This window comes from Capnocytophaga sp. oral taxon 338 str. F0234 (assembly GCF_000192225.1).
Lineage (GTDB): Bacteria > Bacteroidota > Bacteroidia > Flavobacteriales > Flavobacteriaceae > Capnocytophaga.
The window spans coordinates 1,320,969-1,378,639 of sequence record NZ_GL872413.1 but is presented as its reverse complement, the minus strand read 5'-3'; the positions used below and the strand labels follow the sequence as shown (position 1 = coordinate 1,378,639).

Annotated in this window: 56 protein-coding genes and 1 tRNA gene (2 of these 57 cut by a window edge); 24 read left to right on the top strand and 33 right to left on the bottom strand. The window is 36.8% G+C overall.

Annotation, left to right across the window (positions count from 1 at the left end; all coding sequences use genetic code 11):
• The 5 genes from thrA to HMPREF9071_RS06280 form a co-directional block, all read left to right on the top strand.
• Positions 1–752: the 3' end of a bifunctional aspartate kinase/homoserine dehydrogenase I gene (thrA, locus tag HMPREF9071_RS06300; protein ID WP_009745764.1), read on the top strand. Its footprint begins 1,684 nt before the window's first position; 752 of the gene's 2,436 nt are visible here — the last part of the coding sequence; its start codon lies beyond the left edge, outside the window; the stop codon is at positions 750–752.
• A 10-nt stretch (positions 753–762) separates the two neighbouring features.
• A complete protein-coding gene (locus HMPREF9071_RS06295) occupies positions 763–1,725 on the top strand; it encodes a homoserine kinase (protein ID WP_009745763.1) in 963 nt (320 codons plus the stop codon).
• 118 nt (positions 1,726–1,843) lie between these two features.
• Positions 1,844–1,917 (top strand) — tRNA-Thr (locus HMPREF9071_RS06290).
• 94 nt (positions 1,918–2,011) lie between these two features.
• The gene (gene panB, locus HMPREF9071_RS06285; protein ID WP_009745762.1) at positions 2,012–2,830 is read left to right on the top strand and encodes a 3-methyl-2-oxobutanoate hydroxymethyltransferase; all 819 of its coding nucleotides are present in this window, start codon (positions 2,012–2,014) and stop codon (positions 2,828–2,830) included.
• 4 nt (positions 2,831–2,834) lie between these two features.
• On the top strand, positions 2,835–3,542 hold the full coding sequence (locus HMPREF9071_RS06280; protein WP_009745761.1) for an RluA family pseudouridine synthase: 708 nt from the start codon (positions 2,835–2,837) through the stop codon (positions 3,540–3,542).
• Positions 3,543–3,691: 149 nt separating this feature from the next.
• Here the strand turns inward: HMPREF9071_RS06280 and HMPREF9071_RS06275 are convergent, their stop codons facing one another.
• From HMPREF9071_RS06275 to HMPREF9071_RS06265, 3 genes are read right to left on the bottom strand one after another with little or no spacing between them, the layout of a single operon-like run.
• On the bottom strand, positions 3,692–4,840 hold the full coding sequence (locus tag HMPREF9071_RS06275) for an 8-amino-7-oxononanoate synthase (RefSeq protein WP_009745760.1): 1,149 nt from the start codon (positions 4,838–4,840) through the stop codon (positions 3,692–3,694).
• A complete protein-coding gene (brnQ, locus tag HMPREF9071_RS06270) occupies positions 4,840–6,123 on the bottom strand; it encodes a branched-chain amino acid transport system II carrier protein (protein ID WP_009745759.1) in 1,284 nt (427 codons plus the stop codon). Before brnQ ends, HMPREF9071_RS06275 begins: the two co-directional genes overlap by 1 nt.
• Positions 6,124–6,165: 42 nt before the next feature.
• The gene (locus HMPREF9071_RS06265; RefSeq protein ID WP_009745758.1) at positions 6,166–6,849 is read right to left on the bottom strand and encodes a DUF2461 domain-containing protein; all 684 of its coding nucleotides are present in this window, start codon (positions 6,847–6,849) and stop codon (positions 6,166–6,168) included.
• Positions 6,850–6,971: 122 nt separating this feature from the next.
• On the opposite strand from HMPREF9071_RS06265, the gene rbfA reads away from it, so the two are divergent.
• Genes rbfA through HMPREF9071_RS06250 form a run of 3 tightly spaced genes read left to right on the top strand, consistent with a single transcriptional unit; the run spans position 6,972 to position 9,327 of the window.
• Entirely contained in the window at positions 6,972–7,364 is a 393-nt protein-coding gene (gene rbfA / locus HMPREF9071_RS06260) for a 30S ribosome-binding factor RbfA (protein WP_009745757.1), read from the top strand.
• Between the two features lie 4 nt (positions 7,365–7,368).
• Positions 7,369–8,571, top strand: a complete 1,203-nt coding sequence (locus HMPREF9071_RS06255; RefSeq protein WP_009745756.1) for an ABC transporter permease — start codon at positions 7,369–7,371, stop codon at positions 8,569–8,571.
• Between the two features lie 54 nt (positions 8,572–8,625).
• Positions 8,626–9,327 carry a DUF4197 domain-containing protein gene (locus HMPREF9071_RS06250; RefSeq protein WP_040358055.1) on the top strand — a complete coding sequence of 234 codons (702 nt, stop codon included), beginning with the start codon at positions 8,626–8,628 and terminating at the stop codon, positions 9,325–9,327.
• Between the two features lie 95 nt (positions 9,328–9,422).
• On the opposite strand, the gene HMPREF9071_RS06245 is transcribed toward HMPREF9071_RS06250, so the two are convergent.
• The 4 genes from HMPREF9071_RS06245 to HMPREF9071_RS06230 all read right to left on the bottom strand — a co-directional run bounded on the left by HMPREF9071_RS06245 (position 9,423) and on the right by HMPREF9071_RS06230 (position 12,162).
• Positions 9,423–9,896 (bottom strand): DinB family protein, encoded by a 474-nt coding sequence (locus HMPREF9071_RS06245; protein ID WP_009745754.1) that lies wholly within the window; start codon positions 9,894–9,896, stop codon positions 9,423–9,425.
• A gap of 80 nt (positions 9,897–9,976) precedes the next feature.
• Positions 9,977–10,381: a DoxX family protein gene (locus HMPREF9071_RS06240; RefSeq protein ID WP_009745753.1), complete on the bottom strand. Its 405-nt coding sequence runs from the start codon at positions 10,379–10,381 to the stop codon at positions 9,977–9,979.
• Between the two features lie 39 nt (positions 10,382–10,420).
• Complete coding sequence (locus HMPREF9071_RS06235) at positions 10,421–11,275, bottom strand: NADAR family protein (protein ID WP_009745752.1); 855 nt, start codon at positions 11,273–11,275, stop codon at positions 10,421–10,423.
• Positions 11,272–12,162 carry an AraC family transcriptional regulator gene (locus HMPREF9071_RS06230; RefSeq protein ID WP_009745751.1) on the bottom strand — a complete coding sequence of 297 codons (891 nt, stop codon included), beginning with the start codon at positions 12,160–12,162 and terminating at the stop codon, positions 11,272–11,274. The genes HMPREF9071_RS06235 and HMPREF9071_RS06230 overlap by 4 nt, the downstream gene beginning before the upstream one ends.
• Before the next feature lie 197 nt (positions 12,163–12,359).
• Between HMPREF9071_RS06230 and hemA the strand changes: the two genes are divergently transcribed.
• Complete coding sequence (gene hemA / locus HMPREF9071_RS06225; RefSeq protein WP_009745750.1) at positions 12,360–13,598, top strand: glutamyl-tRNA reductase; 1,239 nt, start codon at positions 12,360–12,362, stop codon at positions 13,596–13,598.
• Between the two features lie 185 nt (positions 13,599–13,783).
• On the opposite strand, the gene HMPREF9071_RS06220 is transcribed toward hemA, so the two are convergent.
• Together HMPREF9071_RS06220 and HMPREF9071_RS06215 are read right to left on the bottom strand one after the other, a co-directional pair.
• Positions 13,784–14,266, bottom strand: coding sequence for an Lrp/AsnC family transcriptional regulator (locus HMPREF9071_RS06220; RefSeq protein ID WP_040358054.1), 483 nt, complete (start codon positions 14,264–14,266; stop codon positions 13,784–13,786).
• Between the two features lie 65 nt (positions 14,267–14,331).
• Positions 14,332–15,411 (bottom strand): M14 family zinc carboxypeptidase, encoded by a 1,080-nt coding sequence (locus HMPREF9071_RS06215; RefSeq protein ID WP_009745748.1) that lies wholly within the window; start codon positions 15,409–15,411, stop codon positions 14,332–14,334.
• 133 nt (positions 15,412–15,544) lie between these two features.
• Here HMPREF9071_RS06215 and HMPREF9071_RS06210 point away from each other — a divergent pair, with 133 nt between their 5' ends.
• The 3 genes from HMPREF9071_RS06210 to HMPREF9071_RS06200 all read left to right on the top strand — a co-directional run bounded on the left by HMPREF9071_RS06210 (position 15,545) and on the right by HMPREF9071_RS06200 (position 18,300).
• Complete coding sequence (locus HMPREF9071_RS06210; protein ID WP_009745747.1) at positions 15,545–15,970, top strand: helix-turn-helix domain-containing protein; 426 nt, start codon at positions 15,545–15,547, stop codon at positions 15,968–15,970.
• Between the two features lie 54 nt (positions 15,971–16,024).
• The gene (locus HMPREF9071_RS06205) at positions 16,025–16,804 is read left to right on the top strand and encodes a TerC family protein (protein ID WP_009745746.1); all 780 of its coding nucleotides are present in this window, start codon (positions 16,025–16,027) and stop codon (positions 16,802–16,804) included.
• 599 nt (positions 16,805–17,403) lie between these two features.
• Positions 17,404–18,300 carry a cation diffusion facilitator family transporter gene (locus HMPREF9071_RS06200; protein WP_009745744.1) on the top strand — a complete coding sequence of 299 codons (897 nt, stop codon included), beginning with the start codon at positions 17,404–17,406 and terminating at the stop codon, positions 18,298–18,300.
• 13 nt (positions 18,301–18,313) lie between these two features.
• Here the strand turns inward: HMPREF9071_RS06200 and HMPREF9071_RS06195 are convergent, their stop codons facing one another.
• A complete protein-coding gene (locus HMPREF9071_RS06195; RefSeq protein WP_009745743.1) occupies positions 18,314–19,393 on the bottom strand; it encodes an AMP-binding protein in 1,080 nt (359 codons plus the stop codon).
• Between the two features lie 8 nt (positions 19,394–19,401).
• The gene (locus HMPREF9071_RS06190) at positions 19,402–20,268 is read right to left on the bottom strand and encodes a CPBP family intramembrane glutamic endopeptidase (RefSeq protein ID WP_009745742.1); all 867 of its coding nucleotides are present in this window, start codon (positions 20,266–20,268) and stop codon (positions 19,402–19,404) included.
• A 66-nt stretch (positions 20,269–20,334) separates the two neighbouring features.
• Between HMPREF9071_RS06190 and miaA the strand changes: the two genes are divergently transcribed.
• Entirely contained in the window at positions 20,335–21,240 is a 906-nt protein-coding gene (gene miaA, locus HMPREF9071_RS06185; RefSeq protein WP_009745741.1) for a tRNA (adenosine(37)-N6)-dimethylallyltransferase MiaA, read from the top strand.
• Positions 21,241–21,483: 243 nt separating this feature from the next.
• Here miaA and HMPREF9071_RS06180 read toward each other — a convergent pair whose 3' ends face one another.
• The 5 genes from HMPREF9071_RS06180 to prfB all read right to left on the bottom strand — a co-directional run bounded on the left by HMPREF9071_RS06180 (position 21,484) and on the right by prfB (position 27,597).
• Positions 21,484–22,125: a hypothetical protein gene (locus HMPREF9071_RS06180; protein ID WP_009745740.1), complete on the bottom strand. Its 642-nt coding sequence runs from the start codon at positions 22,123–22,125 to the stop codon at positions 21,484–21,486.
• A 9-nt stretch (positions 22,126–22,134) separates the two neighbouring features.
• Positions 22,135–23,133, bottom strand: coding sequence for a hypothetical protein (locus HMPREF9071_RS06175; protein WP_009745739.1), 999 nt, complete (start codon positions 23,131–23,133; stop codon positions 22,135–22,137).
• A gap of 46 nt (positions 23,134–23,179) precedes the next feature.
• On the bottom strand, positions 23,180–23,488 hold the full coding sequence (locus tag HMPREF9071_RS06170; protein WP_009745738.1) for a hypothetical protein: 309 nt from the start codon (positions 23,486–23,488) through the stop codon (positions 23,180–23,182).
• Positions 23,489–23,923: 435 nt separating this feature from the next.
• The gene (gene topA / locus HMPREF9071_RS06165) at positions 23,924–26,443 is read right to left on the bottom strand and encodes a type I DNA topoisomerase (RefSeq protein WP_009745737.1); all 2,520 of its coding nucleotides are present in this window, start codon (positions 26,441–26,443) and stop codon (positions 23,924–23,926) included.
• Between the two features lie 51 nt (positions 26,444–26,494).
• Positions 26,495–27,597 (bottom strand): peptide chain release factor 2 gene (gene prfB / locus HMPREF9071_RS06160; protein WP_117601732.1). Its coding sequence is split into 2 segments (ribosomal slippage): positions 26,495–27,519 and positions 27,519–27,597, totalling 1,104 coding nucleotides; the frame shifts between segments, so codons are not numbered across the junction.
• 217 nt (positions 27,598–27,814) lie between these two features.
• On the opposite strand from prfB, the gene HMPREF9071_RS06155 reads away from it, so the two are divergent.
• From HMPREF9071_RS06155 to dnaG, 4 genes are read left to right on the top strand one after another with little or no spacing between them, the layout of a single operon-like run.
• Positions 27,815–28,438 (top strand): L-threonylcarbamoyladenylate synthase, encoded by a 624-nt coding sequence (locus HMPREF9071_RS06155; protein WP_009745735.1) that lies wholly within the window; start codon positions 27,815–27,817, stop codon positions 28,436–28,438.
• Between the two features lie 21 nt (positions 28,439–28,459).
• Positions 28,460–29,203 carry a tRNA pseudouridine(38-40) synthase TruA gene (truA, locus tag HMPREF9071_RS06150; RefSeq protein WP_009745734.1) on the top strand — a complete coding sequence of 248 codons (744 nt, stop codon included), beginning with the start codon at positions 28,460–28,462 and terminating at the stop codon, positions 29,201–29,203.
• Positions 29,204–29,212: 9 nt separating this feature from the next.
• The gene (locus HMPREF9071_RS06145) at positions 29,213–29,605 is read left to right on the top strand and encodes a VOC family protein (protein WP_009745733.1); all 393 of its coding nucleotides are present in this window, start codon (positions 29,213–29,215) and stop codon (positions 29,603–29,605) included.
• A gap of 9 nt (positions 29,606–29,614) precedes the next feature.
• Positions 29,615–31,579: a DNA primase gene (gene dnaG, locus HMPREF9071_RS06140; protein ID WP_009745732.1), complete on the top strand. Its 1,965-nt coding sequence runs from the start codon at positions 29,615–29,617 to the stop codon at positions 31,577–31,579.
• 1 nt (position 31,580) lies between these two features.
• Here the strand turns inward: dnaG and HMPREF9071_RS06135 are convergent, their stop codons facing one another.
• The 4 genes from HMPREF9071_RS06135 to HMPREF9071_RS06120 are packed head-to-tail and all read right to left on the bottom strand — an operon-like array spanning position 31,581 to position 36,548.
• Positions 31,581–32,762: an aspartate aminotransferase family protein gene (locus tag HMPREF9071_RS06135; protein WP_009745731.1), complete on the bottom strand. Its 1,182-nt coding sequence runs from the start codon at positions 32,760–32,762 to the stop codon at positions 31,581–31,583.
• Position 32,763: 1 nt separating this feature from the next.
• A complete protein-coding gene (gene aat, locus HMPREF9071_RS06130; RefSeq protein WP_009745730.1) occupies positions 32,764–33,444 on the bottom strand; it encodes a leucyl/phenylalanyl-tRNA--protein transferase in 681 nt (226 codons plus the stop codon).
• A 43-nt stretch (positions 33,445–33,487) separates the two neighbouring features.
• Complete coding sequence (locus HMPREF9071_RS06125) at positions 33,488–35,422, bottom strand: putative porin (protein WP_009745729.1); 1,935 nt, start codon at positions 35,420–35,422, stop codon at positions 33,488–33,490.
• A 22-nt stretch (positions 35,423–35,444) separates the two neighbouring features.
• Positions 35,445–36,548 (bottom strand): formimidoylglutamase, encoded by a 1,104-nt coding sequence (locus HMPREF9071_RS06120; RefSeq protein ID WP_009745728.1) that lies wholly within the window; start codon positions 36,546–36,548, stop codon positions 35,445–35,447.
• A gap of 233 nt (positions 36,549–36,781) precedes the next feature.
• Between HMPREF9071_RS06120 and HMPREF9071_RS06115 the strand changes: the two genes are divergently transcribed.
• The 5 genes from HMPREF9071_RS06115 to odhB all read left to right on the top strand — a co-directional run bounded on the left by HMPREF9071_RS06115 (position 36,782) and on the right by odhB (position 43,019).
• Positions 36,782–37,603: a universal stress protein gene (locus HMPREF9071_RS06115; RefSeq protein WP_009745726.1), complete on the top strand. Its 822-nt coding sequence runs from the start codon at positions 36,782–36,784 to the stop codon at positions 37,601–37,603.
• Positions 37,604–37,812: 209 nt separating this feature from the next.
• Entirely contained in the window at positions 37,813–39,003 is a 1,191-nt protein-coding gene (locus HMPREF9071_RS06110; RefSeq protein WP_009745725.1) for a porin, read from the top strand.
• A 16-nt stretch (positions 39,004–39,019) separates the two neighbouring features.
• Positions 39,020–40,198: a porin gene (locus HMPREF9071_RS06105; RefSeq protein WP_009745724.1), complete on the top strand. Its 1,179-nt coding sequence runs from the start codon at positions 39,020–39,022 to the stop codon at positions 40,196–40,198.
• Positions 40,199–40,713: 515 nt separating this feature from the next.
• Positions 40,714–41,523, top strand: a complete 810-nt coding sequence (locus tag HMPREF9071_RS06100) for a DUF6291 domain-containing protein (protein WP_009745723.1) — start codon at positions 40,714–40,716, stop codon at positions 41,521–41,523.
• 254 nt (positions 41,524–41,777) lie between these two features.
• Positions 41,778–43,019 carry a 2-oxoglutarate dehydrogenase complex dihydrolipoyllysine-residue succinyltransferase gene (odhB, locus tag HMPREF9071_RS06095; protein WP_173301498.1) on the top strand — a complete coding sequence of 414 codons (1,242 nt, stop codon included), beginning with the start codon at positions 41,778–41,780 and terminating at the stop codon, positions 43,017–43,019.
• An 89-nt stretch (positions 43,020–43,108) separates the two neighbouring features.
• On the opposite strand, the gene HMPREF9071_RS06090 is transcribed toward odhB, so the two are convergent.
• A complete protein-coding gene (locus HMPREF9071_RS06090) occupies positions 43,109–43,471 on the bottom strand; it encodes a copper resistance protein NlpE (protein ID WP_040358051.1) in 363 nt (120 codons plus the stop codon).
• A gap of 193 nt (positions 43,472–43,664) precedes the next feature.
• On the opposite strand from HMPREF9071_RS06090, the gene HMPREF9071_RS06085 reads away from it, so the two are divergent.
• Entirely contained in the window at positions 43,665–45,521 is a 1,857-nt protein-coding gene (locus HMPREF9071_RS06085) for an SLC13 family permease (protein ID WP_009745720.1), read from the top strand.
• 78 nt (positions 45,522–45,599) lie between these two features.
• Here the strand turns inward: HMPREF9071_RS06085 and HMPREF9071_RS06080 are convergent, their stop codons facing one another.
• From HMPREF9071_RS06080 to HMPREF9071_RS06030, 11 genes are all read right to left on the bottom strand, one after another.
• Positions 45,600–45,962, bottom strand: coding sequence for a PUR family DNA/RNA-binding protein (locus tag HMPREF9071_RS06080; RefSeq protein WP_009745719.1), 363 nt, complete (start codon positions 45,960–45,962; stop codon positions 45,600–45,602).
• A 27-nt stretch (positions 45,963–45,989) separates the two neighbouring features.
• A complete protein-coding gene (locus HMPREF9071_RS06075) occupies positions 45,990–46,286 on the bottom strand; it encodes a septum formation initiator family protein (RefSeq protein ID WP_009745718.1) in 297 nt (98 codons plus the stop codon).
• Position 46,287: 1 nt separating this feature from the next.
• A complete protein-coding gene (gene udk / locus HMPREF9071_RS06070) occupies positions 46,288–46,896 on the bottom strand; it encodes a uridine kinase (protein WP_009745717.1) in 609 nt (202 codons plus the stop codon).
• Positions 46,897–46,983: 87 nt separating this feature from the next.
• Positions 46,984–47,412, bottom strand: a complete 429-nt coding sequence (locus tag HMPREF9071_RS06065; protein WP_009745716.1) for a DUF4268 domain-containing protein — start codon at positions 47,410–47,412, stop codon at positions 46,984–46,986.
• Positions 47,413–47,886 (bottom strand): 23S rRNA (pseudouridine(1915)-N(3))-methyltransferase RlmH, encoded by a 474-nt coding sequence (rlmH, locus tag HMPREF9071_RS06060; RefSeq protein WP_009745715.1) that lies wholly within the window; start codon positions 47,884–47,886, stop codon positions 47,413–47,415.
• 12 nt (positions 47,887–47,898) lie between these two features.
• Positions 47,899–48,675 (bottom strand): C40 family peptidase, encoded by a 777-nt coding sequence (locus HMPREF9071_RS06055; RefSeq protein WP_009745714.1) that lies wholly within the window; start codon positions 48,673–48,675, stop codon positions 47,899–47,901.
• A 135-nt stretch (positions 48,676–48,810) separates the two neighbouring features.
• Positions 48,811–50,421: a pyruvate dehydrogenase complex dihydrolipoamide acetyltransferase gene (locus tag HMPREF9071_RS06050; RefSeq protein ID WP_009745713.1), complete on the bottom strand. Its 1,611-nt coding sequence runs from the start codon at positions 50,419–50,421 to the stop codon at positions 48,811–48,813.
• Between the two features lie 5 nt (positions 50,422–50,426).
• A complete protein-coding gene (gene pdhA, locus HMPREF9071_RS06045; protein ID WP_040358050.1) occupies positions 50,427–51,425 on the bottom strand; it encodes a pyruvate dehydrogenase (acetyl-transferring) E1 component subunit alpha in 999 nt (332 codons plus the stop codon).
• A gap of 127 nt (positions 51,426–51,552) precedes the next feature.
• Positions 51,553–51,885, bottom strand: coding sequence for a hypothetical protein (locus HMPREF9071_RS06040; RefSeq protein ID WP_009745710.1), 333 nt, complete (start codon positions 51,883–51,885; stop codon positions 51,553–51,555).
• A gap of 78 nt (positions 51,886–51,963) precedes the next feature.
• Positions 51,964–52,749 (bottom strand): DUF695 domain-containing protein, encoded by a 786-nt coding sequence (locus HMPREF9071_RS06035; protein WP_009745709.1) that lies wholly within the window; start codon positions 52,747–52,749, stop codon positions 51,964–51,966.
• Positions 52,750–52,933: 184 nt separating this feature from the next.
• The gene (locus HMPREF9071_RS06030; RefSeq protein WP_009745708.1) at positions 52,934–55,057 is read right to left on the bottom strand and encodes a Tex family protein; all 2,124 of its coding nucleotides are present in this window, start codon (positions 55,055–55,057) and stop codon (positions 52,934–52,936) included.
• A gap of 72 nt (positions 55,058–55,129) precedes the next feature.
• Here HMPREF9071_RS06030 and HMPREF9071_RS06025 point away from each other — a divergent pair, with 72 nt between their 5' ends.
• The gene (locus HMPREF9071_RS06025; protein ID WP_009745707.1) at positions 55,130–56,917 is read left to right on the top strand and encodes a DKNYY domain-containing protein; all 1,788 of its coding nucleotides are present in this window, start codon (positions 55,130–55,132) and stop codon (positions 56,915–56,917) included.
• Positions 56,918–56,963: 46 nt separating this feature from the next.
• On the opposite strand, the gene HMPREF9071_RS06020 is transcribed toward HMPREF9071_RS06025, so the two are convergent.
• Positions 56,964–57,671, bottom strand: partial view of a M48 family metallopeptidase gene (locus HMPREF9071_RS06020; protein ID WP_040358049.1) — the 3' portion only. The gene runs 99 nt beyond the window's last position; 708 of the gene's 807 nt are visible here — the last part of the coding sequence; its start codon lies off the right edge, out of view; its stop codon occupies positions 56,964–56,966.

The following is a 57,671-nucleotide window of genomic DNA, read 5'->3' as shown; positions in this document are numbered from 1 at the left end:
TTCGCAAGTCTATTTCAGTGGTTACCTGTAACAAAATTGCAGGAAGTGCACCCTTGCAGCAATATACGACACTTATGGAGCTGGTCAAAAACCAAAATTGTGATTTCCAATACGAAACTTCTGTAGGGGCTGCCTTACCAATTATTAAAACCCTACAGAACCTACTGCTTAGTGGAGATACTATCCACCGTATTGATGCAGTAGTCTCCGGTAGTCTGAACTTTATTTTTAATCATTACAACGCCACTACACCTTTCGTAGAAATTGTAAAACAAGCCCAAAAGGAAGGATATACTGAACCTGACCCTCGTATAGATCTCAGTGGCTTGGATGTAATCCGTAAAATCCTGATCCTCTCTCGTGAGGCAGGTTATCGTAAGGAAATGAGCGAAGTAGTCTTTGAAAGTTTCCTTCCTGAAAAATCCTTAGAAACGCCTTCGGTAGAGGGTTTCTATGAGGTACTCGAAAAGAATGAGGGTTTCTTCCAAGACCTCTATTACAAAGCAAAGGACAAGGGCGCTAAACTCAATGTAGTAGCTCAACTTTTGGAAGGAGACATCAAAGTTTCTTTACAGGAAATACTTCCTAATAGTCCTTTCTATCAATTGAATGGTAAGGATAATATTGTTGCTTTTTATACTGATATGTATCCTATCGAACCGCTCGTCATCAAGGGTGCAGGAGCAGGTGCCAAAGTAACTGCTAGTGGGGTACTTTCCGATGTAATGTATGTAGCTAATAAACAAAAATAATTGAAATTCTATGAATCAATCGCTTAGAAAAGCAAATCCTATACAAGAGACCGTCTGTGGTTTCGCTCCTGCTACTATTGCTAATGTGAATGTAGGCTTTGATGTCTTAGGCATCTCTCTCTCCTCAGTAGGTGACAAAGTAGAAGTAACTCCTAATGATTGTAGACAAAATAAGATTACTTTTATAGAAAGTACCACTCCCCTACCCTATGAGGTAGAAAAGAATTCCTGTACAGTAGTTATTCAAGCCATGCAGGAGAGAATAGAAAATCCCGTATATGTAGATGTTCGCATCCGCAAAGGTTTTTCCTCAGGCAGTGGTTTAGGCTCCAGCAGTGCCAGCAGTGCCGCTGCGGCTTTCGCCTATAATACCCTGATGGGTAGTCCCTTCACCTTGGAAGAACTCTTACCCTTTGCAGCTGAAGGAGAGCGTGCTGCTTGTGGGTCAGCACATTATGACAATGTCTCCCCCGCAATTCTGGGAGGAATTGTACTTTTGTATCAGAACAAACCTATACGTCTGCCCTTGCCTAAGGGCTTACATGCGGTGTCCTTCTTCCCTAATATAGAGGTCAATACCGCCTCAGCACGCAGTATCGTCTCCCGACATGTATCCTTAGATATTGTCTCCAAACAAGTATCTGCCATGGGGGCTTTTGTAAGTGGTTTATATAAAGAGGACTACGAACTGCTTAGAAAAGCCACCAAAGACTTTCTAGTAGAGCCTTCTCGAAAGATACTTATTCCTTATTTTGATGAAATGAAGGAAGCTACCCTTGCCGCGGGAGGAATCACTTTTGGTATCTCTGGATCAGGTCCTTCTGTTTTTGCCCTTGCCGAGTCCCACACTATAGCCGATCGTATTCTCACTGAGCTACACAAAATCTATGCAGGACAAGGCATAAAAACTCTTTCCTTTATTGAAGATTTAGCCAATGGCAAAGGCTGTAGAATCACAAAATTCAATGATTAATGTTCCCACGCTAGTGCGAGTATCAATTTCACTTGGGGGTGGAATTAGCAAATAAGAAAAAAATAGATTTTCTTCTTGCAGGTTTAGAAAAATGTTGTAACTTTGCACCCGCAAAATCGCCGGTATAGCTCAGTTGGCCAGAGCACGTGATTTGTAATCTCGGGGTCGTGGGTTCGAATCCCTCTACCGGCTCTAATAGCTGTCAGCTCTCTGGCAGCTTTTTTCTTTTTCTTTTCCAAAGGGGAAAATTGAATAATTAATCATTGACAATTAATCATTAAAAATAATGTCTATTTCAAAAAAAGAAACCAAGCGTATAACGGTACAAACGCTACAGGCTATGAAAGCTAAAGGAGAAAAAATCACTATGCTTACGGCATACGATTATACTATGGCTAAGATTATTGACGGGGCTGGTATTGACATCATCTTGGTAGGTGATTCTGCAGCTAATGTAATGGCAGGATATGAGACTACCCTACCGATGACTTTGGATGCTATGATATACCATGCTTCTGCCGTGGCACGTGCCTGCTCTCATGCTTTGGTGGTTGCCGATTTGCCTTTTGGTACTTACCAGTCCGACCCTCAACGTGCTTTGGACTCTGCCATCCGTATGATGAAAGAAAGTGGTGCACAAGCTGTGAAACTTGAGGGCGGACGAGAAATCGGTGAGGGTATTCGCCGTATCTTGGATGCTGGTATCCCTGTGATAGGTCACTTAGGACTTACACCTCAGTCTATCAATAAGTTCGGAGGGTATGGACTTCGTGCCAAAGAACAGGCAGAAGCTCAAAAACTCAAGGAAGATGCTCATTACCTACAAGAATTGGGCTGCTCTGCCATCGTCTTGGAAAAAATCCCTGCTGCTTTAGCTAAAGAGGTTACTCAGAGCCTTTCAGTGCCTACTATCGGAATTGGAGCAGGCCACGAGGTAGATGGGCAAGTGCTTGTATCTCAAGACTTTTTCGGTATGTTTGTGGATTACAAGCCCAAGTTTGTACGCCAATACCTCAACCTACATGAGCTAATGACAGGAGCGGTAAGCCAATATATTACCGATGTAAAGGCACAAACGTTCCCTAACGAAAGCGAACAGTACTAAGGGAATGAAGACAACCCCACAGAACCTACAAGTGCTTTACGAAGATAACCACTTGATAGCCATTAACAAAAGAGCAGGGGATATCGTCCAAGGAGATAAAACGGGCGATATCCCCTTAAGTGAGATAGTAAAGGAATATTTGGTCAAGAAATACAATAAGCCCGGTGATGCTTATCTGGGAGTAGTACATCGCTTAGACAGACCCACTACAGGTATTGTTCTCTTCGCTAAAACTTCTAAGGCTCTTCCCCGACTCAATGCTGCCTTTGCTACCAAAGAAGAAGTTTGCAAACGTTATTGGGCTTTGGTGGAGAAAAAAACTATCCCTGCCGAGGGTACTCTTACGCACTTTTTGGTGCGCAATACCTCTCAGAATAAGTCCTATGCCTATCAAACAGAAAAGCCACAGTCCCAGAAAGCGGTGCTTACTTATAAGGTTTTGGCTACTCTTACCCATTATCTGTTAGTGGAAATTAATCTGCTTACAGGTCGTCATCACCAGATACGCGCCCAGTTTGCCGCTTTAGGCTGTCCTCTCAAAGGGGATCTCAAGTATGGTGCCAAGCGTAGTAATCCTGATGGGAGTATCTGCCTACATGCACGAACTTTAGAACTGCTCCATCCTATAAAAAAAGAACCCCTCAGCATCACCGCTCCCCTACCTGAATCCTTCAATAACTTATTAAAAAAAATAATATCAGACTTATTATAGAATAACAAAGAAAGGAGAACTTACCTTAGCCTTTCAAAAATTACTTCTTAACATATTAATCAGTATCAATCGAGGTATCTTTACAATATTAGTATAGATTAGAATCTTACAAAGTTATTTATAGAGTAAAGTTTTAATTTTGAAAAACTTCATAATATGCTGCTCAATATTGAAAATAAATGCTCTATTTCCTTCTTTGTATTGAAACTATGCAAGCAAATCCTTAATCGTTCTTCACCTTTAGGGACTGTAGGCGAAAGGATAGGCTTAATTCCCAACCCTTTTTCCTGTAAAGTACAAGCCAACTGTCCTACACGTTCGTTGCCAGGAATTATAAGTCCCTGTATAGCCGATTGAGAACAAATGAACTGAACTTCTTTATTTATAGCATTAAATTCTCGGACTTTCTTCATAAAAAAGGTAATATTCTGTTGTAACTTCTCTTTTTCTTCTAATTCTGGTAAAAGCAAATAAGATGCTAATATAGTAGCTATATTCCCAGGAGAAGGAGCTGTCGTATATATAAACGAACGTGCAAAGTTTATTAGATAATCTATTACTATTTGATCTGCTAAGACTATCGCTCCATGGGCTCCCATTGCTTTTCCAAAGGTAATAAGACGCAAGAGGATATGCTTTTCTATTCCTAATTTTTGACAAAGACCTTCTCCTTTTTCTCCGAAAACACCTACTGAATGAGCTTCATCTACAATTAGATAGGCATTATATTTCTTAGCTAAGATAACCATAGCTTCCAAGTCGGGAATATCTCCATCCATAGAGAAAACGGCTTCTGTAGCAATATAAAGCGTAATATCTTGATTAGAAAATTTTTTTAACTTTTCCTCTAAATCAATTAAGGAATTATGTTTAAACTTAAAATGTTGAGCTTTACTTAATTGCAATCCGTCACGTATAGAAGCATGTATATACTGATCATATAGGACAATATCTCCTTTTTGCGGAATAGAAGAGAATATTCCTAAATTGGCATCATATCCAGAATTAAAAATTAATCCTTTAGGAGCATTATGATAATTGGCTATCACACTTTCAGCATTTTCTATCAAATCATAATTTCCAGAGAGTAATCGAGATCCGGTACTCCCATTTTTCCAAGAGAAGGAAGTCAATAAGTTTAGGGCATATTCTTTAACCATAGGGTTACGAGCCAGTCCTAAATAATCATTGGAATAAAAGTCAGTATTATAATTCTTTAGAGACAAACTACGGAAAGTATTTATTTGTTTGCGTGACTTAAGTGCATCTTCAAGTGTTTTCGGTATTGATGAATACATTATTTTTTTATATTAAGAACTGTTTTTTCTATAATGACCGTGGTAATCCATGCCCAAAGAGCAGGTAAAATCCATGATAAGCCATATTCATGAAAGGGAAAAGGTATCTCTATAACATGAATATCTAACTGTTCTAAGAAAATAGGAATTGAGGTAAGAAAAGTTACAACACTTACCATTCTAAACACATGTTTAGAAGCTAGATAAGAAGGGAGTAAATGTAAAAAAATGAGTACAATCACTGTAGGATAGAAAAGAACCAATACAGGATAGGCTATTTTTATAATAAAATCCACTCCAAAAGGTGCAATAATAGCACTATAGATGCATAAAACAGTTACAAATATCCTATAAGTATGTTCATCCCCACGAGTAAGTGCTTTAAAAAAATCTGCTCCTCCTGTAATAATCCCCACAGCCGTAGTAAAACAAGAGATACTTACGGCTATACTTAGTAACAATCCTCCCATACTTCCCAAGACATGCTTAGTTATAAGCGATAACAGAAGGACTCGCTGGTTTACCTCAAGAAAATTTCCTCCTTGTGAAGCACCCGTGTAGATAAATCCTGTATAGGTAATAAAAAGAAGTAATCCACTCCCCATTCCTGCATAAATAGTCAGGTGTTTTATTTGTCTCTTATCCAAAGAATTATCAAGAAATAAAGAAGCTGTAATTACTCCTCCTATGATAATAGATGCCATTGCATCATAAGTTTGATATCCCTCCAAAAGTCCTTGTCCAAAAGGTTTATCAAAAGAAGATATTTCCACCTCACCTTGCAGAAAAATAGCTCTTATTATTAGTAATAATATAACACCTATCATAATAGGTGTTAGGTACTTCCCCAATACGTCCAATACTTTATTTCTTTGATAACAAAGATACCCTACCAAAAAGAAATAAATAATATAAAACAGATACATAAGCCAAGAGGGAATTTCTCCATCAAAGGAAGCTGAAATCATCTCATAACTAACCGAAGCTGTTCGTGGCATAGGAAATACAAGGCATATCCCATAGAGTAAGCCCCCCAATAGCACTCCTACAAAAGGATGTATTTTCCTGCCAAAATCCAATACAGAACCCCGCAGGCGTGCCTGTACAAATATCCCTAAAATAGGAATCAGTACAGCAGAAATACAAAAACCTATAGAGACTAATAACCAGTGCTCTCCAGCTAACTTTCCTAAGTAGGGAGGCAATATAAAATTACCTGCTCCAAAGAAAATAGAGAACATGGCAAAAGAGGTAACAATAATGCGTACAAAAGATAATCTCATTTTTACATTTTTAAATTAAGAATTCTTTTTTAATACTTCACTTTAATATAGTGGTTCTCCATTGAGGTCTGTAGTGAGAGCAGTAGTCATAAAGTCATAAAAAGGACGCATAGCTATAAAAGTATCTATTACTTGTTTAGAAAAATTATCCTTAAACACTTCTTCTGAGGAAAAATCTCTCTTGAGGAGGAACTGTTTTTTTCTTAAATAGGCAATCATCGGGTCATCCTTGCTAAACCCTTTAGGAGCAGTTTTTACCTCATCTCCAAAGAGTTGTCCATCAAAATACTTCACTATAGGAGCTGAGTTCATAATCTGTGAGAAAATTTCTCCATCCACAGATATTTCTTGACGAATACGTAAGAGATCTTTAGGTTCTGGATTAAAAAATCCTCCTCCGGCAAAGCTTCTTTCAGGACTTATATGTAGATAATATCCTCCCCTATACTTAGGCTGCTCCCTCCCAAAGTACAGTCCAAAATGTGTTTTGTAAGGAGGTTTATCCTTAGAAAAGCGTAAGTCATTATATATACGATATATCTTAATAGCACCTAAATGATCATGTTTTTGCATTTCTGAATAAATATCCCTAAAGAAACTTTCTGCTTGATCCTTTGCTTGTTCATAATCTTTCTTATTATTGACAAACCATTCACGGTTATTATTTACAGCCAATTCAGAAAGAAAAGAAAATATATTATTTGTTAATTTTGTTAATTTTTCCATGATACTTTTAATGTATAAGCGAATTTACTTATTAAAGCGCAAAGATACAATTTTTTTGATACAAACATAAAATTATTTCTAAATTATTTCTATCTTTGCAACGTTTTAATAAATTGTATAGAATGGAAACCAACCGCCAGAAAAAAATAGCTGGGCTTCTACAGGAGGATTTAGGAGATATATTAGGGCGTGCCGTACAAGCAGGCGGGCTGACAAATCTTATTATATCCGTTACCAAGGTAGCTGTCACTGTGGATTTGACTCTTGCTAAAGTATATATTAGTGTATTTCCCAATGAACGAGGTGTAGAGATTCTATCGGCTATACAGTCCAATAATTCTCAGATAAAGCATGAAGTAGCCCAACGAACACGCTATCAACTAAGGAAAATGCCGGATCTTAGCTTCTTTTTAGATGATTCTTTAGAATACCTTTCTCAGATAGAACATTCTCTCAAAGGAGAAGAGAACCCTATAGAACACCCTGAATTGCTTATCAAACGTAAAAAATCATAGCCTCTTGAAAGCCTCTCTCTTTATCGCTTGGCGATATGTGCGTTCTAAAAGTTCGCAGAATGTAATTAATATCATCAATCGTATGTCCATCTTCGTACTGATCGTAGGAGGGGCTTCACTAATGATTGTTTTGGCAGGTTTTTCGGGCTTGAGAACCTTTAGCATGTCTTTTTCTAACTTCTTTGACCCTGACCTAAAAATATTTCCTAAGAGCGGAAAAACATTCACCTTTTCTCCTGATAAGGAAAAAGCCCTTACAGAAAGTGGAGTCGTTGCCTATTATAGCAAAGTATTGGAAGAAAGAGTATTCCTTAACAGCAGAGGTAAAAACTATATTGCCTATATCAAGGGAGTAGATGAAAACTATCCTAAGGTAAATGCTGTAGATAGTATCTTAGTTATCAGTCCAAAGGATTGGCTCCTAAATGATGATTATGTAGTGGTGGGAAACATTATTGCTGAGACTCTGAATTTGGGACTCTTCACCAGTACCACTCCTCTACAAATTATTGTTCCTAAGGCAGGTAAGGGTAGTATCACCAGCACCCCTTATAGGGAGGAAACGGTCTTACTCTCGGACTATTATCAAGTAACGGAGGACTTGGACAGCAAGTATGTGTTTGCCACTCTATCCTTAGCCCAACGTTTGACAGGGTTACAAGCAAATGAGGTGAGTGCCTTAGAAATCAAGCTCTCCAAGGGTATCTCCGCCAATGAAGGAAAGAAACATCTACAAAAGGCTTTAGGGGATTCCTTTGTGATAAAAGACCGTATGGCACTCAATGAAGACCTCTATAAGATGTTCCAAACAGAAAATTTGGCAACTTACCTGATTTTTACCTTAGTACTCATTGTAGCCTTATTTAATTTGGTAGGAGCAATTATTATGATGATTTTGGACAAACAAAAGAACTTATATACGCTCTTTGCTCTGGGAATGACCTTAAAACAAATACGGAGTATTTTCTTTCTACAAGGGACAATAGTTTCCTTATTAGGAGCTATCTTTGGCGTAGGTTTAGGAGTAGGGATTGCCTGGTTACAGCAAGTTCACCCCATGCTGTATATCAACCCCAATGCGGTCATTCCTATCCCTTATCCTATGGATATTCGCCTCTCAGAAATTATAATCGTATTTTTTACCATTCTAATACTGGGAATTATAGCCTCTGCCATAGGGGCTAGCAGAACCCAAATTAATGATTAATAAAATTAGTTTTCTATACCAAGCAAGTAAAAATAACCCTTAAATACATTACAAATGAAGAAAATCGTTTTGTTAGTAAGTAGTTTTTTCTGCTTAAGTAGCTGTGCAGATTTGCAAAGCATTATGAACAGCACCCAACAAGGAGGTGCCCTTACCTCAGTGGATATTTCCAATGGTCTGAAACAAGCCTTAGAGTTGGGGATTGTCCAAGGCGTGGATTTGCTTAGCCAAAAGGATGGTTATTATGGCAATTCACTTACTAAAATTCTTTTCCCTGAGCCTCTGCAAAAGGTAGATAAAACCCTTAGAAGTATTGGTTTGGGAAGTCTTGCCGATGAAGGGGTAAAGCTGCTCAACCGTGCTGCTGAAGATGCTGTAACCGAAGCCAAACCTATCTTTATCAATGCAGTAAAAAACCTTTCCTTTTCTGATGCTACAGCAATCCTTACAGGAGGTAAAGATGCAGCTACTCAATACTTAAAGAAAACTACTACCCAATCCCTGATACAGGCTTTTTCTCCTAAAATAAAAGCCTCTCTTAGTAAGGTAGGAGCCGATGAGGTATGGTCTAATATTATCAATAAATATAATGCTATTCCTTTAGTAACCCAAGTAAACCCCAACCTAACAAACTATGTAACAGAAAAAGCCGTAGAGGGACTTTTCTTACAAGTTGCTAAGAAAGAAGAAGATATTCGTACCAATATTAGTGCGAGAACAACTCCCTTGTTACAAAAGGTTTTTGCTAAGCAGTAAAACATATTTCTAAGCAGCAGAATAGCTAACATTATACCCTCTGAAAGTAGTCTTACTTTCAGAGGGTATTTTATGCTCTCTATAAAGCTATATTATCATTTTTGGAAACTCTCCCTTCCCCAGAAGAAAGGTGGCTCTATGTGCAAGGCTCTAAGATAAGTATATCCCTGTCCTCTATGGTGACTTTCGTTTTCTATGGCATAGAGAATCCACTGAGTAAAGCTAAAAGTCATTTGATACAGCGTTATAGGTTGGGTAAAATCCCTTATCTCTTTCCATTCTTTGTCTATCTGAGCGGTAACCTTATCCCATAAAGCTAACAGATCGGATTTCTGAGTAGGAAACTTTCCTTCTTCCAAAAATTTATGATGTTTTTCAGGGAGTATTTCGCCAAATATACCATCTGTTATTGCAATAAATTCTTCTACCATAGCAGAAAATGGACGTAGGTTAGCAATATTAAAAGTAAAGAGATCTTTTTCAGGAAAAGCCTCAATGACCTTACGGGTCAAAGCACGTACATCTTTGAAATTGGTATGCAGTGCCTCAGGAGTAAGCAATTCTTTCATGTTTATTTGTATTTATTTGTATATCAGTAATTCCATTTAGTGGTTCAGAGTATTAATCATTGTTGGCATTAATTATTAGATTAGTCCCATTTGTTACAAGTAGAAACGGCATACTTACCACCACCTGTAAAAATCAGTGCTAAGGCTGGAAATAGGAACAAGGCAGGAAGTTCAGGAGCCCAGCCTCCGTGTGGAGTAAGTTCCAAAAGCACTTCTGAATAAGCTAAGAGTAGTACAAAGCAACCCGTACCCACCATTACAAAAGCTGCCAAGCGGGTTCTATAGCCTATAGCTACCAATAAAGGAGCTACTATTTCTCCTAAGAAAACACCATAAGCGATAAACGTCGGCAGATGTTTTCCTTCTAAAAGCGACACAATATAGCCTAATGCCTCTGCGTGAATGAGTTTGTTTATTCCATGAGGAATCATCAAAAGCCCTATAGTAAGGCGAATGATAAGCAGACCTAAATCTTTATTTTTCATTGTTGTTATATTTAAAATTCGGTGCAAAGATAGTACTTTTTATTTTTTTAGCAAATGTACATTCTGATATACCTTTCTAATCTCGTCTCTTACTTCCATTAGGGCAAATCCCAACAGATTCTTACCACGCCACGCAGCTATATTTTGTGATTTCTCATTGTCTTTGCTCAAGCCTATCCCCCAAATGGTATCCATCGGACTTGCTTCTACCAATATTTTATCGCCTGTAGAGAGCAAAAAGTCCATCATTTCCTTATTCTGGGTGAATTTGTAGTAATTCCCATTCAGTACGATACTGTATTTGGCTTTGTCCCACACCTGAGGGTCAAAGTTACGCACTTTCCTACCCAAAGCTTTCATTAGCTTAGGATCGGAAGTGTTCATGATTTCTTCTTCCACCTCTTTATCACCAAACAAACGTGCTTTCTCAGCCATCATATACTGCTCAGTACAAGAATATTCATCTCCATCTATACAAAAAGATGAAGGTTGCCATTGCGAAAAACAAGATTCATCTACTACCTTGCAATTAGGCTTCCAAAAGAAGACAAACTTGAGCTTCTTAGCCGAGTTGATAAACGTTGCTTTAGAGTATTTATAAGCCCCTTTAGGCTGCCAAAAAGGAATCCCTTCGTAGTAATAATCCTCTTCATTAGGATGTCTGTCTTTCAAATCCTTATCATTTACAGCCCAATTGTTGCAGTGCCAAAAGCAAGGATACGGAAATAGTCGTTGATATTCCTGTTGTTGTGCAGAGGTAAGTGCTTCGTACCAATCCCAAAACTGATAACGGTAGTCCTCACCACCCCCCATACGCCAGCCCATAGAGAACTCAGTAAATTCAGGGTATTCAATCCACTGTGGTGGCATAAGTTTAAAATTAGGTTTCATCATCGTGTATTTTTAGTAAGTACATATTTCTTAGGGGTAGTCCCAAATTTCTTTTTAAAGGCAGCTATAAAATGACTGGGCATACTATAGCCGAGTTTCAAGGATAGTTCATTGACATTGTATTGTTCGGTAGTGAGCCATTTACGTGCCAGCTCCATTTTGTAATCAAAGAGAAAGCCATAGACGGACTCCCCATAGATCTGCTTAAAACCACTTTTGAGCTTCTTTAGGGGCAATCCCACCTCCTCTGAGAGTTCTTGCAAGGAAGGTGGTGAGGTCATGTGCCTAAGGAGTAGCTCCTTAGCCTGTCGAATCTTCTGTACATTCTCCTCACTGGAGAGAAAAGGACAAGCCTCTGTCTCAGTCTCTTGTCCTTTATTAAAATACAGGCTCAACAGCTCATATATCTTTGCCCTAAGGTACAGCGAATAGAGACTTGCAGGTAAGTGCATAGTACGTATCTGGTGCAAAATGATGAACAACTGTGGAGAGATTCCTACCAAGGTATAGTATTTCTCATGCTGACGCATAGGAGAGAGAAAATCAATTATCCCTGATTCTCCTAAAAATAACGAATGAAACCTTCCTATAGTGATAAAGATCGAAAAAAGAGTGGTTCCTGGTGCCAATCGTACCTGTAAGGGTAATATTTCCTTAGGATTATACAATAAAAGACTTTCCATTTCCTTTAGGAGCATAGAATAATTTCCTGAATGAAAAACAAAGGTTACCGCTCCCTTATCACAGAAATGAAATTGAATAAAGTTTTGCTTAATTTCTTGGGTAACCATCTGAGAATCATTACTTTCATTTTCCTTCCGTAGGACAAATATTCCTTCTTCTATTTCTCGAAAAAGTGAAGCACTTTGGTCGTTATTTTTTGTGTACATAGATAGGTGTTTTTTGCGTTTTCTTATTTAGACTTTTTCTATATTTTGATAAATAAAGAATAGTAAAATACTGACTTACAATCATTAATAAATTAAAGTGCAAAGATAGTACTTTCAGAGCAAAAAAAAGAACTTTTAGCGATATTTTTTTTCAGAATATAACCTTATTTTTGCGTTTGTTTTTATGGATATAACAGATGACTCAAAATACAATTCAAAAAGAAACCCATTTTTATACTATTGGAATTAGTTACAAAAAAGCAGATGCAGATATGCGAGGACTTTTTAGTTTGGATACCGAGCATCAAGAAAGTATCCTTGCAGAAGCTCAAGCAGGAAAAATGGAAGGACTTGCTATTATTTCTACCTGTAATCGTACAGAACTCTATGGTTTTGCAGAACATCCCTTTCAATTAATTCAGAAATTATGTACTCATTCCAAAGCAACTCTTGAGGATTTTGAAAAAGTGGGATACATCTATAAAAACAAAGAAGCTGTTAATCACTTATTCAATGTAGGAACAGGCTTAGATAGTCAAATATTAGGGGATTTTGAAGTTATAAGCCAATTGAAGAAATCTTTTTCTCTGGCAAAACAATACCATCTTATCAATGCTTTCTTAGAACGTTTGCTTAATAGCGTGATCCAAGCTAGTAAGCGAATCAAGAATGAAACAGAACTCTCCAGTGGAGCTACTTCTGTATCTTTTGCTTCTGTACAATATATCTTACAAAATGTAACTGATATTTCCAATAAGAAAATACTCCTTTTTGGTACTGGAAAAATAGGTAGAAATACTTGTGAAAACTTAATTAAACACACTAATAACGAACACATTACTCTTATTAATAGAACTAAGGAAAAAGCACAGGAAATCGCAGGGAAATTTAATGTTTTAGTGAAAGACTATGCTCTTCTGGAGAGTGAATTAGCCCAAACAGATGTGTTAGTAGTTGCTACAGGGAGTAAAACACCTACAATTACTGAGGAAATACTTCCTAAAGATAGAAAAATGCTCATATTAGACCTCTCCATTCCCAAAAATGTAGCTGATTCGGTACAAAGGATGGATAAAGTAACACTTATTCACATGGACCACCTCTCTCAGATAACAGATGATACTTTGGAACGTAGAAAAGCATTTATTCCTCAAGCTCAGCAGATTATAGAAGAAATTAAAGAAGAGTTTGACCAATGGTTACAGAATAGGCGATTTGCTCCTACTATTCAAGCGCTCAAACACTCCTTAGAGGAACTAAAAAATGGAGAAATAGATTTTCAACGAAAAAAGATACCTGACTTCAATGAACAACAGGCAGAAATTATTAGTGATAGAATCATTCAAAAAATTACTACTCGCTTTATCAATCATCTAAAAGAAAGTGCTTCACCGGAAGAGAGCCTCTCCCTTATGAAACAAGTTTTTGAACTTTAAACCCAATCATTTAAGCATAAAAAAATCGGTAAGAAGTTTACCGATTTTTCTTTTGATTTTTGCTAATGAAAGAGACTACTGCATAAGTGAGTATCAGACAGACTAACGCAAAGAGTAGAATCATCATAGTTCCATTGGTGTGATTGTACAATGGGAAAAAATATAAAATATTCATCTTTATTATTTTACAATTCTTTAAAAACAGTATGTAATAAGCGTTTCTTATCACTGATGCTTTCCTCCATGGAGATCATACTCTCAGTTCTGCTTACTCCTTGAATATCATCTATCTGGAAAATAATTTCTTTAGCATGTTTAGTATCTCTCGCTCGTATTTTACAAAGAATATTATACTTCCCACTAATGATACTTGCTTGAGTAATATAAGGAATTTCAGAAAGTCGTTCTATAACAAATTGTGTTTGGTGGTTCTTTTCTAAGAAAATACCTACATAAGCTACAAAGGTGTAACCTATCTTTTCATAATCTACTGTAAGTGTAGAACTCTTAATGATGCCTGATTCCTCCATTTTTTTTACACGGATATGAACTGTCCCTGCTGATACTTCCAGAGCTTTGGCTATATCGGTGAAAGGCATTCGTGTATTCTCAATAAGCATATCAAGAATTTTATGATCAATCTCATCTAACTTAAATCGTGCAGCCATACTTTTAATTTTGGGAGCAAAGGTATAACTTTTTTGGGGATAAAAAAGGGAAAATAGCAAAAAAATTATATTTTTTTTACTTCATCTTCAATATAAGCTAAAATATGAGAAATAATATTATCAATATTGCAATTATTTTCATTATATACTTCTGATAACATATAAGTATGATGAGCATAATAATCCTGTTTATTTCCTATTTCTAATAACTTAGGAGAGAATGTAACTTTCTCCCCATGAAGGGTTTCCTCCAATTGTATATAAAATCTTTGTGTCAGGTTTTTATCATTTATAATACAGTAATCACAGAAATTCTTTCGATTCTCAGGAATCTGGAAATACTCCTGGTATAATGTCCCTGTTACATTATTATCATTAATGTATTTTAGTCCTTCTAGTATTGATAAAGCAATATATTTTCTGGTTTGCTCTCGAAGGTAATCATTAGGATAAAAGCCAGATTCAATAAGTATCGTAGGAGTTCCTAAAAGGGAGAATTGATCTCCTGTGCAATTAGGATTAAAACTATCATCAAAACGACCTACACAATTACAAATTAACTTTTGTAAATTATAATTCATTTTTGTAATCACCTCCATTGCTTTTTTTCGTATTATTGTTATACTTCTTGATTCATCTACCGCAGGGGCTAAGAAGGATATAGTAGCAGGTTTGTCCTTTACTCCAAAAATAGTTCGTTGATCATGCAAATTAAAACAGAAAGCAGGCTTTATTTCTTCAAAAATCCTTTTAAGAAACTGGCTTTCTTTTTGTGAAAGATTTATAGCATCTCTGTTAAGATCTACTTTATTGAAATTCTCTCTTGTATATAAATTAGCTCCATCAGGATTTAGCATAGGAATAATATATAACTGACTATCTGAGAAATAATATCCTTGTTCCGAGAACAGCTTTAATATATCCACTAAGGCACGAGTGGTAGTACTCTCGTTTCCATGCATCTGTGACCATAATAAAATACGTTTATTCCCTTCTCCAATCCTATATAAAGGAATAGGAAGCCCATTTTCAGAAGTTCCTTCCAACATTCTCCAAAATGAATAGTCCTTAAGGATTTCCTCTAAATGATAGAAGGAAACATACTTTCCTGTAATTCTCTCATCTTTAGTATAAATGTAATTCATTTGATTTTTTTACAAAAGTAATATTAATATCATTCACTTTTGTAAAAACTAATTAGTTTATTGTTGTAAAATATTTTTGTATCTTTAAAATAATTGTTTTACTTTTGTAATTATAATTTAATCTTTATAGACTATGTTTAACCAACAAGATTTTATCGCTCGTTTACAGAGACTTATGGAATATAACGAATTAAGTGCATCTGCTTTAGCAGATCATTTAGGAGTTCCTCGTTCAAGTATATCTCATCTATTATCAGAAAGAAACAAACCTAGTCTAGATTTTGTACTTAGAATTATAGATAAATATCCTGAGGTGGACTTATATTGGCTACTCTATGGAGATGGAAATTTCCCTAAAGAAGAAAAGAAAGAAAAATTAGTGAATACTACGCTTATAAACACAGAAATTCCTTTTCCTAATATGGACGAAATTTCTTCTAAAAAGCGTGAAAATAAAGAAATTATTAAAGCATCTACTCCTGATAAGATAACCAAACGCATCCAGAAAATAATTTTCTTTTATACTGACAAATCCTTTGAAATATTTGAAAATTTGTAGTATATTTGTACTTTAATTATTGAACTTTATTAATTTTACATTTGTAAACTTTTTATGATAGAACATTTATTAACTTTAGATGCCTTAGTAGCATTGCTTACCCTTGTTTTCTTAGAAATAGTATTAGGAATTGACAATATTATTTTTATATCAATTGTTACTGGAAAACTTCCTGACCAACAAAGAAAAAGGGCTACTCGTGTTGGATTATTTTTAGCTATGCTTATTCGTATAGTATTGCTGTTCTGTATCTCCTTATTAATACAACTCAAAGAGCCATGGATTCGTGTAGACTATAGTTGGTTTAAAGTATCTCTTAATGGGCAAGCCATCATTCTACTTATAGGAGGGTTATTTCTTTTGTATAAATCGACCCGAGAGATTCATGCCAAAGTAAATCATATAGAACACATTACAGATTCCAATGAGGCTGAGAAGTCAAGAAGAACTTCTTTTTGGGGAACTATCTTTCAAATTCTTATGATTGATATCATTTTCTCCTTGGATAGTATTCTCACCGCTGTGGGAATGACAAATGGTTTAGAAGGAGCTCTTTTAATAATGATTATTGCAGTAGTTATTTCGGTAGGTATTATGATGCTCTTTGCTGTTCCTGTAGGAGATTTTGTGAATCACAATCCATCCATTCAAATATTAGCACTCTCCTTCCTCATTCTCATAGGTTTTATGCTTATTACAGAGAGTATGCACCTGTCTCATGCTATTATTTTTGGAAAGGAAGTAGGTGCCATCCCTAAAGGATATCTATACTTTGCTATTGCCTTCTCTTTAGCCACTGAATTCTTAAATATGCGAATGCGAAAAAAATCTTAACTTCACAATATTAATTCAGAAAGATTAAAGACTCCAATGCAATTAACTGTTTTTGGAGTTTTTTTATTGTTATGCCCTTACTACTTATTATTATATTATCTATTGAAATTTCCTGCCTTTAAATAACCAAGAAAACCAAAAATATATGATTTAGATATCTAAGATATCGTTTGTTCCTTTGCCCCCTTTCTTTGTAAAACAAAAATAAAAGAAAACTTACAGTTTCATAGAAACTTATTAACTTACAAATTCAATAAAAATATTACCATTTTTCAAATGAATTTTATTAATAATTTGCTAATTATATAATTGATTATTAAGTGTATACAATATGATTTATAAACTAAATGTTTATATTTATAGCTCATAAAATTAACTATATTGATGAATTTCAATATATTATATACATATATATTCATATTCTATATAGTAAATTAATTGTAAATAATATGAATGTAAAACATTACACTATAATATATAAATATATATGAACCAATTATTTATATATAATTAAAATTAATTATTTAATAAAAGAAAACTTTTATGTATATTTGCATTCAATTTATAGCGTTCTTTCCTTGAAGGATTGTACATGACTCATGGAAAAAAAATCACCTTATAAAACGATTTGCTTTAGTATTTTTGGAAATTTAGGATTGGCAGGAATCAAGATTAGTGCTGGGATCTTGGGGAACTCCTATGCCCTAATTGCCGATGGCATAGAGTCTGTTTCTGATGTTTTCTCCTCCAGTTTGGTATTTTTTGGGTTAAAATATGCAGAAAAACCTGCTGATAAAAATCATCCTTATGGACATGGGAAAATAGAACCTTTGATTACTTTCCTTGTTGTAGGATTTTTGATTGCCTCTGCCCTACTGATTGCTTATCAAGGATACCAAAATATCCTTACCCCTCAGAAGAGTCCTAAGGCATGGACATTAATATTGTTAGGAATCATCATACTTTGGAAGGAGATCAATTACCGTGTAGTTCTTAGCAATAGTAAACTTACAGGGAGCACTTCCCTTAAAGCAGACGCTTGGCATCATCGGTCTGATGCCATTACTTCTGTAGCTGCTTTTATAGGTATTAGTATCTCCTTACTCTTTGGAGAAGGTTTTGAAACGGCTGACGATTGGGCTGCACTGTTCGCCTCTGGGATTATACTCTTCAATGCTTATCTGATTTTCCGTCCAGCTCTTGGTGAAATTTTGGATGAAGACGTTTATGAGGGGCTATCCTTAAGAATTAAGGAGATTGCCAAGGATATTTCAGGAGTTATGGCAGTGGAAAAATGTCATATTAGGAAAGCAGGGATGTCTTATTGTGTAGATATCCATATCATTGTCAATGGAAAGATTACAGTAAAAGAAGGACATGATATAGCCCATACCTTCAAGGATACTTTACAGAAGAGAATTCCTTCTCTCACTTCTATACTTATTCATGTAGAACCTGATTATAGAGATATTTGTCTTAAATGTAAGAATATTTAAGTATAATACTCCCCTACAAAACTAACTTAGCAGTAGCTTCTCTTTGAATCTTATCGGAGGAAGTAAGCTTAAATTGAGGGAGGAAATATATCTTTTTAGGAAGTTCATACTTTGAAAATATAAGCTCTTTTTGTAAATTACTAAGCAAATTAGGATAATCTTCTTCCTTACCTTCTACAAAAAGGACTACCTTTTCACCTAACAACTCATCTGGCTCTTTCCATATAAAAAATCTGTCTGAGATAAATGAAGATAGCTTGCTTTCTACTCCTTCTGGAAAAATCTTTATTCCTCCTGAGTTAATGATATTATCCAAGCGACCTTTCCATTGGAAGGACTTATTCCCATGAAGAATAACTACATCATGAGTCCTTATTTGCTTATCAGACACCTCTGGACAATCTATGACTAAGCAATGATTCTTATCCTGGGATACGGTTATTTTTCCTAATGTAGTATAAAAAAAACTATGTTCTTTTCTGGGACTAATGGTTCGTAAGGCTATATGAGAAACTGTTTCCGTCATTCCATAAGTAGCATATATTTTAGAAGGTACTTCTTGGAATGCTTTTTCCATTTCTAAAGAAATAGGAGCTCCTCCTAAGATAATCTTTCTGGCTCGGTATAGTTCACTCAAGGATTTTATAGCTTGCATAGGAGTTAGGGCTACAAAATCATACCCCCCTACAGCAGAGGCAAAAGGAGTACTACTTGGTGGCATTATATGCAAAGAAAGCCCCAACACTAAGGCTCTGACTATCATCATTTTCCCAGCAATATAATCAGTAGGAAGTACACATAAAGCAGTATCTCCGACTTTTAAGCAAAGAAAATTTCCTGTAAGCATAGCAGAGTGAACCATATACTTTTTCTTAACTTGTATTTTCTTAGGAATTCCCGTAGTACCAGAGGTTTGTAACTCTATGTGATCATATTCATCGAACCATTGAGTAAGGAAAATAGCTGCTTTTTGCAAATGCACTTCTTTACTTTCTGAAAATAAAGTAATTATTTCTCTTATTCCTTGCTCTTTACAAGGAATATCATTTATCTTTGTAGCCTTATGCAAATGATTTATTATGAATGAATTCATTTCAATATTTAATCAATTTTTCCAAAAAGACGTGATTTCCAGTCTGTCCAATGATATTTCTTGGCAAAAATATACAACAATAATAACAAAGGTAAAAAGAAGGAAAGCAGATAAAGTCCTGTGATTTCAGGTTCGGATACCTCTTTAAGTAATGAAGGCGTTTGAAATACACTCCATGAGGAAGTGGTCAGAAAGGAAATAAAAAAATTATTAGCAATATGGAAGCCTAAAGAGAGTTCTAAGCCATCGTCCATCAAGGTAAGTATTCCTAAAAATAGCCCTAAACTAATATAGAATAATAAAAAACCATAGCCCATTTTACCTATTTCAGGATTAGCCACATGTACCAAGCCAAAGAAAATGGAGCTAAATAGAAGAGGTATCCCTTTGTTTCTACTTACAATAGCCATTGCTTGAAGAAAATATCCTCTAAAAAAGTATTCCTCAAAACCTGCTTGAAAAGGGATAAAAAGCAAAGAAATAAGAACTAAAGTAAAGAAAGGTATAGGCTCAAAATTCCATTGATAATCAGAAGGAAAAATCCAGTAGCTCAAGAGGGTCTGTAGAACAATTATCCCTCCCCACAAGGAAAAGCTAAAAAGGATTCTTTTAAAATCTATTTTCTTTCGTCCGGTAGTGAACTGGACAATAGGTTGATTATGTATGACCCTAACTATAAAGAAAAGGAGCGTAAAAAAGAGTAAGAACAATGCTACATTCATTGTGAAGAAAGGCAATTCTCCCACTTGCGCTACAAGAGCACTATAATCGGGTTGTGGAGAGAAAAAAGCATTAATATTCAATAACAAAAATAAAGATATCGGGATAAAATAAAACCATTTATTCTTGACAAAAAAACCATTTTTAATATACATATTTCCTAAAAAAATTATACTTTTGCAAAATTACGAAAAATACCTGAAGTAGAGAAGAATTGAGTCATGAATTTCTTAATCAATATAGTAGGTACTACTGCCATAGGGAAAACATCTTTAGCCATTGCCTTAGCCCAATATTTTAATACTGAGATTATCTCCTGCGACTCTCGCCAGTTCTATAAGGAAATGTGTATAGGTACTGCCGTCCCTTCCCAAGAGGAGTTATCAGCAGTTCCTCATCACTTTATCCAACATAAGAGTATCTTTGACCCCTATTCCGTGGGCGACTTTGAGCGAGAAGCAATAGCCTTGATTACCAACCTTTTTAGTAAAAAAAACATAATTATCATGGTGGGTGGCAGTGGTCTGTATAACGATGCCATACTCAAGGGTTTAGACAATTTCCCCCCTACAAGGGAAGGGGTACGTAAACAGCTCAATCAACTGTACCGAGAAGAAGGGATCACCACTCTACAACAGCATCTCAGAGAGTTAGACCCCACCTATTATAATAAAGTTGATTTACAAAACCCACAGCGTATCATACGTGCCTTGGAAGTATGCCTTAGCAGTGACCACCCTTACTCCTACTACCTTCAACAGAAAATCACCTATCGCCCCTTTACCCCTATCACCATAGGTCTCAGAGCCGATCGGGAAGCGATTTACGACCGTATCAACCAGCGTATGGAGGTGATGCTTGAGGCAGGTCTCCTTCAAGAGATAGAGCGCCTACTCCCCTACCGCCACCTCAACGCCCTACAAACGGTAGGCTACCGAGAATTCTTTGACTTCTGGGAGGGCAAGACCTCCCTAACCGAAGCCATAGAAAATGCCAAGATGAATACTCGTCGCTTTGCCAAGCGACAACTCACTTGGTTTAAGAAATCTAACGATATACAATGGTTTGACTACAAAGAAGATAGAAGAAATATTATAGACTACATTAAAAGGAGTTCTGAGTTATAAGTTTTGAATTGTTTATAGAAATAGAATTTAGGAATGTATTCATTCCTTTATGGACTTCTTGGCTATTGTTCTATTTTAATATATTAGATTTTGGCAATTTGTTTGTTTTATTGCCGAAATCTAACTAATTTAATAGGTTCATTTTTCTATCAAAAAACACCCCTACAAAGGCTATAACACAAAATTCGTTAGTATTTTGTAGGGATGGTGGCTACTTAGGATTTCTTATTAAGTAGATGTATATTATAAGGAAAAACACTCTTTAAGTTCATTATATACTGTTTGATAATGGAAACTAGAAGCAGAAGGATGGGTAATATACATAGCTGGAATCTTTTTGTCCTTCACTTTATAGTAGTACAAACCTTTCCTTTTATTTATTAGTGTATTTTCTTTAGGAAGATATTCTCCTGTATAAGGTAGTTTTGTCCAAAGTCTTTGCCCCCATACTGTGATTATATCTGGCTGATAAGTCTCCAATATTTCCCAAAATGCTTTTTCTGATTTGGCAAATTGTTCTTCAGTGGGAGATTGACGAGGTGCAACCATAGGTATCTGTACATAATTATAAAAGGCCACGTGCTCCCAAAAATCTATAATTTGCTCAGCAGACAAGTCTCCATTATTGAAAGCTTTGGCGAATTTGGTAAAAGTACGCATCCAATTGCTATGTTCCTTATTACCTCGCTGATATTCTTTAAAATTTTCTATTACCTCATTGGTAAGACTCTTCCATTCAGGATAGTCCTCAATACTTGTATTCCCCTCATCATCTGCACAATAATGGCTCTCCCCTAATACTAATACTTTTTTGCCATGGTATCCTTCTCCATATTTATCACCTATATAAGGAATGAAGAATATATTTTTTAAATTAGTTGTCATATTTCTACATCATTTGGAATTGCATTCTTCTATAATTTCATCAATTGTTTTGTTATTAATTAGTCCCTCTTCATAAAATTTAATAATTTCATTAGCAAGAGCTTCTATACTTTCTTGGCTAAGTTCTTCGCCTTTTCTCAGTAAATTATAATCAAAGGTATCAATTAGTTTATAGCCTTGTATCCAGTCTTTTGATGCTCCTTTTTGAGCATAACGGTAAGAGGTATATTGGCGATTATTGTAGAAGTCAGACCAATAGGTGATATAGGTTGATCCATTATTATTGGTATCCCCTACTCTGAGCCACATACCTGTTTCTTCTCCTTTTACTCGCCACCATAATATTCCATCTTCTTCTATAAAATCAGTGAGATTCTTTCCTAATCTTTCCTGAACTAAGTATTTGATTTTCTGAATATATGATTTTCTATTAAGGTAAGGTAGAATATGTTCTTCAAGTTTGTTGAGTTCAAGGGCGACTTGCTTTTCTATGGCTCCTCCTAAACCTATTTCTTTGGCTAAAATATTGATAATACTATACAAGTAGGTTTGAACTTGTACTTTGCTTTCCTTGCTATTTTGTTGTTTTTGAGCTTCTATAGCAATGTTGTTAAGTGATCGTAAAATGCTTTCAGAACTCTCTGGTTTGGCATAAGGGATAATATCCTTGGCTACCAATTTAAGTAATTCATTGAGTTCTTCCATAGAAATATACCTATCATCCCATATCCTCCATAGTTCTTCTATAAAGTTATTGAAAAGTTCAGATTTCTTCTCAAAAACTTTTACGTTTCTTTCCTTATCTTCTTCACTGGCGGTTTGTCCTTGTAGAAGGAAAACAGTGATAATAGCTGTAAAGATTGCCCCTATAGCAGAATTGTTGATATTCTCAACTAACTTAGGCATTTCTCCTTCGTAGATAATACTAAATATGAATATACTTAGTGAAATAGCTAATAGAATAGCTAATGCAATGAATAATTTACTTTTAAAAAATTCTTTTTTCATTATTATAAAGTTTTAAAAGTAGGGGTAATAATGCCCCTACTTATTTTTACAACCATTTATGAGAAAGTTCTTTAAGTTTCTCATCATAGACATACATCATTTTATTCCTTACAAATGTAATTGTCTTCCCTGCTACATTTCTAAATTCACCTAAAGAGTTTTCCCAATTATGGGAGATTTCTTTTAACTTCTCATCATAAATATAGAACATTTTGTTTCTATAGAAGACAACAAGTTCAGAACTAAACCCCTTTAGTTCTCCAAGAGTATTCTCCCAATTATGTGTAATTTCTTTTTGCTTTTCATCATACACATAATACATTTTATTTTTTAGTTCAATGTTTGAAATTGCCATTTTTTTAAAATTTAAATTTCTCCCTTACTCTATTACAGGCTTTTCGGGTTTCGCCTTCTAAAAACACAGCCCTTCGGATAGCTGTTTCTATTTCTGAGTGCAAAATTAGAGTGCTGAGTGGTCAAGCTACGACCGACTTGTTATTTTAACAAAGACAAAAAAGCAAACCTACTCACGAAAAATTTCGTAAGCAGGCTTGCTTTTCTCAATTATTTTTATATAGAAATCGCTTAAACTAAGACACAATAAAGGCTTGCGTTGCGTTGCGTTGCGTTGCGTTGCGTTGCGTTGCGTTGCGTTGCGTTGCGTTGCGTTGCGTTGCGTTGCGTTGCGTTCTTAAAATATTCATAATTTATTTATTTCTAATCCTCTGCAAAGGTAATAAAAAATTATGAAAGTATATTAATTCTATTTGTTAAATTTTCAAATCATTTCTTATTTCTTAATAGTTTTTCGGGTAGCTGTCTTAGTCGTTGTCTTAACGGATGTTTTTTTGGTAGCCTTCTTAGGCTTCTCCTTAGGGACCAAGAGTGCTTGGGCTTCTTCTAAAGTAAAGGCTTCTATATTGGTATCCTTGCTGAGCTCTACTTTAGTTTTTCCTTTGACGAGGTGATAGCGTCCCCAGCGGGCTTTTTCTATACGAATTCCCTCGGATGTCCATTCTTTGACCACCTTCTCGGATTCTTTCTTTAGCTTTTCTTCAATAAGGGTGGTTATATCACTCGGGGAAAGATTGTCAAAGTCATATTTCTTACTGACACTGATAAACATATTATTCCATTTGATAAAGGGACCAAAACGTCCTACTCCCTTGGTTACTTCCTTGCCATCATATACTGAGATAGGAGCATCCGCTTTTTGTTTTTGCTCGATCACCTCTTTTGCCTGTTCAAAAGTAACGGAGAATACATCCAAGGACTTATCTAAGGAAATAAAGGATTCTCCAAAGCGGATATAAGGACCAAAGCGCCCAATATTGGATTCCACTTCCTTGCCTTGGAATACGCCCAACTTGCGAGGGAGCTCAAAGAGCTTCATAGCTTCCTCAAAGGTAATCGTATCTATGGACTGATTGGGAAGCAGGCTAGCAAAGCGAGGTTTCTCTTCGTCCTCTACAGTGCCTATCTGTACCATAGCTCCATAACGACCTAAGCGAGCACTTACAGGCTTCCCAGTAGCTGGGTCAGTTCCTAAAACACGTTCTCCTGTTTCCCGTACTGCATTCTGTTCTACATCGGTAACCGTTGGGTGAAAAGCATCATAAAATCGCCCGACCATCTTTGACCAATCCTCTTTACCAGAGGCGATGTCATCAAACTCCTCTTCCACCTTGGCGGTAAAGTTATAATCTACAATATTGTCAAAGTGAGCTATAAGGAAGTCATTCACCACCATTCCTATATTAGTAGGAATGAGTTTTCCTTTGTCTGCTCCCACTTTTTCAGTAAGTTTCTTTTCTTTCACTTCACCTTTTACTAAGGATAATTGTAGATAGGTACGGCTTTCTCCTTCAAAGTTACTACGCTCTACATAGCCACGGTTTTGTATAGTGGAAATAGTAGCAGCATAAGTGGAAGGTCTCCCAATTCCTAATTCCTCCAATTTTTTCACCAAGGAGGCTTCTGTATATCGTAAAGGAGGTCTTAAGAAGCGTTGGGTAGCAATAATATTCTTATTATCAAGATGTTCTCCAATTTTTAAAGAAGGTAACATTCCCTCGTTTTCTTCTTCTTCGTCATCTTTGCCTTCGAGATACACCTTCAAGAAGCCATCAAAGGTAATCACTTCTCCAGTAGCTACAAAGGGCTCCGAATGGGTATTAGCATTGATTTTTAACTGAGTGCGTTCTACAAGCGCATCACTCATTTGGGAGGCAATAGTTCGCTTCCATATAAGTTCATATAAGCGCATTTGATCATTTTCTGCCTTAATGGTATGTGCTGCCATATCGGTAGGGCGGATAGCTTCATGAGCCTCCTGAGCTCCTTTGGAATGAGAGGTATATTGGCGTGTTTTGCTATATGCTTGTCCGTAGGACTTCTCTATTTCTTTCTTTGCAGCACCGAGCGCCTCTGGAGAAAGGTTTACGCTATCGGTACGCATATAGGTAATAAGCCCTGATTCATAAAGGCGTTGCGCTATTTGCATCGTTTTGGATACTGAGAAGCGGAGCTTGCGGGATGCCTCCTGCTGAAGAGTGGAGGTAGTGAAGGGAGGTGCAGGAGTTCTCTTAGTAGGCTTGGTTTCCAGATGAGTAACTGAGAAAGTAGCCCCTATATTTTGCTCTAAGAAATCTCTAGCAGCCTCTTGGGTAGGGAAAGACTTATTGATATGGGTCTTGATGAGTTTTCCCTCCTTGTTAAGGAACTCAGCAGTTACCTTATAGGAGGCTTCTGTTTTGAAGTCCTGTATCTCCCGTTCGCGCTCTACGATAAGTCGTACAGAAACGGACTGTACACGTCCAGCCGATAGCCCCTTACGTATTTTTTTCCATAATACAGGAGATAGTTCATACCCTACTAATCGGTCAAGCACCCTACGTGCTTGTTGGGCATTAACTAAATTATAGTCTATTCCACGGGGATTTTTTATAGCATGGTCAATGGCGGATTTAGTAATGGAATTGAAGACAATACGCTTTGTTTTCTCCTTAGGTAATTTGAGTTCTTCAGCTAAGTGCCATGCGATTGCTTCTCCCTCACGGTCTTCATCGGAAGCCAGCCAAACGGTGTCCACCTTTTTCACTTCTTCTTTGAGTGTTTTTACAAGGGTTTTCTTATCCGATGAGATAAGGTAGTGAGGCTTAAATCCATGCTGAACATCCACCCCCAGTTCCTTGTCCGGAAGGTCAGCAATATGTCCATAACTGGACAAAACTTTGTAATCATTTCCCAGAAATTTCTCAATAGTTTTCGCCTTGGCAGGAGACTCTACAATTACTAAATTTTTTGCCATTCGAATTAATATTAAAGTAAAAAAGTAATGATTAATGCCCAATGATAATGATTAATCTTCATCATTATTTTGTTGTCCCATAAGCATCAAGTATGCTTTTAAGAAATCATCTATTTCGCCATTCATCACCGCATCCACATTAGTTGTTTCATAGTTTGTACGGACATCTTTGACGAGCTTATAGGGTTGCATCACATAATTACGAATTTGACTACCCCATTCTATTTTCATTTTGTTAGCCTCAATTTCATCACGCTTAGCCTGTCGCTTCTTGAGTTCCATTTCGTAGAGTTGTGACTTGAGCAACTGCAAGGCTTTGTTCTTATTATCCAGCTGGCTACGTGTCTCAGAGTTTTCAATAATAATTCCCGTAGGATGGTGACGGAGGCGCACTGCCGTCTCTACCTTGTTGACATTCTGTCCACCTGCTCCACTGGAACGCATGGTTTCAAAAGAAATATCGGCTGGATTTATCTCTATTTCAATGGTATCATCGGCTAAGGGGTACACATATACAGAAGCAAAAGAAGTATGCCGCTTGGCATTACTATCAAAGGGCGAGATCCGTACAAGGCGATGTACCCCATTCTCTCCTTTGAGATAGCCAAAAGCAAATTCACCATCTATTTCAAGGGTAACCGTCTTTACTCCAGCCACATCACCTTCCTGATAGTTAAGTTCCTTTACAGAGAAACCTTGTCTATTTGCCCACATGATATACATACGCATAAGCATAGAAGCCCAATCACAACTTTCTGTTCCTCCTGCTCCTGCCGTAATCTGTAAAACTGCACTAAGAGCATCTCCTTCATCGGAAAGCATATTGCGAAACTCTAAATTCTCAATATGAGTAAGTGTTTTAGCATAAAATGCTTCTACTTCCTCAGCAGAAATAGCATTTTCCTTATAGAAATCCAACATAACTTGGAGTTCTTCCAGCATTTCAGCTGATTTTTCATAATCGATTACCCATTTTTTTTGAGATTGAAGTTTTTGAACTACTATTTGCGCTTGTTTTGGGTTATCCCAGAAACCTGGTGCTAATGTTTTTTCCTCCTCATTGGCAATTTCTATTTTTTTTTGTCAATTTGGAGGTACTTCTCTAAGTTCTCTACCCGCTGGCTAAGTTCTCTTAACTGCTCTATGGTTATCATTCACGAAAATTTCGGCAAAAGTACGACTTTTTATCTATTATTTTTAGGGAGAATATTATTTTTTTACCTAAATCTTTCTAAATAAAATTAAAAATATTTCTAATATTTTGACAATCAAATAGATAAATATAAAATATAATCTTCATATATCAATCATATTTTTTTTGGCAGATAAGAATATTATCGTATTTTTGCCTATTAAAATCTGTAGTAAAAAATGGCTAAATTCATCAAAATATATCCTGAGAATCCCAATGAACGGGAAGTTCAAAAAGTAGTGGACTGCTTGCGAGAAGGGGGAGTGATTATCTATCCTACTGATACTGTGTATGGTTTAGGGTGTGATATTACCCATAGCAAAGCCTTAGAGCGTATTGCACAACTGAAAGGAATAAAATTGGAAAAGGCCAACTTCTCATTTGTATGTGCGGATTTGAGTAATCTTTCGGATTATGTAAAACAGATAGACACGGCTACTTTCAAAATACTGAAAAGGGCTCTTCCAGGGGCTTATACTTTCATTTTACCAGGTAATACAAACCTTCCTAAGGAATTCAAGAAGAAGAAAACAGTAGGGATTCGAGTGCCCGACAATAATATTGCACGCATTTTAGTGAAAAAATTAGGCAATCCCATTGTCTCTTCCTCTATCTATGATGAAGATGAAGTGATTGAGTACACCACTGATCCTGAGCTCATCTTTGAGAAATGGCAAGATAAGGTGGATATGGTCATAGATGGTGGGTATGGAGATAATGTAGCTTCCACTGTAATAGACCTCTCCACTAGGGTACCAGAACTTATCCGTGAGGGAAAAGGCAGTATAGAAGGACTCTTCTAATCATAAAAGAAATACATCATAGTGCGCTTTTTTATAGAACTATCTTATAATGGAAAAAATTACTTTGGTTGGCAGAAGCAACCCCATTCCCTTTCTGTACAAGAGGAATTGGAAAGAGCTATATCTCTATTGCTTCACGAAGAGATTACTTTAGTAGGAGCAGGACGTACCGATACAGGAGTGCATGCAAGGGATTATTTTGCTCATTTTGACTTTTCTCTTCCCTTACCTGAGAATTTAGTGAACAAGCTTAATTCTTTTCTGCCTAAGACGATTGCTATCAAAGGTATTTTCCCGATGAAGGACGCGGCTCACGCCCGCTTTGACGCCATCTCTCGTACCTATCAATACTTTATCTCACGGGAAAAAAATCCTTTCCTATATGAACAAAGTTACTATGTATATCAGCCTCTTGCTATAAGCCAAATGAATAGGGCTTGTGAAATACTTCTGAAACATAATGATTTTCAATGCTTTTCAAAAACAAATACCGATGTAAGGACGTATATTTGTCATCTTACAGAAGCATTTTGGAAAGAAGAGGATAGCTTACTTATTTTCAGGATTACAGCAGATAGGTTTTTGCGTAACATGGTACGGGCAATAGTAGGGACTATGATAGAGGTAGGTATAGGGAAAATATCCTTAAGTAATTTTGAGCAAATTTTGCTAAGTAAGAATCGTTCCCAAGCAGGATATTCTGTACCTGGACATGCACTCTTCTTAGAAAAAGTAGTATATCCTAAAGAAATTTTTCTAACCTAAAGCAAAATTATGACATTAGAAATAGAGAAAATACATCATATAGCAATTATTTGTAGCCATTACCAAAAGTCAAAGTACTTTTATACAGAAATATTACCCTTTACCATACGGGAAGAGCATTATAGAGTGGAAAGGCAATCTTTTAAGTTGGATTTATGCCTTCATGGAGAATATGTTCTTGAATTATTTTCTTTTCCTAATCCTCCCAAGCGACTTAGTCAGCCGGAGGCTTGTGGAGGAAGGCATCTGGCTTTGGCTGTAAAGAATCTGGAAAAAGCTATTGCCTACCTAAAGAGCAAAGAGGTAGCCTGTGAGGCTATTCGTACAGATGAATATACGGGTAAGCGTTTTGCTTTTTTGGAAGACCCTGATGGATTTCCTATTGAATTATATGAGGATTAATATATAGATGTGATTACCAAAGAGAGTATAGATAAGGTATATGATGCCATTCGTGTGGAAGAAGTCATTGGTGATTTCATCCAACTAAAGCGTGCAGGTTCCGGTTACAAAGGATTAAGCCCTTTTACCAATGAACGTACACCAAGTTTCTCTGTGTCCCCTTCCAAACAAATTTGGAAAGATTTCAGTAGTGGGAAGGGAGGAAATGCCATTGCTTTCCTTATGGAATATGAGCATTTTTCGTATGTAGAAGCCATTCATTACTTAGCCAAAAAGTATCATATAGAGCTTGAGGAGACCCAACAAAATGAAGAAGAGAAAAACAAGGCTAATGAAAAGGAGGGGCTGTACTTAGTCAGTGAGTTTGCCCGAGATTATTTCCACAGGACTCTGCTTGAGTCCGAAGAAGGAAAAGCCTTAGGACTTACTTATTTTAAAGAAAGAGGATTCACTGATGAAATGATTCAGACCTTTCAACTGGGATATTCTCCAGATAACTGGACAGCCTTCACCGATGAGGCACTAAGCAAAGGAATGAAATTGTCTTTCTTAGAAAAGACAGGACTTACTATCATTAAGGAAGATAACCGTAAGATAGACCGTTTTAAAGGACGTGTAATGTTCCCTATTCTCTCCATGAGTGGACGTGTTTTGGGCTTTGGAGGACGTATTCTCTCTCAAGAGAAAAAGGTAGCCAAATACCTTAACTCTCCTGAAAGTGACATCTACCATAAGAGTAATATATTATATGGTATCTTCCAAGCCAAACCCTTTATTTCCAAAGAAGATATCTGTTATTTGGTAGAAGGATATACAGATGTTATTCAGCTCTACCAACGAGGCATTAAGAATGTGGTTGCCTCCAGCGGCACAGCCCTTACACAGGAGCAAATTCGCCTTATTCGCAGACTTACTCCCAACATTACAGTTCTCTATGATGGAGATTCAGCAGGACTTAGGGCAGCTATTCGCGGGGTGGATATGATCCTTGCTGAGGGAATGAATGTACGAATCTGTACCTTTCCTGAAGGAGAAGACCCCGATAGTTTTGCTAAAGAATATTCTTTAGAAGAAATTCAAGAATACTTTAAGGAACATACACAAGATTTTATCCGCTTCAAAGCCTCCTTACTCATGAAGGAGACACAGAATGACCCTCTCAAGAGAGCCGATACCATTCGGGACATGATTGAGAGTATTTCCAAAATTTCTGATCCTATCAAGCGAGAAATTTATGTGCGTGAATGTGCTCAAATTATGGAGATTTCAGAGGAGGTACTCTTCACTTCCCTCGCCCAAATCAACCAACGACAACTTATCAAAGCCAACCAGGAACTCAAAAGGGCACAAAAGGAAACTCCATCTCAAGTAACAGAGAATCCTATAGCTGTAAATCCTGTTACCTATTTGGAGAAAGACCTTATCAAATACCTACTTCTATACGGACAGAAAGAATGCAATTTTGAGGAAAAATTCTTATACTATGACCCAGATACAGGAGAGGAAAAAATACAAGAAACCACCCAAAAAATGAAGGTGTATGAAAAGCTATTTCTTGAACTACAAGCCGATGAGATAGAGCTATCCACTCCAGAGTTTAGGGAGCTCTATACCTTTTTCATAAACCAATATCAAGAAGGATTACAGGACATTTCCCTCATTATCAATAAAATTCCACCGTCTATGGCTTCTCTGGTAGCCTCCTTCCAAGCCCAAGAGGAGGACTTGCACTTACATGATTGGGCACGGAAAGATGTAGTGGTCAAGGACAAGGATGAAGACCTTCCTTATGCTATTACGAGTATTATTCTAAACCTTCGCAAAAGGCTCATTGATAAAAAAATAGAATCCTTACGTGAGGAAATCATTACCATAGAGAATGAAGATGGTGATCCCTCTTGGTCACTTCAGGAAGTGATAGAATACAATACCTTAAAGAATATCATTGGTCGCCGATTGGGATGGAATATGTAGGCTATTTTTTATAATTTTCAATTGCTTCTAATATCATAGCGCAAGCCTTTTCTATTTCTTCCTCTGTGATAGTAAGGGGTGGAGAAATTCTTACGGCTCTAAGTTCAAAGAGTAGCCAGAAGAAGATATAACCGTGCTCATAGGCATATAGGATTACGTGATTTGCCAGTGCCTCATCCTCCATGATAGCAGCCAACATAAGTCCTTTTCCATTCACTGATTTTATTTTAGGGTGCTTGAGGAACTTACGGAAAAGTTGCTCTTTCTCTAAGGTTTGCTCCATTAAGTGCGTAGTGAGCAGTTCATTCAAGGTAGCCAAAGAGGCTGCTGCCACCACAGGATTTCCTCCAAAGGTAGTGATGTGGGACATCTTAGGCTTATCTGCCAAGAGGTGCATAAGGTCATAAGAGGCTACAAAAGCCCCACAGGGAAGTCCGCTTGCCATTCCCTTACCAATAGCTATAATATCAGGGACTACATTATAATTTAAGAATCCAAAGAGCTTTCCTGTGCGTCCAAATCCTGGCTGTATCTCATCCAAGATAAGCAGTGCTCCTACCTGATCACAGCGCTTTTTCACCTTTGCTAAATAATCATTCTCAGGAGTAATAAAGCCAGCTCCTCCTTGTATAGTCTCCAAAACCACCCCTGCAGTTCGGGTAGTAATTTTCTCTAATTCAGCTTCATTATTGAACTCTATCCATGCTACATCAGGGATAAGAGGGCGGAAGGGTTGCTTGCGGAGTTCATAATCCATAATACTTAAGGAACCTTGTGTATTACCATGATAGGCTTTGCGAGCTGCTATGATTTGCGAACGTCCTGTAGCACGCTTAGCCAGCTTAATACTTCCCTCTATGGCTTCTGTACCGGAATTAACCAAGTAAGTAGTTTCCAGTGGTTCAGGTAAATGCTCTGCCAATAGCTTGCAGTACTCCACAGCAGGGGATTGAGCATACTCTCCGTATACCATTACATGCATATACTTAGCCGCTTGTTCCTGTATGGCTTTAACTACCTTAGGATGGCAATGTCCCAATGTACAAGCGGAGACCCCTGCTACCAAATCCAAATAAGCCTTTCCTTGAATATCATATATATAGGATCCTTCTGCACGAGCAACTTCCAATCCTAAAGGGTACAGAGAAGTAGGTGCTTGATATTGTAAAAAATCTTTATTCATATTATTTTGATAGTTTCATTTTCTTAATTCTAAGAGATATATTGCCTTGTAAAAGAATCTTCATATATTCGGTGCGAGGGATTTCCTTAGAGCCCAGATTTGCCAAGTGATCATTATATATTTGGCAATCCAAAAGCAGATATTTCCTCTCCTTCATCCACTTGAGTAAGGTGAAGAAAGCTACCTTACTTGCATTAGATACTTTAGAGAACATACTTTCTCCACAAAAAATACCGTTACCTAAATCCACTCCATAGAGTCCTCCTACGAGTTGTTGATCTTGCCATACTTCCACCGAGTGAGCCAGACCTAAATCATGCAATCGTGTATAAGCAGTTACTATTTCATCTGTAATCCAAGTTCCTTGCTGGTCTTTGCGGAAAATATTCTTACAGAAGGAAATCACTTGAAAAAAATTTTGGTTAAAGGTTACCGTGAATAATTTTCTATTGAGAATATTACGCATACTCTTAGGTACCTTATAATGTTCAGGATATACCACCATTCTTTTAGGAGGCGCCCACCAAATAATAGGCTCATCCTCATTATACCAAGGAAAAACGCCACTCTTATAGGCTAAGATAAGTCGTGGAATAGAAAGGTCTCCTCCTATGGCAAGAATACCTGTCTTATCGGCTTGCTCCACAGGTGGAAAATACAGATTTTGGGTTAATATGTACATGGTAATTGGTTAAAAAAAGGTTAATAACAAAATAAAAATATCTCTACTTAAAGAAATACCAGATAATACCTAATCGCACTTTCCAGTCACGATAAGGCTGGGAAGGAGCTGCATAATAATTATAATTTCCCAATAGTGCTTCCAAGTGTTCCACTGTAAAGAAGATACGCATAGTTCTCACTTTGGCATTGAGAAAAAAATCGGTTACAGGGTAGTTTCCTATCTTCTCAGCAGATTGTACCTGAAAATCTGCTAATAAAGGATTATATTCATCGGCATAATAACGTGTAAAGTACTTAAAAGTAAGCCCTGTTTGCAAGAACATCGCTTTTTTAAATAAATAAGAGGTAAAATAAAGAGTATTACGTGTGGTGAATAGAGGAACATTGAATACATTTTCATTATTTTGTAATACCTGCTGGTACATAAGGGTATTTTCTAATCCCCATTTTCCATAACGAAATTCTCTTTCTCCTATAAGTTTCAAATATTGTATATTTCCACCATATTGAGCGGGCTTGGATTGTCTTTTCTGACCATTTACTGCTGGTTGTAATTGAAAATAAGTATAATTATTGATATTGGTAATATCCAAAGAAAGGTTTCCCCATTGTGTTTGTGCTGAAGCAAAGAGTGTTTGTATATTTTCCTTAGAGAAATCATCAAGATGATACCAATTATAATTTTTATAATCACTTTGGTAAAGTAAGAAGTTAAAATTAGGTACTTTAGAAGTCACATTCACTCCTGCTGTGATTCTATTTTTCTCATCAAAGATATATGATATATCTCCTGCAATTTCCGTGCCAAGTAATTTTCCTATAATCATTTGCTCTGCCTGTGCATTGATAGCAAATCCCTTATAAGTTTTCTTCCATTGAGCTCCTAATCCATAATCCGTTCCTTTTATCTGGTGAGGAATGAAATTTCCGGAAGTATCTACGAAAATTCCCTTAGCGAAATAGTTATAGAAATAGCTCTTTCCATAAAGAAAAGTCTTACCCAAATAAGGTAAGGAGAGTTCTGCTCCCAAGCGATTGGTCAATGCCCGCAATGCATGCTTATCACGGAGGTTCTTAAGGGTAAAACTTTCTCCTAAAAAAGCATTAGGTGCCACCTCAGGTTGATCATAATAGTAATTTTCTGTTTGGTAGAGGAACTGATGCTTAAGCAATATCTCAGAATTTCCCTCCTCCTTCATGGGACGTAGGAAATTATACTGATGTTGGATAAAATAACGTTTTGAGTTCTCTTCCGAAGTAGCATCGGAAAGGGCTACATCTAACCTTGCTCGATTGCGAAACTGCGGGTCACCTTGGTAGAATTGTTCTGGGTAGAGCAATCCTCCATTCTCCTGACGATTCACCTCTTGGTTGGCATAATGAGCCATGATTAGGTATTTTTTATTCTTAGAATAATAGGAGAATCCTGCCAAGAAATTACCTACAGAGGAGAGGATATTCTTATAATCTCCTAAAGAGCGTAAGGCATTATAGCGTATAAAGAGGTTGAATTCTGGCGTGATATTTGCCGAAAAAAAGGACTGTAACATCTGCCCTTGCGAGAGTCCTGATTTAAAAGAAAACTCTGTCATAGGGGTAGGTATATAATAATAGGGAACCTCCTGTGATTTTATAAAATAAAACTTATTTCCACGCATTCCAAAAGTAGGAGAGAGTTCAGAAGTCCGATAATCGTATGCAAGGGATGTATAAGTTTGCCCCATATTCTCAAAGGGAACATAGGCGAACATATCTTTTCTAACAGGATTTTGCTTATACATAGCCTTAAGAGTAAGGGTGGTATCTATAGCAATGGTATCACGGAAGATAGAAATACGCTTATAATCCCGCGAGGAAAGCTCTATACTATCCTTTTTCTTAGGTTTGGGACGGACGGACTTAAAACGGATACTGTCCTGAGCAAAAATTCCTACAGAAAGGAAGAAAGTCAAAAGAAAAAGTAGTTTATTGGGCATACTTTCGTTTCTATTCTTTATATTACAACAAGGATTTCTGATGGAGGTTCCACCAACGTTGAGGGATGACTCCTTCACAGGCTTTTTGATAGTCTCTTTCAGTACAAGGGAGCATGGCTATCCCTTTGCTATCTTCACTGGGGAGGATCCACCAACGACCTGTACGGTTACTTTTGTAAAAATCTATGGTAAAGTCATCCAAAAGGACAATGTGCTTGGTATAGTTCTTATCCTCAATAGTAGGGAATTCTTTCACTCGGTAATTGATTCCTTCTATAAAATACCAGAGTACCTCTCCGGTAAGCATTCTTCCTCTGACAGAAGTAGGTACATTAAAGACTCCCAAGGCTGCCATCTGTGAACTAAGTCCTGCATAGCGACTTACGGCACATATTTCACGAGAGGTAAAACCATTAACAAAATTCTCTGGCATATCAATATCAGCGGCTTGGACAGCGGTCATATTAAGGCTTACCAAGTCTGTATTTCTCAGAATAGGCTCTACCTGTTCCATATAGCTGGTAATTTCCCCCAAGCGATAGAAATCAAAGAACATTTTCTGCAGCAAATCCATGGACTCCTGTGGATTGTAATAGGTTTGATAACCTATATTGGTAAAATGGTTCAGATGTGTAGGGTTTTCCATAAGGATACGGCTCATATAGCTATCCTCAGAGAAGATTTCTTGTCCATCTCCAAAATCAAAAAGTGCATTGACTGCAGTGAGGTTAACCATCTGCTCCATATTATCAAAAGCACGGTAGAGGGCATAAGTATTCTCAACTCCCCCTCCCACAAGAATAGGAATAATACCTTCTTTGAGCAGGAAAGAAACGGTTTCCTTAATCGCTAAAAAAGTATCCTCCTGTGTGGTTCCCTCAGGAATATTTCCTAAATCAGCCAAAGTAAGGTTCCAATTTCCTAAATAAAGAGAATAAAAATGCTCTCTGAAAGAGTTCTTAAGAATATTTTCACTATTGGTTAGGGAAAAAATAGCCACCTGTACCCCTTTCAAAGAGGGAAGTCCTCCTTTTCGGGTATGCTTACGTATCTTCCCTCCAATGGTCTGGGCAAGATATATATGCTGGGTGAAATAATCTTCTATAGGGTATAAAAAATCTAACACACTAAAAAGTATCTAATGATTTAAAGGTGTGCAAAAATACATATTTAAAATTGTACTCTAATATTTTTAGGTAATTTTATGAATTACCTCCCTATATTTTTATATTTATTAGTATTTATTCTTTTATTTTTTTGAAAAAATCAAGGGAAAATAATTTGTTTTTTTGAATATAAAAACGTAATTTTACAGCGTAATAATTCAAGAATTGTCTAACTAAATAAACTTTAACTCCCATGAAAAACATTCTCGTTCCTATTGATTTTTCTGAGCACTCTAATTACGCCGTAGAAGTTGCGGTGGATTTGGCAAAAAAGAATGGAGCTACCATTCTGTTATTGCACTGTGTAGAGTTGCCTCAGCGCTTCGTAACAGAGACAACCTCCGTACTTCCTGAGGAGCTTTTCTTTATGAAAGAAGCAAGTTTTAACATTAAAAAAGTTTCTGAAACACTTTCCTCTCAAGGAGTTACTGTTGAAACTCTTGTAGAAACTGCAACCCTTACCAATGCTGTAAGAATCCTACTAGAAAAAGAATCCATTGACTTTATAGTTATGGGTTCCACAGGAGCCTCCGGTTCTAAAGAACTTTTCTTAGGCTCCAATGCAGAAAAGATAGTACGCACCTCCCCTATTCCTGTTTTGGTTATCAAGGATAAAACCGATATTTCCAAGGTGAAAAAAATGGTTTTTGCCTGCGATTTCTCCCAAAGATATGTAAAAGCCTTTGAGAAAGCCATTGCCTTTGCTAATATTTTAGGAGCTAAAATTGATTTCGTATATATCAATACACCTTATCATTTTAATTCAAGCAGAGAGATAAAAACACTTATTGACAACTTCTCTAAGGAACATGGTGAAATACTCACCCATAGCATACACATGTATAGTGACTTCTCTATAGAAGAAGGAATTATCCACTTTGCCGAAGATAACCAAGGAGACCTTATCTGTATGTTCCCTACCAAGCAAAGCACTCTTATGCATTTGTTCAACGGAAGTATCAGTGAGGATATTGTAAATCATTCTGAAAAACCTGTCCTCACTATTAAACTGTAACTTTTGATTTCATTTTAATTTTTTCATGGAGATTGTCCGAGGTGAGTTCTTTAAAGGCTTACTTCGGACTATCTTTTTAATTCTATATCGGGGATATCTTCGTTAAAACAAGTTAATTATCTATAAAATAACCTTATTTTTGTTAATTAGAAAATTCTTTTTAGGAAATTAAGACTAAAATTCTTACTTTTGCTAATTAAAAATTTTTTATGAAAAAAATTATATTTATTTTTTTCTTACCGCTTATTACTTCTATTGCTTTTGCAAGGGAAAAAGAATCCTTGGTAAGGGACACACTTTCTACACCTTTTTCTCTGGGGAGAACAAATATAGAATGTTATTTTCGTGGTAATTTTTTTTCAGACAATCCCTCCCTTACTCATTCCTCAGCTCATTTCCAGTTTGAGGACACATGGCTAAACCTTCAAGGAGATTATAATAAGGCGCTATCCTACCAAGTACGCTTTAGGCTAAACCGCCCGCTTACTATTACAGATTTGGATAATACTGCTGTAGGATTAGACTATGCCTATCTACTCTATCGTCTTGGCAAAAATCGCCAATGGGAGGTAACCATCGGCAAACAATGTGAAGCGATTGGCTCCTACGAACTAACGATACACCCCTTGTATGAATATATTTATGGGGATTATCTAAACTATGTAGTTAATCCTTTTGTAGCAGGAGCGAAGGTAGAGTATACCTTTAATAATACTCAAAAAATAGGCTTTCAGCTTCATAATACTCTAAATGAATCCTTTCATTCTTTCTTGGAGAAAAGGGGCTTTATTAGCCCTTCTTTACTTCCTTCCAAATTACCTATAGGAGGTCTTATTTATTGGAAAGGTGAGTTTTGGGATCATCAGTTCAAGACCCATTATTCCTATGACCTCTCACAATTTGCTCAAGGAAAGTATACCCATACTTTCTCTTTGGGGAATTGGCTTGAAGTAGGAAAGCATTTAGCCTACTTGGATTTGTATTATGCCTACATGGAGGCTGACTATGGATTACTTTCTTCAAAGATACTAAGCCAATATGAGGGACGTACTCCAGGTAATTATGAAGTATATGAAAATACGGTATACAAAGGACTTATTTCCCGTTATGAATACCAGATTACTCCCTTGTGGAGCGCTTCGGCAAAGGGAGGAATAGAGTTTTTAGGCAGCAGGAATTCTCTAAATGAGCATTTTCGTACCCATTATATATATGCCTTAGCCCTACAGTATGCTCCCTTTGGTAATACTGATTTTAGGGTACATCTGGCTTATATAGGCAAAACAGTCTCCTATATAGAAGAATTAAAGCTACCTGAAGAGCAACTACACCGCTTCAGTTTAGGAGCGTCCTATACATTGCCAGTAATAAAAAGAGAAAAAGTAAAAAGTAAAAGATAAATCAACTATTCTTGATATGATAAATAAAAAAACAGTCGTTATCATGGCATTTTGCCTACTGGGACAGAGCCTATTAGGACAGGAACAAATGCTTGAAAAGAAGGATTCCCTAGAACCTACCTCTTCTAAGAGAATGAAATTAGAACTTTACTTCCGTGGAGGATTCATATCGGATAAGCATACTCAGGAGAGGCTTTCTTCTTCTCATTTTCAGATTGATAACGCTCGGTTGAACTTTCAAGGGGATTATAATGAGGATTTGTCCTACAGGATTCGCTTTCGCCTAAATCGTCCCCTCTCCCCTACCTCACAGGACAATGCTTCTGTGGGGTTGGATTATGCCTACCTATCTTACCGATTCGGAAAACAAAAACGCTGGGAGGCAATGGCTGGTAAACAACTCTCTGCTATGGGTTCCTTTGAACAGGATATTAATCCACTCTATGAATATATTTTTACCGATTATCTCAATGGGGTATATGCCAATGTATTCTTAGCGGGGGTACAACTCACTTATAAGATTAATGACCAACATAAGATAGGAGTACAGCTTCATAATACACTGAACGAATCTTTCAGTAATCACTTAAGCAATAATAATTTTTCTACCAGTGATTACACAGCTTCTAAAGCACCTATAGGCGCCTATTTCCTTTGGAATGCCAATTTGTTCAAAGGCAAATTTAAGACCAAATATACGTATAATATTTCTCAATTTGCTCAAGGTTACTATACGCATTCCCTCTCCTTAGGGAATAAGTTTCAGTCAGATCCTCATACTGTCTATTTGGATTTAGTATATTCACACATGGGGGCTGATTTTGGACTAACTTCCTCTCGCTTGCTTAGCATAAGTGATGGACTCGTAGAAGGGAATTATACTATGCGCAAGAATATTGTATACAAATGCGCTGTCTCTCGGTATGATTACCAAATAGATGACCATTGGAGCGCGACGGCTAAGATAGGAATAGAACTTACTGGAAGCAGAAATATACACAATGAACAACTCAGAACCAATTATATTTACTTTCTTGCCGGGCAATATGCCCCTTTTAGAACGCAGGATTTGCGATTTTATATAGCTTATGTGGGCAATACTATTCAATACGCTAAGGAACTGGCTATGGATAAAGAACAACTACACCGCTTTGCCATTGGTGCCTATTTCACGCTCCCCATACTTAAAAAATAGAATCCAGATCACTTAGAGTTTAGAAAGTCACAAATGTTTGTAACAAGTATATCCCCACACTCGCCGTGTGCGATACTTACTATCCCCGTTATCGCTTAAAACAAAGACAAAAAAGAAGAAAAATACAAATACAAAAAAATAAAGAAGAAGAAGAAATAAAATAAGGAACGAAAAACAAACAACGAAATCATTCATCATCACCAGCGACTTCTCCATTTTTCAAGAAAAAGGATTCTTTACCCTCCTTTGAAAGTGAAAAGTATAGCCAGCGAGTGCCCACAGCTGGGTATGTGGGTGAATAATGAATAGTGAACAGTTAAAAGTGAATAGTTAAAAGTTAAAAGTGAAGAATTTTTCGTTTTTCACTTTTCGTTTTTCACTTATTAAGGGGTGGACACTTCTCTTTCTGTTTTTCCTTGACATAGCTACAAAAATGTTGTATATTTGCGGTGTTTTTGAAGGAAGCACATCGCCCTTCAGCTTCATGATTTCAGTAAACAAATCTCTTCATTATTATGAAAAAATTCTTCATCCTCTACAATGACATGCTCGAAGTACTGGACGAGCTCACCGACGAACAAGCCGGTAAGCTCTTCAAAACCATCAAAGCCTACCAGCAACACCTAAACAATCACCTTGACCCTCAACCGCAAGAGATTCCTCCCTTCCCTGTGGATGACTTTGTAACTCGAATTGCCTTTGCCTCCTTCAAGGCTCAGTTCAACCGAGAAGCCAAACAGTGGCACCAAAGCGCCGTGAATAACAGAAAAAAGGGACGTATGGGAAACCTTAAGCGGTGGCATCCTGATATTTACAACAAAGTAGTAGCCCAAGAACTCTCCTTAGAAGAAGCTGAAGAGGAGGCTCGTAGTAAAAAAGCCCGTCCTTCCAAGGGAAAAGAAACTAAAAAAGAGGAAAACATAGCGGAGCCTGCCCATAATTCTATGGAAAGTATCTCTATAGACCAGATTGTCCCTTATATTCCTAAAAAAAGGAATACATACTGGGAGATTAAACCCATAGAAGCACTTAAGGAAGAATACCTTAGCAATGAAAGGCTCACACAAGTAATGTTCAAGATACTAAATATCAATGATAAGCAACAGCTCTCTAAGCTCTTGTGTCAGTTCCACGAACACTTGGAATCACAGGGAGAATATGAGAAAGATATTCGGGACTACTGTAGCCATTTTAAGAATTGGATCCGGAAAAGGAAACAGGAGGAGGCGGTAGAGAAGCAGAAAAAAGCCGAAGAACAAGCACAATACCCCAGATACAGAACCTTCGGAATGAATGAACACGGGCAGGCGGTATACCTAGATTAAGTGAAAAGTGAAAAGTGAAAAATGAAGTCACACAAGCAAATATGAACAGGTGAGAGGGTGAGAAATATAATCTGTAAAAGGAATATATATGAGGGAAGTTACCTTACACAAGCCAGTTAGGTAAAATAGAAAAAAAAACATTTTTTTTATTGTAAATTCTATATTTTTTAGTATCTTTGTGCAAATTTTTTTCTTCAATCAAAGAAGAAGTATCTAATCAAAAAATTTACTTAGAACTAAAAGAAAAATTTATGATTTTAGAAATGAAAGTCCCTTCTCCAGGGGAATCAATCACTGAAGTAGAAATCGCTACTTGGCTTGTCAAAGATGGCGATTATGTAAAGAAAGACCAAGCCATTGCGGAAGTAGATTCTGATAAAGCAACTCTTGAACTACCTGCTGAAGCTAGTGGTATCATCACCCTTAAGGCACAAGAAGGGGATTCCGTAGCCGTAGGAGAAGTGGTATGCCTTATTGATACTGACGCACAGGCTCCTACTGAGACCGCTGCTGCTGTAAAAGAAGCTCCTACCTCTACCTCTGCAATAGCTCCTACTGCTGCCCTTGTAGCGACTACTCCTAAAGTAGAAAATCCAGTACCTACAAGCTATGCCACAGGAGAGGCTTCTCCTGCTGCTAAAAAGATTTTAGCAGAAAAACAAATCCCAACCAGTGAAGTGAAAGGCACAGGTAAAGGAGGACGTATCACTAAAGAAGACGCTCTTAATGCACAACCCGCACGCCATAGCATGGGAACTCCTACCAATGAAAAGAGAAGTGAAAAACGCTCTAAACTCTCCATGCTTCGCCGTAAAGTAGCCGAACGATTAGTTTCTGTAAAAAATGAAACTGCCATGCTTACCACTTTCAACGAAGTGGATATGTCAGCCATTTATGAAATACGTAATGAATATAAGGATATCTTCAAGGAACACCATAATGTAAGTTTAGGCTTCATGTCCTTTTTCACTTTAGCAGTAGTGCGTGCCCTTAAGATGTTCCCCGATGTCAATTCCATGATTGATGATAAGGAAAAAATTACCTATGAATACTGTGATATTTCCATTGCAGTTTCCGGACCTAAGGGACTAATGGTGCCTGTCATTCGCAATGCTGAGAATCTTTCTTTCCGTGGTGTAGAAGCAGAAGTAAAACGTTTGGCTACACGTGCACGTGACGGACAAATTACAGTGGACGAGATGACCGGAGGTACATTCACCATTACCAACGGAGGGGTTTTTGGAAGTATGCTCTCCACTCCTATTATTAATCCTCCACAATCCGCTATTCTGGGAATGCACAATGTAGTAGAGCGTGCTATTGTACGCAGTGGGCAAATTGTGATAGCTCCTGTGATGTACATTGCCCTTTCCTATGACCACCGAATCATTGATGGACGGGAATCTGTAGGCTTCCTAGTAGAGGTGAAAAAAGCTCTTGAAAATCCTGTGGAACTCTTAATGGATAATGATCTTAAAAAAGCTTTGGAACTTTAGTAAATGTTGTTACTTGTCCATAAATCAAGAGAGAGGCTATCCAAATGCTTGGACAGCCTCTTTCAAATTACTTACTACTAATAATACAATTATTTTTTCTTCAAGATATAATAAGAAGCCAACTCTCCTTCTACTTCTTTGCCATCAGCATCCAAAAGAGCAATAGAGCCATCTTCTTTTACTTTATAGCGTTGTTCTTTATCTTTTTCTTCAGTGCTTGTAAGGGTAAGTACTTTACTTTGTGTATCATAAGCAACATTTCCCTTATCCTTAGTATTAAGATCCTCCATTACCTCTTGAGAAGTATAGGAATCTTTATTAATAGTTAAGGTAACATTGATACCACTACAATCTGCACAAGGAAGGGTTCCTTCATAAGTTCCTTCATAAGAGGATTTCTGTCCGCAAGAAGCCAAAGCTAAAGCAAAACTTGCTAATAAAATTTTTTTCATTTTTATAATACATTTATTTGTACAAGTATAATAACAATTTCTATGCCAAAAAACAAATAAATTCATAAAAATTTTTTTGTAGAAAATAATTATCATATTATTTATTGATATTTATTATTATATTAAAATATTTTCATATATTTGCCTTTTAATTATAAATATATTATTTATTCAGAAGTAAATTGTCAGTAACATGTACATTACCTTAATTATTTTAGTTTTTTCTTCTATATTCTTTATGATGGGGAAAATTCGTTCGGATTTGGTAGCACTCTCCTCCCTCCTGCTCTTGGTACTCTTTGGGATACTCACTCCAGAAGAAGCCCTCTCAGGTTTTTCCAATTCTGTAGTTATCATGATGATAGGGTTATTTGTTGTAGGAGGTGCCATTTTCCAAACAGGGCTGGCTAAAATGATTAGTAATCGCCTTCTAAAATTGGCAGGTAATAGTGAATTACGTTTGTTCATATTAGTAATCCTTGCCACTTCTTTTATTGGTGCTTTTGTAAGTAACACAGGTACTGTAGCATTAATGTTACCTATAGTGGTAAGTATGGCTATGAGTGCCAATATTAATTCTTCTCGCCTTCTGATGCCTTTAGCTTTTGCCAGTAGCTTAGGAGGAATGATGACCCTCATTGGGACACCTCCTAACCTTATTATTAATGAAGAACTTATAAAGCACGGCTATCCTTCTCTTACCTTTTTCTCATTTACTCCGGTAGGACTGGTAGCCATTGGGGTAGGATTGCTCTATCTTATTCCAGTGAGCCAGCGCTTGCTCAACAAGAAAGATTCTCTACAGGAGAATAAACAAAACAGTAAATCCCTTAAGGATCTCATGGAAGAATATCACCTATCCAAAGATGTTCACTTGGTTATGATTGGGAAAAATGCCCCTTTTATAGGAAAGACACTCCTTGAGAGTAATATTTCAGACAAATATGAAGTGAATGTAACTGAAATATTGAGAAAACCAAGCATTAATTCTTCCATTTTTAAGAATCCTGATCGTGAATTGGCTCATGCTAATACAGTTCTTAATGAAGGAGATATTCTATTTGTACAAGGAGATATACGAAAGATAGAGGCTATGGTATGGGAAAAATCTTTGAGGCTTATAGAGGATAAATTCACCTCTCAAGAGGAACTTATGAATTCCCAAAAACATGGTATTGCTGAGGTATTAGTAACTTCTACTTCCCGATTGGTAAACTTGCCTATTAAGAAGTCAAAATTTAGGGATAGTTTTTCCTTAAACATCTTAGGAATACAGCGTAAAGAGACTTATATTCTAAAAAATCTTAAAGATCAGCGTATCCATTCAGGTGATATTCTATTGGTACAAGGTTCCTGGAGAGATATAGCTCGGCTGAATGACCAACAGCGGCACTTAATTGTATTAGGACAACCTCTACGAGAAGCCTCTAAGGTAAGTCTTACGCATAAGGCGCCTATCGCTGCTATTATCATGCTTCTTATGGTAATGAGTATGATGTTTGATTTTATCCCTGTTCAACCTGTAACAGCGGTACTGGTAGCTTCTCTCCTTATGGTATTTTCAGGAGCTCTTCCCAATGTAGAGGCGGCTTATAAAACTATCAATTGGGAAAGTGTTGTTCTTATTGCAGCCATGCTTCCTATGGCTTTGGCTTTGGAGAAGACGGGAGCCTCCCAATGGGTTTCCCAGATGTTAGTAGGCAAATTAGGTGGGTACAGCCCATATATCCTCTTGGCAAGCATCTATTTCACCACTTCCCTACTTACCATGTTCATAAGTAATACAGCAACAGCTATTTTGGTAGCTCCTATTGCTATGAGTGCTGCGACCAGCATGGGAATAAGCCCTCTGCCTTTCCTTATTGCCGTTTCAGTAGGGGCAAGTATGTGCTTTGCCTCCCCCTTCTCCACCCCTCCTAATGCTTTGGTTATGTCTGCAGGACGTTATACTTTTATGGATTATATAAAAGTAGGGCTTCCTCTACAGATACTTATGGGAATTGTTATGATATTGGTTCTTCCTATCTTTTTCCCTTTTTCATTGCATTAAACGGCTATGTTCCAGATAAACAGGAACTGCTTTTTTCAGTGAAAAAAGCAGTTCCTCCCTTAAAATCAGGTGATTTATTTACTTGATATCTTCAAAATCATCAATGGTATAGGATGAGTTCTCTTTATCATTGGTATAAAGAGGTTTTTTGAAATCTTTCTGATGTTTCTCAGAGATAACTTCCTCTCCTTTTTCATCAAACACATAAGAGGTCATCTCCTCTAAAATTTCTTTAAAGGCATTAAAATCCTCCTTATAAAGGTAAATTTTATGTTTTTGGTAATGAGAAGACCCATCATCATGTGTGAACTTTTTACTCTCTGTTATTGTTAGATAATAATCCCCCGCTTTGGTACCACGTATATCAAAGAAATAAGTTCGCCTACCCGCTCTTAGAGCTTTTGAGAAAATTTCGCTGTTTTCTCCTTCATTTTCGTACATATATTCGTATTTTTAACTATAATAATTCTATTTTATTGTATCATATTCAATGATAAAGATATCTTCATTATCTCTTTTAAAATAATAATTTTCTCGCCCAAACTTCTCCCTTCCTTCATAGGTATTGATTTCCTTAATAGCTTTCCTGTCCTTAGCAATCTCCTTTTGAAGAAATTCTTTTTGCCGCTTCAATCCTTCAATTTCTTTATTCAACTTTCTATGAGAGATCCAAGAATTAGAATCAAAAAATAACATCCATATTCCAAAAGCAACAAAGCCAATGGTATAGGCATATTTTCTAATATAAAATTGAAAATCTATCATTTTATTGTATTCTGTTATGGACGATTGTCTTCACAATATCAATAGCTACTTTATTATGTCGGTTATTAGGAATGATGATATCAGCATATTCTTTGGTAGGTTCTATGAACTCCTGGTGCATAGGCTTTAGAGTGGTTTGATACCTATCCAATACTTCTTGAATATCCCTTCCTCTCTCGGTAGTATCTCTTTTGATACGGCGAATAAGCCGCTCATCGGAATCCGCATGAACAAATATTTTTATATCAAATAAATCTCTCAAATCCGGATGAGAAAGTATCAAGATTCCTTCTACAATAATCACCTTACAAGGAGCTATAGCTACTGTTTGCGGCATACGATTATGTTCTATAAAAGAATAAGTGGGCTGCAGAATTGTTTTTCCTTCCTTTAGCTGAGAGAGATGTTGCTTGAGTAAGTCAAAGTCCAATGATTTAGGATGATCGAAGTTTACCTTTGTTCTCTCCTCATAAGTCAAATGGGACAAATCTTTATAATAAGAATCTTGTGAGATTACACTTACCTGCCCTTTAGGTAATTCCCTGATAATCTGGTTCACTACTGTTGTTTTTCCACAACCTGTTCCCCCTGTTATTCCTATAAGTAACATCTACTATAAATTTGTGCAAAAGTAATTATTTTTCTTGACTTGAAGAAATTGTTTTTCTTAAAATATGATACATATTTCATTTAAAAATCAAACCTCCTCTTTAAAGAAATCTTTATATTCTTGCCAAAAAAGTTCTATTCTTTGCATGTTTTCATTAAAAAATTCCATAGTAGCTTGCCAAGTTTTTTTATCATGTATAGATACACTCTGTTTTTCTAACCAAATACGTGAGATTTCTTTTCCATTTTCTAATAAATAGTGTTTTTCAAAAGAACTATCTGGTAAAAAATCATTCAATATAGATCTAACTGAAAGCATTCTATTGAAATATTTATCTCTTTCTTCCTCATTCCCTTCTATATCTATACATACCATTGCTTTTTTAGTATCAAAATAGAATCTGAATTGAACAGGTTTAACTCCTGTTTTATATAAAACCCACTTACGGGGAAATGATTTTCCGAATGAAGTCCAAAAATCCTGTCTCAGTTTAGCAGCTTCCTCTTTGCTATACATTTATATATGATGATAAGGTTCATTATTAAGAATGGTAAAGGCTCGGTAGAGTTGTTCTACAAAAAACAAACGCACCATTTGGTGGGAAAATGTCATTTTAGACAGTGCACAAGTACCATTAGCCCTGGCATATACCGCTGGAGAAAATCCATAAGCTCCTCCTATAGCGAACGTACATTGCTTAGTCCCTGTATTCATAATTTTTTGTAAGAAATAAGAAAATTCCACAGAAGTGTATTCCTTTCCTCGCTCATCTAAAAGAATCAAATGCTCATTATTAGCTATCTTTTGCAATAATAGGATTCCCTCTCTGTTTTTTTGTTCTTCTTGGGATATATTTTTCATATTTTTAAGCGCAGGAATGATTTCTATTTCAAATTTTATATAGAATTTTATTCTTTTCTGATATTCTTCTATAAGTTTCTCTAGAAATGATATCTCTGTTTTTCCTATTACAAGGAGCCTTAATGTCATTTTATATCTATTTTAGCAATATTTCTTCTCATCATCATCCAAAATGCGGCGTATAAATCGCAATTTATGAGTAATTTTACCTGTTTCTATATCACAGATTCCCTCTGATTCTATACGGTCAATCCGTACGCTTCCATAGGCATGAATGATAAAGCCCCGCTGAATGATAATACCGACATGAGCTATTCTTCCTGCAGAATTATTAAAAAAAAGTAAATCGCCTATCTCAGTATCTTCTAAAGAATCAATATTTTTCTCAATAACCTCACATTGTTCCGAAACATCTCTTGGGATTTTTATTCCAATAAGCTTATAAACCATCTGGACAAATCCAGAACTATCAATACCAAAAGGAGATTTTCCTCCCCAGATATAGGGAGTATTAAGGTATTTGGAGGCAATCTCTATTATATTCTTTCTAAGTACCTTATGCTGTACCTCTCCTTCAAACAAATGTCCCAAAAGGGGAGCATTACTTACGGTTGCACCTATACATATAGGCAACAAATCATATTGTTTGTCACTAATCTGTACATAATCCACCATATCCGAAGCATAACGAGGAAGTATCTTTTTACTTTCCTCATACATAGCATCACTTATGGGAGTCAGTTGCTTGGAATCCACCCAACCTTCATAATTATCATAATCTGTACGTATATAGTACCACCCTCCTTCTTGTTTTATAATAAAACACAACTCACCATATAACAATTGTGATATTTGCTCACTCTTATGAGAGGATTCCTCTCGCAGAGGAACAATACTCAAATGACAAATAGCATACATATTTTATTCCTCAATAAAAAGTACAATATTACAACTTTTTTTTATCTTAAGCAAATTTATTTTTTGCTCTGAGCAATAAAAAAGAGGCACTTATACAAATGCCTCTTCCCAATAAATTATGCAAAATTATTCAGATTATGCTAACATTGTAACAGGGTTCTCAATATATGCTTTCAAGGTTTGTAGGAATTGAGCTCCTGTAGCACCATCTATAGTACGGTGGTCACATGCTAAGCAAAGGCTCATAGTATGACCTATCACTATTTGTCCTGCTTTTACTACAGGTTTCTCTATAATAGCTCCTACAGAAAGTATAGCTGAGTTAGGCTGATTAATGATAGAAGTGAATTGTTCCACCCCAAACATTCCTAAGTTAGAAACGGTAAAGGTACTTCCTTCCATTTCAGCAGGAGTTAACTTTTTATTACGTGCTTTTCCAGCTAAGTCCTTTACCATTACTCCTATTTGAGATAGGCTAAGATTGTCAGCAAACTTAAGCACAGGCACTACTAAGCCATCCTCAATAGCTACAGCAACTCCTATATGAACATGTTTATTATACAAAGTTACATCTCCCTTCCAAGAAGTATTTACTTGTGGATGTTTTCTAAGAGCCATAGCACAAGCCTTTACTACCATATCATTAAAAGATACTTTAGTATCAGGCAGATTATTAATCTGTGCACGTGATTCCATAGCATTATCCATATCTACTTCTATAGTAAGGTAGTAGTGAGGTGCGGTAAACTTGGACTCGGAAAGGCGTTTGGCGATAGTCTTACGCATTTGAGAATTTTTCACTTCTTCAGTAACTTCCTCACCTACAGGAGTAAATATAGCAGGTGCTGTTGATTTTCCTGTAGAAGCTGTAGCAGTAGCTGCTTTAGCAGATGGAGTGAATCCTTCTACATCCTTACGAACGATACGTCCATTTTCACCACTTCCTTTTACCTCTGCTAAGTTAATACCTTTTTCTTCAGCAATTTTCTTAGCCAAAGGAGAAGCAAATACGCGTCCTCCTGTAGAAGCTGCAGGCGTAGCAGCAGGGGCTTCAGTTTTAGGAGCTTCAGCCTTAGGGGCAGCAGAGGCAGTAGGAGCTGCAGAAGATCCTCCTTTAGCCGCAGCAAGCACTGCATTCACATCGGTACCTGCAGGACCTATGATAGCCAATAGAGAATCAACAGGAGCAGATTCTCCTTCTTTTATTCCTATATACAATAAGGTACCTGAATAGAAGGACTCAAATTCCATAGTTGCCTTATCTGTTTCTATTTCAGCAAGAATATCACCTTCTTTTACAGTATCACCTACTTTCTTAATCCAAGAAGCTACAGTACCTTCAGTCATAGTATCACTAAGGCGAGGCATAGTAACTATTTGAACTCCCGCTGGCATGGCTGCAGGAGTACTTGCAGGAGCGGCTTCTTTTGCTGGTTCCGCAGCGGCAGGAGCGGCGGCTTCTTTTGCTGGAGCAGAGCCTCCCCCTATAAGAGCTGATATATCTTCTCCTTTTTCGCCAATGATTGCCAAAAGGGTATCCACTGGAGCAGATTCTCCTTCTTTTAGACCAATGTACAACAATGTTCCTGAATAGAAGGATTCAAATTCCATAGTCGCCTTATCTGTTTCTATTTCAGCGAGAATATCACCTTCTTTTACAGTATCACCTACTTTTTTGAGCCATTTAGCAACGACTCCTTCTTCCATTGTGTCGCTTAATCGCGGCATATTTATTATTTCTGCCATTTCTTTTATAATTTATGAGGTAAAAAAGGATAATTTTCTTGTTTGTATACTACATCATACATTACATTCTTTTCAGGGAATGGAGATTCTTCAGCGAATTTTTCGCACTCTGCTACCAAGTTCTTTACCCGTTCATCAATAGCTGCTATTTCATCATCAGTAGCATATTTTTTAGCTTTGATTACATCAAGTACTTGAGTAATAGGGTCTATTTTCTTATATTCTTCCACTTCTTCTTTAGTACGATAATGCTGTGCATCGGACATAGAATGTCCACGATAACGATAAGTACGGATATCCAAGAAAGTAGGTCCATCGCCACGGCGAGCACGTTCCACTGCTTCAAATACTTTTTCTGCCACAGGTACAGGGTTCATTCCATCTACTTTCTCACAAGGCATTTCATACCCCAATCCTAATTTCCATATTTCAGGGTGGTTAGCTGTTCTCTCTACAGAAGTACCCATGGCATAATGGTTATTTTCACAAATGAACACTACAGGGAGCTTCCAATTCATTGCCATGTTAAAAGTTTCATGAAGTACTCCTTGACGGGTAGCACCATCCCCCATAAAAGTAAGGACAACTCCTCCTGTCTCGTTATACTTTTCTGCAAAAGCCATTCCTGCTCCTAAGGCAATTTGTCCTCCTACAATACCATGACCTCCAAAGAAGTTATGTTCCTTTGAAAAGATATGCATAGAACCTCCTAAACCATGAGAAGTTCCTGTATCTTTTCCAAAAAGTTCTGCCATAATCCTACGTGGATCTACTCCTAAAGCAATAGGATGCACGTGATTACGATAAGCAGTAATCATTTTGTCTTTTTTAGGGTCAATCACATGCATACAGCCTGCCACGATTGCCTCTTGTCCATTGTACAAATGTAAAAATCCTCTTACTTTTTGTTGGATATAAGCAGAAGCCAATTTGTCCTCAAACTTCCTCCAAAAGAGCATTTCCTCATACCACTGTAAATACGTCTTTTTATCTATTTTTTTCATTATCACAAATGAATTAATATTTTTTCTTAATTATCTATCCGTTGCTTAACAAAGCGCAAATTTACGAATTTTTTATTTGCCTGCAAAGGTACAAAAACTTTTTTTATTATAGAAAATTTTTTTACTTTTATTCTTTTAACAAAGAAAGTGCAAAATAGACTTCCCAAATAAGAGCTACAAAAAAAACAAACATAAAAGAAAGTATATCCCACTCCCCTACCTTGGGCTGAGAGAGCAACATAGGAAGTAGAAAAGCTAAACAAGCTATCATCTGCAGGAGCGTCAGGGTCACAAAGCGATAACCTATATAAGCCTTCCCTCTTAAGGGAATAAGTAATAAGCCACACACAACTATGGCACATAGAGTATGAAAAATATAGAATAACTCCAGATGAAAAAACAACAATTTACCATAATATATCTCAACGATATAGCTATGCAATAACAATAATACTCCCATCAAAAGAAGTATTTTTAGGATACTCCTCAAATAAAATCTACTTACAGACGTTCTCATGCATGTTTTTATCAAGGAGAATTATTCCAATACATTGGGACATCCCCAACCGTCATAATCTCCTTCAAAAGGTTCTGCCAGGTCCATAATATCCCATACAATATTATTAATATTCTCTGGGCTATCCTTACCAGTGGCTTGCACTGTATATGGATAAGCTTGTCCCTCTGCTGCTCTTGTTCTTGCATCTTCCTCATCATTAAGAAGCACTGTAAAACCTTTTTCTTGGGCTTCTTTGGCAAATCCCTGCTGCTGCTCTGCTGTCTTGAAATAGATAAAATGATCTATCTCACGAGGCACTTCAAGCTTATCTCCATTTTGCTCTAACTGCATGATAACTTTTCTATTTTGTATAGCTTGGTAGGAATAGGGGTCAGGATATAGAAAGTCAAAATAAGCATCCCACTGAGGATCTTCTGCTTGATTATATCCACAGTGATAACCTTCAAAGGAAGATAAAGCCTCCTGGCATACCTTTGCTAATATCTCTGTTTCATGACTATAGAACCATAATTCCAAAAAGCCATCATTCTTTATAGCTGATACCATTATGGCCCCTTCTCCCTCTGCACTCTCACAGATAGCATCCTCAATATCGCAGAGAATAGGATATTCTTCGTTGGAGGAAAGCCCCTCAGAAGTAGGATGCTTCATCTCTATATAGAATTGCAGGCGATGAGTGTACCCCTCAAGAGGTGCTACATTATACAAGCCTAGATTAGTACGTATAGAAGCAGGCTTATTCTCTATTCTACACATAAAGAAATCCCAATTTTGAGGAATTTCAGGAGTTTGTTTCTGATTCATGATACAGTATTTTTAATAATCATTTTATCTAGTGACAGATTTCTCACTTTTCGGGGACAAATATACAAAAATTATTATATTTCCCCAATAGAGAACAGCCATTATTTCATTTTTCAAAGCAACTTACTTCCATAATATAGCAGCTTTCCCATTTTATCAATAAGCATTCATTCTATAATTCAAATTATAGTACCATACTCAGGGATATACGTCTGCGAACTGTATCCACTTCTACTACTTTTACCCTCACCTGTTCATGGAGTTTTACCACTTCATTCACATTGGATACATAACCATCCTTAAGCTGTGAAATATGTACCAAACCACTTTCTTTAATTCCTATATCCACAAAGCATCCAAAAGCAGTGATATTATTAACAATCCCATTGAGTACCATGCCTACTTGTACATCGTCAAAATTCTTGACATGAGAGTCAAATTCAAACACCTTAGCAGTTTGTCTGGGGTCAAGACCTGGTTTTTCTAATTCCTTTAATACATCCTTAAGGTACAATTTCCCTACTTCTTCCCTTTCATATTTACTAATATCTATGCTGGAAATAGCCTTCTTATTTCCAATAAGTTCCTTAAGAGAGATTCCCAGATCTTTTGCCATTTGCTTAATAATAGGATAAACTTCAGGATGTACGGCAGAATTATCCAAAGGGTTATCACTATGCTGTACTCGTAAAAAGGCTACCGATTGTTGGTATACCTTATCCCCTAAGCGAGGCACCTTTTTTAGGTCTTCACGCTTGGTAAAAGCTCCATGGGCTGAACGATACTCCACAATATTCTCTGCCATTTTCTCCCCTATGCCTGATACATAACTAAGAAGAGACTTACTAGCGGTATTGAGATTCACTCCTACCTTATTCACACAACGAATCACTGTAGCATCCAGCTCTTCTTTGAGTAAAGAGGGGTTCACATCATGTTGGTATTGCCCTACCCCTATGCTTTTAGGCTCTATCTTTACCAATTCAGCAAGAGGATCGGACAAACGACGACCAATAGAAACAGCCCCACGTACGGTCACATCATAGGAAGGGAACTCCTCTCGAGCAATCTTAGAGGCTGAATACACTGAAGCTCCTGCCTCACTTACCACAAAAACTTGCACTGGATGTGGAAAAACAATCTTTTTAATAAAATCCTCTGTTTCTCTTGAAGCAGTCCCATTACCTATACTAATGGCTTCTATAGCATATTGTTCTACCATAGCACGTATTTTCTTCATTGCTAAGGTTACTTCATACTGAGGGGCATGAGGGTAAATAGTCTCATTATGGAGCAAATCACCTTTCTCATCCAAGCATACTACCTTACATCCTGTACGAAATCCTGGATCAATGGCAAGAATGCGCTTTTCTCCCAAAGGAGAAGCCAAGAGAAGTTGAGAGAGATTCTCTGCAAATACAGTAATTGCCTTAGCATCTGCTTTGTCTTTGGCTTCCTGTAGAGTTTCGTTGGAGATAGAAGGTTCTAAAAGTCGCTTATAGCTATCTTTAATAGTTCTCTTAAGAAAATCAGCTATTTCCCCATCACTCTTGATAATAGTCTTTTCTATAAAAGGCAGTGTATCCTCTTGATTCACCTGCACTTTCATTTTAATAAATCCTTCTTTTTCAGCACGGAGCATAGCCAATATTCTATGAGAAGGAGCTTTGCTAAGCACCTCACTCCAATCAAAATATTGCGCATACTTTTGTGCCTCTTCTTCATCCTTTTTTCCCTTGGCTACCTCTGTACAGATAAGGGCTTTCCTATGAAAAATTCTGCGTAGGGTACCTCGTACATACATGTTTTCATTAATCCATTCGGCTATAATATCTGAGGCTCCTTGTAGTGCCTCTTCTTCAGTAGTTATTTTATCTGAGAGATAATGAGAAGCCAGTTGTTCTAAATCAACTACTCGCTGACTCATCAGCTGTTTAGCTAAAGGTTCTAATCCATTCTCCTTGGCTACATCAACCTTTGTTTTACGTTTTTTCTTATAAGGCAGGTACAGATCCTCCAATTCACTCAACACAAAGGAATCTTCTATACGCTTGCGAAGTTCCTTAGAGAGTTTTCCTTGCTCCTCAATACTTGTCAGGATAGTCTCCTTACGCTTACCTATATTCTCATACTCGACTTGTGCCTTAGCTATATTCTCAATAGCTACTTCATCTAAGTTTCCTGTTCTATCCTTACGATAACGTGCTATAAAAGGAATTGTACAACCCTCAGAGAGTAATGCCAAAGTGTTTTCAATGGACTTCTCAGTAAGTTGTGTTTGACTCTTAATAAATTGAATATTTGTCATACTTGAAAAAATAAGGCACAAAGATAGTAAAACAAGGAGAAAAATAGTATCTTTGCAAAAAATATTTCAAATATGGTAAAGGATGTAAGACCGAACATGATACTCCTCTCTCGCATAGTGATGATTTCCTTAGTAGGGATCATTGTCCTTTCTTTATTACTTTTATTCAGTAGCATTTCTGATAAGGATTATTCTTTAGAAAGAAATATAGATAACCATCGCATTGGAGTCTCCAATTTTTATAATTATAAAGGGAAAATATATGTCGCCATACCAGGAAGTGGTCATGTTGAGATTCCAGAGGCGGATCCCCTTACTTTTGAAGTGTTCTCTCAGAATAATAATGCCAGACAGATAGGCTGGGACAAATCACATGTTTTCTGTGGAGACGAAATAATTCCTCACCTAAGAACACCTATCACCTCTCTTGGAAATGATCTTTTCACAGATGGAAAAATGACTTATTATTGTGCTTGGAATACAGAAAGTAAAGAATCCTTCGCCATTTCAAGTATCATAGGGCAGATCTTATATATACTTCATTTAAACAAAAAACCAACCTATTACTATCATCCAATAAAGTTAATGGCAGATGATGGACGTAAGTTCTTTTCCATAAAGAGTTCTCCTTTCATATCTACCGATGGTTCCTCTTTCTATTACCAAGGTGAGAGGATAGAGGGCGCTAAGGATTCTCTTTTCCCTATCGTATCTCTAAAAGATTATCAAGATAAACTCAAACATTCTATTACATCCACCAGTGATTCTCATTACTTTTCGAACGGGAAACAAGTATTCTACAAAACCAAATTACTCGATATTCCTTATAGGAATGACCTTGTTACAGGTAGCTTCTCCTCATGGGGAAGTTTTGAGATTCTCTACTCTCTCAATGGAGGAAAGATATTCATAGATGGGAAAGATCTCAATCCTGATACCTCTCCTTACCACCTACTAACTTTGAGTGATACTTATAGTGAACACGTATTTTTCACCAATAAGAATGGTGTGTATTTCTATGATAATGAAAATAAGAAAGCCAGAAAGGCTTCCTCAGAAAATGTCTTCAAAAATTACAAAGAAATTGAGGAAGGTTACTTTTCCAATGGAGAGGACTTACTCTTCTTTTTATCGGATGAAAAATGGGGACGTAGAAGAAATCCAGGACTCAAATCCTACACTACCAAAGTCTGTATGTTGCAGACACAAGCAAAAGGCACCTGGCATAAGTGGGAGGAAGCAGGCAATTTGCCTATATGGCAGAAAGGAAACGAATGGTATTTTTTGGATTATAATGGCATCAGACAAGGAATAAAAGAAGGCGTTTATAGAATAACTAATAAAGAGACTTTTAACGCCCGTACAGAAAAAGAAGGCTTTTTTTACTCTTCTAAAGTGGAAAAAATGATTAATGAGGGAATATTTGTCCCTGCCAACTACCAAGTACTTTTTAAGGCAAAAACCCAACTTGCTGACAAGTTCTCTTCAGACCTATTATGGATACTCCTTATCGTTGTAGTCATTGGGCTGAGTACTTATTTTTTACTAAAGAAATTTAATTTCAATACAGATCCTTTTATTCTGGAGGAAAACACCTTACGTATCAACAACTTCATTGGGAAACGTTATCCCATTTATGATATTCACAATGTACTGTTCTCTATAGGAGAAAGAGGACAAAATGGGCTAATAGGGAAGATGAAAATCATTAGCCGAAATGGAAAAACCTCCTCAGAATACCGATTTCTCTCCAACCTTTTTGTTTTGTCCGATACAGAAGAAGCAATTACTAAGAAAATAAAGGAGCTACAGAAAGAGCTCGCAAGAAGAGGTATTCAAAGCCAATTGCTTAAAGAATAAAAAAAGAAAGAGTCTTTGGCATCAACCAGAGACTCTTCTTTATCCTCTATTCAAATCGGGTAATTCCATACTTTTTAGCTTCTGCTTTCACCTTAGGGGCAAGCTCTTTCAAATGTGCAATTCGAGAAGCATTGGAAGGGTGGGTACTGAGCAAGGAATTAGAGTTTCCTCCCCCAGAGGCTGCACTCATACGTTCCCATAACCTGTAACCTTCATCAGGGTCATAACCTGCTAAAGCCATAATTTGTAAGCCTATAGCATCAGCTTCACTTTCCTGACTCCTACTAAAGGGGAGCATTACACCCACCTGCGTGCCTATACCATAAGCAGTATTGAACTCATTGAGATACTTACTATTACTCAATAGGACATTTCCTGCAAGTGCTCCTATTTGTTGGAGTGTAGATGCACTCATACGTTGTGCTCCATGGTCAGCTAAAGCATGCGCTACTTCATGCCCCATAATCACCGCAACACCACGTTCATTCTTAGCTATAGGAAGGATCCCTGTATAGAAAACTATTTTTCCACCTGGCATACACCAAGCATTGAGTTCCTTACTATCTACTAAGTTATATTCCCAACGATAATCCTTTAAATAATTCTTATAACCATTCCTATCCAACCATAACTGGGATGCCTTTGCAATACGCTCTCCCACTCGTTTTATCATTTGAGCCTCTGGAGTTCCTTTAATCACCTTATTAGAAGAAAGAAACTGATTATATTGACTAAATGAAGTAGGAAAAATTGA

Bases quoted from the DNA above. Each gene is read 5' to 3' on its own strand.
- HMPREF9071_RS06295 (WP_009745763.1), top strand. From the start codon at position 763: ATGAATCAATCGCTTAGAAAAGCAAATCCTATACAAGAGACCGTCTGT.
- panB (WP_009745762.1), top strand. From the start codon at position 2,012: ATGTCTATTTCAAAAAAAGAAACCAAGCGTATAACGGTACAAACGCTA.
- HMPREF9071_RS06280 (WP_009745761.1), top strand. From the start codon at position 2,835: ATGAAGACAACCCCACAGAACCTACAAGTGCTTTACGAAGATAACCAC.
- HMPREF9071_RS06275 (WP_009745760.1), bottom strand. From the start codon at position 4,840: ATGTATTCATCAATACCGAAAACACTTGAAGATGCACTTAAGTCACGC.
- brnQ (WP_009745759.1), bottom strand. From the start codon at position 6,123: ATGAGATTATCTTTTGTACGCATTATTGTTACCTCTTTTGCCATGTTC.
- HMPREF9071_RS06265 (WP_009745758.1), bottom strand. From the start codon at position 6,849: ATGGAAAAATTAACAAAATTAACAAATAATATATTTTCTTTTCTTTCT.
- rbfA (WP_009745757.1), top strand. From the start codon at position 6,972: ATGGAAACCAACCGCCAGAAAAAAATAGCTGGGCTTCTACAGGAGGAT.
- HMPREF9071_RS06250 (WP_040358055.1), top strand. From the start codon at position 8,626: ATGAAGAAAATCGTTTTGTTAGTAAGTAGTTTTTTCTGCTTAAGTAGC.
- HMPREF9071_RS06245 (WP_009745754.1), bottom strand. From the start codon at position 9,896: ATGAAAGAATTGCTTACTCCTGAGGCACTGCATACCAATTTCAAAGAT.
- HMPREF9071_RS06240 (WP_009745753.1), bottom strand. From the start codon at position 10,381: ATGAAAAATAAAGATTTAGGTCTGCTTATCATTCGCCTTACTATAGGG.
- HMPREF9071_RS06235 (WP_009745752.1), bottom strand. From the start codon at position 11,275: ATGATGAAACCTAATTTTAAACTTATGCCACCACAGTGGATTGAATAC.
- HMPREF9071_RS06230 (WP_009745751.1), bottom strand. From the start codon at position 12,162: ATGTACACAAAAAATAACGACCAAAGTGCTTCACTTTTTCGAGAAATA.
- hemA (WP_009745750.1), top strand. From the start codon at position 12,360: ATGACTCAAAATACAATTCAAAAAGAAACCCATTTTTATACTATTGGA.
- HMPREF9071_RS06220 (WP_040358054.1), bottom strand. From the start codon at position 14,266: ATGGCTGCACGATTTAAGTTAGATGAGATTGATCATAAAATTCTTGAT.
- HMPREF9071_RS06215 (WP_009745748.1), bottom strand. From the start codon at position 15,411: ATGAATTACATTTATACTAAAGATGAGAGAATTACAGGAAAGTATGTT.
- HMPREF9071_RS06210 (WP_009745747.1), top strand. From the start codon at position 15,545: ATGTTTAACCAACAAGATTTTATCGCTCGTTTACAGAGACTTATGGAA.
- HMPREF9071_RS06205 (WP_009745746.1), top strand. From the start codon at position 16,025: ATGATAGAACATTTATTAACTTTAGATGCCTTAGTAGCATTGCTTACC.
- HMPREF9071_RS06200 (WP_009745744.1), top strand. From the start codon at position 17,404: ATGGAAAAAAAATCACCTTATAAAACGATTTGCTTTAGTATTTTTGGA.
- HMPREF9071_RS06195 (WP_009745743.1), bottom strand. From the start codon at position 19,393: ATGAATTCATTCATAATAAATCATTTGCATAAGGCTACAAAGATAAAT.
- HMPREF9071_RS06190 (WP_009745742.1), bottom strand. From the start codon at position 20,268: ATGTATATTAAAAATGGTTTTTTTGTCAAGAATAAATGGTTTTATTTT.
- miaA (WP_009745741.1), top strand. From the start codon at position 20,335: ATGAATTTCTTAATCAATATAGTAGGTACTACTGCCATAGGGAAAACA.
- HMPREF9071_RS06180 (WP_009745740.1), bottom strand. From the start codon at position 22,125: ATGACAACTAATTTAAAAAATATATTCTTCATTCCTTATATAGGTGAT.
- HMPREF9071_RS06175 (WP_009745739.1), bottom strand. From the start codon at position 23,133: ATGAAAAAAGAATTTTTTAAAAGTAAATTATTCATTGCATTAGCTATT.
- HMPREF9071_RS06170 (WP_009745738.1), bottom strand. From the start codon at position 23,488: ATGGCAATTTCAAACATTGAACTAAAAAATAAAATGTATTATGTGTAT.
- topA (WP_009745737.1), bottom strand. From the start codon at position 26,443: ATGGCAAAAAATTTAGTAATTGTAGAGTCTCCTGCCAAGGCGAAAACT.
- HMPREF9071_RS06155 (WP_009745735.1), top strand. From the start codon at position 27,815: ATGGCTAAATTCATCAAAATATATCCTGAGAATCCCAATGAACGGGAA.
- HMPREF9071_RS06145 (WP_009745733.1), top strand. From the start codon at position 29,213: ATGACATTAGAAATAGAGAAAATACATCATATAGCAATTATTTGTAGC.
- HMPREF9071_RS06135 (WP_009745731.1), bottom strand. From the start codon at position 32,762: ATGAATAAAGATTTTTTACAATATCAAGCACCTACTTCTCTGTACCCT.
- aat (WP_009745730.1), bottom strand. From the start codon at position 33,444: ATGTACATATTAACCCAAAATCTGTATTTTCCACCTGTGGAGCAAGCC.
- HMPREF9071_RS06125 (WP_009745729.1), bottom strand. From the start codon at position 35,422: ATGCCCAATAAACTACTTTTTCTTTTGACTTTCTTCCTTTCTGTAGGA.
- HMPREF9071_RS06115 (WP_009745726.1), top strand. From the start codon at position 36,782: ATGAAAAACATTCTCGTTCCTATTGATTTTTCTGAGCACTCTAATTAC.
- HMPREF9071_RS06110 (WP_009745725.1), top strand. From the start codon at position 37,813: ATGAAAAAAATTATATTTATTTTTTTCTTACCGCTTATTACTTCTATT.
- HMPREF9071_RS06105 (WP_009745724.1), top strand. From the start codon at position 39,020: ATGATAAATAAAAAAACAGTCGTTATCATGGCATTTTGCCTACTGGGA.
- HMPREF9071_RS06100 (WP_009745723.1), top strand. From the start codon at position 40,714: ATGAAAAAATTCTTCATCCTCTACAATGACATGCTCGAAGTACTGGAC.
- HMPREF9071_RS06090 (WP_040358051.1), bottom strand. From the start codon at position 43,471: ATGAAAAAAATTTTATTAGCAAGTTTTGCTTTAGCTTTGGCTTCTTGC.
- HMPREF9071_RS06085 (WP_009745720.1), top strand. From the start codon at position 43,665: ATGTACATTACCTTAATTATTTTAGTTTTTTCTTCTATATTCTTTATG.
- HMPREF9071_RS06080 (WP_009745719.1), bottom strand. From the start codon at position 45,962: ATGTACGAAAATGAAGGAGAAAACAGCGAAATTTTCTCAAAAGCTCTA.
- HMPREF9071_RS06075 (WP_009745718.1), bottom strand. From the start codon at position 46,286: ATGATAGATTTTCAATTTTATATTAGAAAATATGCCTATACCATTGGC.
- udk (WP_009745717.1), bottom strand. From the start codon at position 46,896: ATGTTACTTATAGGAATAACAGGGGGAACAGGTTGTGGAAAAACAACA.
- HMPREF9071_RS06065 (WP_009745716.1), bottom strand. From the start codon at position 47,412: ATGTATAGCAAAGAGGAAGCTGCTAAACTGAGACAGGATTTTTGGACT.
- rlmH (WP_009745715.1), bottom strand. From the start codon at position 47,886: ATGACATTAAGGCTCCTTGTAATAGGAAAAACAGAGATATCATTTCTA.
- HMPREF9071_RS06055 (WP_009745714.1), bottom strand. From the start codon at position 48,675: ATGTATGCTATTTGTCATTTGAGTATTGTTCCTCTGCGAGAGGAATCC.
- HMPREF9071_RS06050 (WP_009745713.1), bottom strand. From the start codon at position 50,421: ATGGCAGAAATAATAAATATGCCGCGATTAAGCGACACAATGGAAGAA.
- pdhA (WP_040358050.1), bottom strand. From the start codon at position 51,425: ATGAAAAAAATAGATAAAAAGACGTATTTACAGTGGTATGAGGAAATG.
- HMPREF9071_RS06040 (WP_009745710.1), bottom strand. From the start codon at position 51,885: ATGGGAGTATTATTGTTATTGCATAGCTATATCGTTGAGATATATTAT.
- HMPREF9071_RS06035 (WP_009745709.1), bottom strand. From the start codon at position 52,749: ATGAATCAGAAACAAACTCCTGAAATTCCTCAAAATTGGGATTTCTTT.
- HMPREF9071_RS06030 (WP_009745708.1), bottom strand. From the start codon at position 55,057: ATGACAAATATTCAATTTATTAAGAGTCAAACACAACTTACTGAGAAG.
- HMPREF9071_RS06025 (WP_009745707.1), top strand. From the start codon at position 55,130: ATGGTAAAGGATGTAAGACCGAACATGATACTCCTCTCTCGCATAGTG.